This is a genomic window from Paracoccus shandongensis (assembly GCF_017315735.1).
GTDB lineage: Bacteria > Pseudomonadota > Alphaproteobacteria > Rhodobacterales > Rhodobacteraceae > Paracoccus > Paracoccus shandongensis.
This window is the reverse complement of the sequence record NZ_JAFLRK010000031.1, coordinates 1-56,169: the sequence shown is the minus strand read 5'-3', so window position 1 is coordinate 56,169 and position 56,169 is coordinate 1. Positions and strand designations below refer to the sequence as shown.

Genomic DNA, 56,169 nt, shown 5'->3' with positions numbered 1-56,169 from the left:
TTGCCGACGCGGGCAGCCTGACCCATGCCGGCGACACGCTGCACCTGTCGCAATCTGCCGTCAGCCGGCAGATTCGCGCGCTGGAGGAGTCGCTGGGCACGACCCTGTTCCACCGCCACGCCCGGGGACTGATTCTGACCGAACAGGGCGAGTTGCTGTTCGACGCCACATCCTCGATGGCGCGCAAGCTGGACACCGCCGCCGCCCGCATCCGCGACAGCGAGGAGCATGTCTTCGGCGAACTGCGCGTCACCGCCGCCGTGGGCTTCGGCACGCTGTGGCTGGCCCCCCGGCTGGTCAAGCTTTATGAAAAATATCCCGACCTCAAGATCGACCTGATGCTGGAGGAACGGCTGCTGGACCTGCCCATGCGAGAGGCCGACGTGGCGATCCGCATGAAGGAACCCAGCCAGTCCGACCTGATCCGCCGCCGCCTGCTGAACATCCGCATGAGGCTTTATGCGACCGAGGATTATCTGGCAAAGGCGGGCGTGCCGCAGACCATGGCGGATCTGTCCCCGCACCGGCTGATCTGCCAGAAGCCCGACCAGCCGCAGGTCGCGGCGGGCGCGCGGCTTGTGCAAGAGATCATGGCCCAGAACATCGTCTCGACCCTGACGGTGAACAACTATTTCGGCGTGCTGCAGGCGGTGCTGGCGAACCTGGGCATTGGCGTGTTGCCCGATTACCTGACCGCCGACCACAAGCAGCTGGTCCGGGTGCTGCCCGACCTGGAATCGGGCGAGGTGCCGGTTTTCCTGGCCTATCCCGAGGAATTGCGACAGACCCGCCGCGTCGCCGTCTTCCGCGATTTCGTGCTGGAGGAAATCCAGGATTACCGCCGCCGCCAGAGCGAGGCGCTGATCACCGCCGCGAAATAGGCTGTTTGCTGCGGAAATCGTGGCAAAATCACAACCCGCGCGTGTAGCTATTCGGCAACTGCATGTCGGCTATGCTGCAACTGCGGCATTAACCCCCTTGAACCGTTAACGCCCTGCCCATAAATCGGGCTGCGAAGGCGATGGTCAGCGTAATCGCTCATCACCTTCTACCTCCCTGTTGGACTTAGGCCGGGCCTCGTGCCCGGCTTTTTTTTGCCCGTGCTGTCCGGGCGGTCCCTTCCCATGGGGCGCGTCCCGTCCTAGAAGGCGCCAAATTCCCATGGCGCAGGAAGGCATGACGATGCAGGAACCGACGATCACCCCCGACCTGATCGCCGCGCACGGGCTGAAGCCCGACGAATACGACCGCATCCTGCAGATCATCGGGCGCGAGCCGACCTTCACGGAACTGGGCATCTTCAGCGCCATGTGGAACGAGCATTGTTCCTACAAGTCGTCCAAGAAATGGCTGCGCACCCTGCCGACCACCGGCCCCCAGGTGATCTGCGGCCCCGGGGAAAACGCGGGCGTGGTGGATATCGGCGACGGGCAGGCCGTGGTCTTCAAGATGGAAAGCCACAACCACCCCAGCTATATCGAACCCCACCAGGGCGCCGCGACCGGCGTGGGCGGCATCCTGCGCGACGTCTTCACCATGGGCGCGCGCCCCATCGCCGCCATGGACGCGCTGTCCTTCGGGCGTCCCGAACACCCCAAGACCCCGCATCTGGTCAAGGGCGTGGTGGAAGGGATCGGCGCCTATGGCAACGCCTTCGGCGTCCCGAACGTCGGCGGAGAGGTCCGTTTCCACCGCAGCTATGACGGCAACTGCCTGGTCAACGCCTTTGCGGCGGGCCTGGCCGATGCGGACAAGATCTTCTACTCGGCGGCCTCGGGCATCGGGATGCCGGTGGTTTATCTGGGTGCCAAGACCGGCCGCGACGGGGTGGGCGGCGCGACCATGGCCAGCGCCGAGTTCGACGATACCATCGAGGAAAAGCGCCCCACCGTCCAGGTGGGCGATCCCTTCACCGAGAAATGCCTGCTGGAAGCCTGCCTTGAGCTGATGCAGACCGACAGCGTCATTTCCATCCAGGACATGGGCGCGGCTGGCCTGACCTGTTCGGCGGTGGAAATGGGCGACAAGGGCGGGCTTGGCATCAAGCTGATCCTGGACCACGTCCCGCAGCGCGAGACCGCCATGACGGCATACGAGATGATGCTGTCGGAATCCCAGGAACGGATGCTGATGGTCCTCAAGCCCGAGAAGGAGGCCGAGGCCCGCGCCATCTTCGAGAAATGGGATCTCGACTTCGCCATCGTGGGCGAGACCATCGCCGAGGACCGCTTCCTGATCCTGCACGGCAACGAGGTCAAGGCCGACCTGCCGCTGTCTAAGCTGTCCTCCTCCGCGCCGGAATACGACCGCCCCTGGGTGGAAACGCCTGCCGCCGGTCCCGCGCCGGTCCTGCCCGCGATCACGCCGATCAAGGCGCTGCGGGCGCTGATCGGTTCGCCCAGCTATGCCCACAAGGGCTGGGTCTGGGAACAATACGACACCCAGGTCGGCGCCGACACGATCCGCCGCCCGGGCATGGGCGCGGGCGTGGTCCGCGTCCACGGCACGAACAAGGCGCTGGCCTTCACCAGCGACGTGACCCCGCGCTATGTCAAGGCCAACCCGTATCAAGGCGGCAAGCAGGCCGTGGCCGAGGCCTATCGCAACCTGTCGGCCGTGGGCGCGCTGCCGCTGGCCACCACCGACAACCTGAACTTCGGCAACCCCGAAAAGCCCGAGATCATGGGCCAGTTCGTGGGCGCCATCAAAGGCATCGGCGAAGCCTGCGCCGCGCTGGATTTCCCGATCGTGTCGGGCAACGTGTCGCTGTATAACGAAACCGATGGCAAGGGCATCCTGCCCACCCCCACCATCGGCGGCGTGGGCCTGATCGACGACCTGTCGAACCTGATCGCGGGCCTGCCGTCCGAAGGCGACGTGGCCATCGTGATCGGCGAAACGCGCGGCCATCTGGGCCAGTCGGCGCTTGCCGCCGAGGCCTTCCGGATCGAGGAAGGCGACGCGCCCCCTGTTGATCTGGCGGCGGAACGCAAGCACGGCGAGTTCCTGCGTGCCAACCGCGCCCATGTGACCTCCGCGACCGACCTGTCCGATGGCGGCCTGGCCCTCGCGGCCTTCGAGATGGCCGAGGCTGCGGGCATCGGCGTCCGGCTGGACAGCGGCGACATCGCGCAACTGTTCGGAGAGGACCAGGCACGCTATCTGGTCGCCTGCACCGTCGAAGGCGCAGACGCCCTGTTGAAGGCCGCCGATGCGGCGGGTGTTCCTGCCGCCCAAGTGGGGGTCTTCGGCGGCTTGTCGGTGCAGATGGGCGATGACGCGGGCGATCTGGCGGAATTGTCGGACCTCTACCGCACCGCCTTTGCCAAGGCGATCCGGGGCGACATGCCGGATCACGCATGACGGTCAGGGCGCCGGCGGGCTATGCCGCCATCGTCACCGCCGCCGGCCGCGGCACCCGCGCGGGCGGTGAGCCGAAGCAATGGCGCGACCTTGCGGGCCGCAGCGTGCTGGCCCGGTCGCTGGAGGCCTTCGCGGGCTTCGACCGCGTGGTGCTGGTCGTCCATCCCGACGACATGGCCCGCGCGATCCGCGACTTCGCGGGCGGCGTGACCATCGTGACCGGGGGCGACACGCGCACCGCCAGCGTCATGGCCGGGCTGCAAGCCTTGGAAGGGCAGGCGACCCATGTCCTGATCCATGACGGCGCGCGCCCCCTGGTCAGCGATGCCGTCATCCAGGGCGTGATCGACGCGCTGCAGGCGGGCGCGCCTGCCGCCGCCCCGGCGCTGCCGGTCACCGATGCGCTGTGGCGCGGGACGGACAACGCCGTCACCGCCACCGCCGCCCGCGACGGCCTGTTCCGCGCGCAAACCCCGCAGGGTTTCACCTTGGATCAAATATCCACGGCGCACCGCCTGCACCCGCAGGATGCCGCCGACGATGTGGAACTGGCGCTCAAGTCCGGGATCCCGGTTGCGATTACCCCGGGGTCCGAGGACAATCTGAAGATCACCTTTCCCGCCGATTTCGCGCGGGCCGAACGGATACTGGGGACCGCGATGGATATCCGCCTTGGCAACGGCTTTGACGTTCACGCCTTCGGGCCGGGCGATCACGTCTGGCTGTGCGGGGTCCGGATCGCGCATGAGGCCGGTCTGATCGGCCATTCCGACGCCGATGTGGGGATGCACGCCCTGACCGACGCCATCTATGGCGCACTGGCCGAGGGCGACATAGGCCGCCACTTCCCTCCCAGCGACCCGCAATGGAAAGGCGCCGACAGCGCGATCTTCCTGGCGCATGCCGCCGACCTGGCCCGCGAACGGGGCTTCACCTTCGGCAATGCCGACGTGACGCTGATCTGCGAGGCCCCGAAAATCGGCCCCCATGCGGCTGCCATGCAGGCCCGGTTGGCCGCCATTATGGGCGTTGACGCCAGCCGCATCAGCGTCAAGGCCACCACATCCGAACGGCTGGGCTTCACCGGGCGGCGCGAGGGCATCGCCGCCATCGCCACCGCCGCGCTGATCAAGGCGTAAAACCATGATCACGATGATCACCACATTCTTCGGCATCGGCCGCCTGCGCCCCGGCCCCGGCACCTGGGGGTCCGCCGCCGCCGTCCTGCTGGCGGTGCTGGTCTATCAGGCCGGGGGCGCGCTGCTGATCCCGCTGGGCGCGGTGCTGGCGGCCCTGATCGGCTTCTGGGCCGTGCCGCAGGCCTTGCGCATGACGACCGACGAAGACCCGTCCTGGATCGTCATCGACGAGGTCGCGGGCCAGTGGCTCGCCATGTCCTTCACCGTGATCCCGCTGTGGCGGCACGGGATCTCGATCTTGGACGCCTGGCCGGGCTTCGTCGTGCCCTTCCTGCTGTTCCGCCTGTTCGACATCTGGAAGCCCTGGCTGGTGGGCCGCGCCGACCGGCAGGGCGGGGCCGTGGGCGTGATGATGGACGACCTGTGGGCCGGGCTGTTCGCAGGCATCGGATCCGTCGTCCTGGCCGGGGTTTACCATGGATTGCTGCAATGACCCTTGCCTCTGACGTGCTGGACGCCGCCCGCGCGCGCGGCGTGATGATCGCCACAGCGGAAAGCTGCACCGGCGGACTGATCGCGGGGGCGCTGACCGAGGTGCCGGGTTCATCCGACGCCGTAGACCGGGGCTTCGTCACCTATTCCAACGCCGCCAAGCGGCAGATGCTGGGCGTGCGCGCCGATACGCTGGACGCGCACGGCGCCGTCAGCGAACAGGTCGCCGCCGAGATGGCGTCCGGCGCGCTGCGCCATTCGGACGCGGGCATCGCCGTCTCGGTTACCGGCATCGCCGGCCCCGGTGGATCGGAACACAAGCCCGAGGGCCGCGTCTGCTTCGGCATCGCCCAACCCTTCGGCACCCGCACCGAGACGGTCGAGTTCGGCGCCATCGGCCGCCGCCAGGTCCGCGCCGCGACCGTGGATCACGCGCTGCAGATGCTGCTGGACGCGCTGCGCGGCTAGCAACGCGCGATGGGTTAACAGCCCCTTAACGCGGCCCCGCCACCCTTGTGCCTCATATGCAGGACGGGGGTTTTCCATGCCAAGTGTTGAGGAAATCGCCGCGCAGATCGTCGCGCGGGAAGGCGGTTACGTGAACGATCCCGACGATCCGGGCGGGGCCACGAACTATGGCGTCACCGTCGGGACGATGCAGTCCCTGGGCCTGGACCTGACCAAGGACGGTCGCGTGGACGCCACCGACGTGCGGATGCTGACCCGCGCGCAAGCGCAGCAGATCTTCGTGGAACATTACTTCCGCCGCCCGCGCCTGGCCGAACTGCCCGAACCCGTGCAGGCCAGCGTCTTCGACATGTATGTGAACGCCGGGACCAACGCGGTGAAGATCCTGCAACGGCTGGTCGCCCGCATGGGCTTTTCCGCGACGGCCGATGGCGTGGTCGGCCCGCAGACCATCGCCGCGGCCCATGACGCCGCAGCCGCTGCGCCTGCGCATTTTGCCGATGCCTATGGGATCGCGCGGCGCAACTACTACTACGCGCTTGCCGACCAGCGCCCCGCCAGCCGCAAATACGCGCGCAGCAAGGCAGGCGGCAAGGGCGGCTGGATCACCCGGGCCGAGGAGTTCATCCACCCCCGCTATCACCTGACCGAGGCCGAGCATCGCGAAAGGACCGCCAAATGGGCATGATCGACCGCTTCATCGGATTGGGCCAGGGTGTCACCGCGCTCGGCAGCGCCGCCACCGGCATGGCCGAGGTCTTCACCCAGAACGCCACCCGCAAGATGGAGCTTGAGGAGGAAGCCTATGCCCGCGCCATCGGCCAGCTGGGGCAGGAGTTCCAGGCCGTCCACCCCGGCTTTTTCGACAGCTTCGTCAACGGCTTGAACCGGCTTCCCCGACCGCTTCTGGCGCTTGGGACGATGGGCCTCTTTGTCTATGCCATGGTCGAGCCGCAGGGCTTCAGCCTGCGCATGATGGGCCTGCAACAGGTGCCCGAGCCCTTGTGGTGGCTGCTGGGCGCCATTGTCGGCTTCTATTTCGGCGCGCGCGAGGCGCATCATTTCCGTCACCGCGTCTGGCCTGCGGCCCAGGTGCAGACCAGCGTCACCACCACGCAAGGGGTCGCGGCGGTCCGGCCCGACGACGACTTTGCCGACAACGCGGCGCTGCGCGACTGGCTGGCGACCCTGCGCGAATAGGCCGCAGCCGCCGACACGCAAAACCGATGATGGCGACCAAGGGGGGACTTTTCCCCCCTTCGGCATGGGCCTATGTTGGGCGGAACCCAAGGAACCGCGCCATGATAGCAGAATTCGGCCATTTCGCCCTGATCCTCGCCTTTGCGGTCTCGCTGTTTCAGACGGTGGTGCCGATGGTCGGGGCCTCGAAAGGCTGGGGGGGATGGATGGACAGCGCCCGTCCCGCCGCCGTGGCGCAGTTCCTGCTGGTGGGCCTGGCCTTCGCGGCGCTGACGGTCGCGTTCGTCACCTCGGACTTTTCGCTGAAGCTGGTTTACGAGAATTCGCATACGGCCAAGCCGATGCTCTACAAGATCAGCGGGGTCTGGGGGAACCACGAAGGGTCGATGCTGCTCTGGGTGCTGATCCTGTCGCTGTTCGGGGCCACGGCGGCGGCATTCGGCGACAACCTGCCGCCTGCGCTGCGGGCGCGGGTGCTGGCGGTGCAGGCATCGATCGGCGCGGCGTTCTATGCCTTCATCATCTTCACCTCGAACCCGTTCCTGCGGCTGGCAAGCCCGCCCTTCGACGGACGCGACCTGAACCCGCTGCTGCAAGACCCCGGCCTCGCGTTCCATCCGCCGTTCCTTTACCTGGGCTATGTGGGCCTTTCGATGGCGTTCAGCTTCGCCGTTGCCGCCCTGATCGAGGGGCGGGTCGATGCCGCCTGGGCGCGGTGGGTGCGGCCCTGGACGCTGGCCGCCTGGATGTTCCTGACCATCGGCATCGCGCTGGGCAGTTGGTGGGCCTATTACGAGCTTGGCTGGGGCGGCTTCTGGTTCTGGGATCCGGTGGAAAACGCCAGCTTCATGCCCTGGCTGCTGGCCGCCGCCCTGCTGCATTCCGCCATCGTCGTCGAAAAGCGCGAGGCGTTGAAAAGCTGGACGATCCTGCTGGCGATCATGGCCTTTGGCTTTTCGATGATCGGGACGTTCATCGTGCGGTCGGGCGTGATCACATCCGTCCACAGCTTTGCCAGCGACCCCGCGCGGGGCGTGTTCATCCTGGGGATCCTGGTGGTCTTTACCGGCGGCGCGCTGACGCTTTATGCCGCGCGGGCGGGGCAGATGACCGCCAAGGGCGTCTTCGCGCCGCTGTCGCGCGAAGGCGCCCTGGTCCTGAACAACGTCCTGCTGGCGGTGTCGGCCTTCGTGGTCTTCATCGGCACCATGTGGCCGCTGATTGCGGAACTGCTGTGGGCGCGCAAGCTGTCGGTCGGCGCGCCCTTCTTCAATCAGGCCTTCACGCCCTTCATGATCGTGCTGGCGCTTGTGCTGCCCCTGGGGTCGATCCTGCCGTGGAAGCGCGCGACCCTGGGCCGGGCGATGCGGCCGCTGTGGCCCGCGCTTGCGCTGGCAGGGGCGGTGATGGCGCTGGTCTGGGCGGTGTCCACCGGCCGGTCGGCCATTGCGGTGATCGGCGCGGGCCTTGGCGCCTGGATCATCTTCGGCGCGCTGGCCGAACTGGTCCACCGCACTGGCCAGTCCGGCCTGTCGCGCCTTTTGCGCCTTCCGCGCGCCGACTGGGGCAAGGCAACCGCCCATGCGGGCCTGGGCGTCACCTTCATCGGCATCGCCCTGCTGACCGCCTGGCAGGTCGAGGATATCCGCGTGGCGCAAGTGGGCCAGCCCTTCCGGGTCGCCGATTACGACATCACGATTGCCAGCGTGGAGGAGGTCGAGGGACCGAACTACATCTCGACCACCGCCACGATGCAGGTCGCTCGGGATGGCCGCCCGGTCGCGACCCTGCATCCCGAAAAGCGCGTCTATCCCGTCCAGGCCATGCCCACGACCGAGGCCGCGATCGACAACGGCATCTTCCGCGACATCTATCTGGTGATCGGGGACGCGCAGGCCGACGGGGGATGGGCGGTGCGCATCTACATCAAGCCCTTCGCCAACTGGATCTGGGCGGGGGCGTTGCTGATGGCGCTTGGCGGGATCATCAGCCTGTCCGACCGCCGCTATCGCGTGGCCGCAGGGGCCCGCCGCACGCCTGCCAGGGCGGTGCCTGCGGAATGAAACGGCTTGTCCTTCTGATCGCCCTGCTGCTGCCCATGGCCGCCTTCGCCGTGCAGCCCGACGAGGTTCTGCCCGATCCCGCCGCCGAGGCGCGGGCGCGCGAGATCTCGCAAAAGCTGCGCTGCCCGGTCTGCCAGGGCGAGAATATCGACGAATCGAACGCGCCGGTCAGCCGCGACCTGCGGCTTTATGTCCGCGAGCGCATCGTGGCGGGCGACAGCAACGACCAGGTGATCGACGCCGTGGTGGACCGCTTCGGCGAGTTCGTGCTGTTCGAGCCGCGCGCCCGGGGCGGCAACCTGGTCCTGTGGCTGGCCGGCCCGGTCATGGCGCTGCTGGCCCTGCTGGGGGCTTGGCGGTTCCTGCGCAGCCGCGCGCAGGCCCGCCCCGAGACAGCCGAGACGCTGAGCCAGGCCGAACGCGAGCGCCTGGACCAGATCATGCGCGACTGACGCCGGGTCGCGCTTTTCCCCCCGCCGTTTTGCGGCATGATGCCCCGCAAAGAGGGGTGACACCATGAGTCATGAAACCATTGAATTCGCCGTCAGCGAGGGTGTCGCCACGCTGACCCTGAACCGCCCGCAGGTGATGAACGCGCTGAGCAGCCGGATGCGGGCCGAGATCACCCGGGCCGTGACCACGTTGCCCGAGGAGGCCCGCTGCCTGATCATCACCGGGGCGGGGCGCGGCTTCTGTTCTGGCCAGGACCTGACCGACCGGGCGGCGGCGGCCGATCTGGAAGGCACGCTGCGGGACGAATACGAACCCATGCTGCGGGCGATCCGGGCCTGCCGCGCGCCGGTGATCGCGGCGGTCAACGGGGTTGCGGCGGGGGCGGGCGCGAACCTGGCGCTTGCGGCGGACGTGGTGATCGCCGCCGAAAGCGCGAGCTTCATCCAGGCCTTCGCGCGGATCGGCCTGGTTCCCGACGCGGGCGGCACCTTTGTCATTCCGCGCGCCGTGGGGATGGCGCGGGCCATGGGCATGATGCTGTTCGCCGAACCCGTCAGCGCCCGCCAGGCCGCCGACTGGGGCCTGATTTGGGAAGCGTTGCCGGATGCGGATTTCGCCGATGGTGTCGCTGCCCGCGCCCGGCAACTGGCCCAAGGGCCGACCGCCGCCTATCTGGCGATCCGCGAGGCTGTCGCGGCATCCACCCAGAACGACCTGGACGCGCAACTTGCGCTGGAGGCGCGGCTGCAAGGCGCGGCGGGGCGGACGGCGGATTTCGCCGAAGGCGTGACCGCCTTTCTGGAAAAGCGCCCGGCGCGGTTTTCCGGACGCTAGGCGATCTGCACGAAACGCGGGGCCGGGGTGCGGTTGTCGAAAAAGGGCACCGTGTCCGGCACCGGCAGGGGCGCGTCCGGCGGCAGGCCCCCGATCAGGTCGGCCAGTTCGGCCAGCACCACCTCGGTGATGAAGGGCAGGTCCAGGGCGCGGGCCTGGGGCAGGGGCACCCAGTGCAGATGCGAAAGCTCGTCGCAGGCGCGGCTGAAATCGTCGGGATCGGTCGCCAGGCAGGCGGCATCGGCCACGAAGAAATGCGCGTCGAACCGGCGCGGGCGGCCCGGCGGCGTGATTGCCCGGAACAGATAGACCAGGTTTGATGCGTCCGGGCAAAGGCCCGCCTCGGCAAAGCCCGGCCAGGCGCTGCGGCCCGGGCGGCCGATCAGCTGGCCGGTTTCCTCGGCCAGTTCGCGCAGGGCGGCGGCGGCGATGGCCTGCGCGTCGGGCGCGGATCCGGGCCGGGGTTCGCGGGAAAGGCGGCTGCGATGCGGCTCGGCCAGGGCTGCTGCCAGGGGGGCCGTGGCGTCGGCGGCATCCACCGCGCCGCCCGGAAAGACGTATTTCGAGGGCATGAAGGCCGCCCCCGCGCCGCGCATTCCCATCAGCACCGACACGCCCGCGCCCGTCCTGCGCAGCAGGATGATCGTCGCGGCGTCCCGGATCGGCGTGGCCTCCCCCGTCACGACAAGGCCGAGGAGTCGGGGGCGCCAAAGCCGTGCATCCGCCGCGCCCATTGCAGCCCCACCATCGCCCCCTTGATGCGCGGCAACAGCAGCAGCGACAGGATAATCGCCCCCAGGCCGAAGGTCCAGATCATCGTCATGGCCGAAGGCCGCCAGGCGACATAGCAGGCCAGTAGCAAGGGCGCGCCCAGATGCGAGACCAGCAGGATCGTCAGATAGGCCGGGCCGTCGTCGGCCCGCTGGTGGTGCAGCGCCTCGTTGCAGGACGGGCAATGGTCGGCGACCTTCAGGAAGGACCGGAACAGCCGACCCTCGCCGCAGGCCGGGCAGCGGCCCATGGCCCCGCGCAGCATGGCCTGCCCGGTCGGGCGTTCGGTCGAATCGCGGGGGTCTTGGGACATGGCAATCTCCGGGCAGGGCGCGGGGCCAATGTAGGCGCTGGCCCGCCGTCCCGCCAGTCCCGAGGGCACGCGGCCCTCGGGGCGCGTCAGTGGACGGGCTGCATCGGAGCCATCAGCACGCGGTTGCGGCCCAGCGACTTGGCCGCGATCATGGCGCGGTCGGCGCGTTCCAGCGCGATCTCGGCCAGCATCTCGGGGCGGCTGATGCAGAAGGGCGCCTGTTCCAGCGCCACGCCTATCGACACCGTCGCCTGCACCTGCCCCCCGCCCGAGATGCGGGGCAAGGGCGTGGGATGTATCTCGACGGCGCGGCGGATCTCCTCGGCCAGGCGGAAGGCCTCGGCTTCGGTGGTGTCGGGCAGCACGACCAGGAACTCCTCTCCGCCAAGGCGGGCGGTCAGGCCCCGGTTCGCGACGATCCCCTCGACCCGGCGGGCGATGTCGCACAGCACCGCGTCGCCCGCGGCATGGCCGAAATTGTCGTTGATCGTCTTGAAGCGGTCCAGATCCAGCGCCATCACCGCAAAGGCGGAATGCTGGCGCATGGCGCATTGCGCGATCTCGGCCAGGTGGGGCTGCGCGTAGCGGCGGTTGTAAAGCCCGGTCAGCGGATCGGTCATGGCCCAGGCCATGTTGCGCTTCATCTCCTCGCGCCGGCTGTCGGCGCGGCGCTTGCGGTCCAGCTGGTTGCGCAGCGCCAGGGCCGCGATCTCGGCATTGTTGTCGCCGACGGGGTCGAGCGGCAGCACCTCGCTTGCGCCCAGATCCAGCGCGATAGCGCAGAGATCCTCGCGTTCGGGCGCGACAAGGACGGCAAAGCCCGCCTCCTTCGAGCCGTTGCGCGACCGCAGTTCCGACAACAGCCGCAGCCCGTCGCCCTTGCGGTCGATATCGGCGGCGATGATGTAAAGGTCCGCGCCGTCGCCGAGGGACGCCGCGCTCAGCGTCTCGTCGGGGCTGGAGATCGCGAAGCGGCAGTTCAGGCGCGGCTGCAGGATATGGCGCCACCGCTGCGCCCGCCCGGGCTGGTCGGCCACCAGGACGACATTGCCCGAGGGCGCATGGGCAAATTCCGACGCGGCCTCGGCCATGGCGAAGTCCGGCGCGTCGCCGGTTTCCGAATCGCGCAGCAAGCCGCGTACGCGGGCCAGCAGCATCTGCTCCTCGACCCGCGGGTCCAGCACGGCCGAGGCCCCGGCCTCCAGCGCCTCGATCCGGCGCTGGCCGTCGGCAAGCGCCAGCACCGGCGTGCGGGGCCGTTCCACCGCGACAAGCTGGAAGAAATCGGCCAGCGGCAGGTCCGCAAAGCCCGGGCCCAGCAGGACAAGGTCGGGCCGGCCCGAGCGCAGTTGCGACACCAGCTCCTCGGTCGTGGCGGCCGACAGGACGTCATAGCACGCCCCCGACAGCCGGACCTTCAAGGTGATCCGGCTTGTCGCGCTGCTTTCTGCAATAAGGATACGCGCGGTCATGAATGACGCCCCTTCCGACGGCCTTCCCGAAGAATGTCATTGATTCCTTAACAAAGCGTTTCCAAACAGTCGGCGAGCGAGTCGGAACAAGGGCCAGGCGATGACATATAAGCGAGAATCCGCGCAGGAACTGGCGACATCCGCCTTTCTCTACCTGGCCGGGCGGCCCGATCTGGTCGAGGCGTTCCTGGCCGCGACGGGCCTTCAGCCGCAGGATCTGCGTCAGGTGGCGACCAGCCCCGAGATGGCGCTGTATGTGCTGGACTACCTGCTGGAAGACGACCAGAGGGTGATCGAGGCGGCGGCCGAACTGGGCGTCGCGCCGGGCGACCTGATGCAGGCGCGGACCGCCCTGGCCGGTCCCGGCAGCTATGGCTGGCAGATCTGAGTTTGCGATTTGTTCACTTCTTGCGTCTAGACAGGGCGCCGGAGGTGACACATGCACGACCTGGTCAACCGCGCGATCGAGAAGTTCCTGCAGGAAGAATCCGTCCTGGGGGTCGAGGCTGGCCTGCTGCCCCCCAGCCTGATGCTGGAAGCCGCGGCCGAGCAGCTTGGCAAGCCCACCGACGAGCTGATCGAGGATCTGGGCGCCTGGCTGGTGCGGCAGGACGAGATTTGGCGCCTTCTGCGGTTCTGCGGCAGCGATTTCCTGGACTTCCTGCTGCGCCTGGACGAGTTGCCCGAACGCATCCGCCTGATCACCGACGATGTCGCCGTGCCCGAGATTGCCTTGTCGCGCAGCGCGGACGGCCTGGTCTGGGTCACGATCCCGGGCGAGGGGGCGGTCTGGACAGCGCTTCTCAGCGGGTTGCTGCGGGCGATGGCCGACGACTACGGCACGCTTTGCGTGATCACCCGCAGCGCCGAGGGGATCTGCATCGACGTGTCCGACCTGGCCTTCGCCGAGGCGCGGACCTTCCGCCTGTCCGCCCGGGCCAGCCAGGCATGAGCCGGGCCCTGACCCTGGGGCAGGCCGCGCTGGACCGGCTGATGCCCATGCACCTTTGCCTGGCCGAGGACGGCGCGATCCGTTTCGCCGGGCCGACCATGCAAAAGCTGGTGCCGCCCGGCGCGCAGGTGGTCGAGGATGTCTTCGTCGAGGCCAGGGGGGTGGAAACCGGCTGCGTGATCACGCAGATTCGCGCGTCCGAGCCGGGCAAGCGGCTGTCCCTGCGGCTGCGGCATCACCGGCAGATGGTGCTGCGCGGTCATGTCGTGGCGCCCGGCTTCGGCGGGCTGCTGTTGAACTTCGGCTTCGGGGTGTCGCTGTCCGATGCCGTCGCGGCCTTCGGGCTGACCGAGAACGACTTCGCCCCTTCGGAACTGGCGCTGGAACTGATGTTCCTGCAGGAAGCGAACCGGGCCATCCAGGGGGAACTGGCGCGCTTCAACCGCCACCTGATGCTGGCCCGCCAGGACGCCGAGCGAGAGGCCCATACCGATCCGCTGACGGGCGTGCTGAACCGCCGCGGCCTGCTGGCCGCGATGCGGGGCGCGCTGGATCCGCGCGGCGGACAGGGCTTTGCGCTGGTCCACCTGGATCTGGACAACTTCAAGCCCGTGAACGACAGCCTGGGCCATGCGGCCGGCGACCGCCTGCTGCGCGACGTGGCGCAGGTCCTGGGCCGCATGACCCGCAGCCGCGACCACGTGGCCCGGATCGGCGGGGACGAGTTCGTGCTGATCCTGGGCGGCGCCTGGACCTGCCAGGCGCTGACGCATATCGGCGCGCGGATCATCCGGGGGATCGAGCAGGTCTCGCCCGGCGATTGCCGCGTCTCGGCCAGCCTGGGGGTCGTCCTCTCGGCGGGCTATGGGCCCGACGACATCGACCGGATGCTGAATGATGCCGATGTCGCCCTGTATCGGTCGAAGCGGGCGGGCAAGGGGCGGGTGTCGGTGGCGCCCCTTCCCGCGGCCCCCGATCTCAGGCCGTTTCCAGCGCCGCGATGATGGCGCCGAAATCCGCGGCCTTCAGGCTGGCCCCCCCGACCAGGGCACCGTCCACATGGGGAATGGCAAAGATCTCGGCCGCATTGCCCGGCTTGACGCTGCCGCCGTAAAGCAGCCGCACCGCTGCCGCGTCCCCGACCTTGTCCGCCAGGCAGTCGCGCATCAGGCCATGAACCTCGGCGATCTGGTCGTTGGTGGGGGTGCGGCCGGTGCCGATGGCCCAGACCGGCTCATAGGCGATCACGGTATTGGCCGCCGTGGCCCTGGCGGGAATGGACCCGTCCAGTTGCGCGGCGATCACCGCCAGCGTTTCCCCGGCGTCGCGCTGCGCCTCGGTCTCTCCCACGCAGATGATCGCGGTCAGGCCTGCGGCATGGGCGGCGGCCGCCTTGGCCGCGACCGCCGCATCCGTCTCGCCATGATCGGCGCGGCGTTCGGAATGGCCCAGGATCACATAGGCCGCGCCCACATCCTTCAACTGCGCCGCCGCGATGTCGCCCGTATGCGCGCCCGAGGGGTTGGCATGGCAATCCTGCCCGCCAAGCGCAATGACAGTCCCGGCGCGCGCCTTCATCGGGTGCAGCAGCACGGCGGGCGGGCAGACCAGAACCTCGCAGCCCGGGGCGGGATGGGCCGCGACCAGGGCGTCGATCTCGGCCAAGGCGGCCAGATCGCCGTTCATCTTCCAGTTTCCGGCTGCCAGTTTGCGCGGTGCCATGCCATTCCTCCAAAGCTTTGCCCGTGGCTTAGGATGATGGGGAAGGCTGCGCAATCATGATAGCGCCGCAACCGGGCCGGAAATCATTCCCCGGCGCGGCTGCCTTCCAGCGGCTCGAACCGGACCGATTCGCCGCAGCCGCAGGCGTCGGTCACATTGGGGTTGCGGAACCGGAAGCCGGATTCCAGCAACCCGTTCTCATAGTCGATCTCGGTCCCGAACAGGAACATCTGCGCCTTGGGCGCGATCAGCACGCGGGCCGCGCCCTGTTCCACGACTTCCTCGTTGGGCCCGGCCTCCTCGACCAGATCCATGGTGTATTCCATTCCCGCGCAGCCGCCCTTCTTCAGCCCGATCCGCAGGCCGAAGGCGTTCCTGCCGCTCATCAGCCGGGCGATCTGGCGTTCGGCGGCGGGCGTGATGGTGACCGGAACCGATCCGGGAATGGCAAACATGGGCGCGATCCTTGCTGTTCCACCACAAGATAATCCCGCACCCCGCCCCCATCAAGACGCGGGCCTCCTGCTGCGGACTGCAAATATCCCACAGGGGGTCTGGGGGACGTGAAGTCCCCCAGCGACCGCCGCCAAAGGCGGCCTACATGAACCCCAGTTCCAGCCGCGCCTCGTCGGACATCATGTCCATGCCCCATTGCGGCTGAAAGGTCCCCCCCCCCCCCCCCCCCCCCCCCCCCCCCCCCCCCCCCCCCCCCCCCCCCCCCCCCCCCCCCCCCCCCCCCCCCCCCCCCCCCCCGACCGCCGCCAAAGGCGGCCTACATGAACCCCAGTTCCAGCCGCGCCTCGTCGGACATCATGTCCATGCCCCATTGCGGCTGAAAGGTCATTTCCACATCGACCTGCTTGACGCCCGGAATGGCCTCGACCGCGTCGGCGACCCAGGCCGGCATCTCGCCCGCGACGGGGCAGCCCGGCGCGGTCAGGGTCATGATGACCCGCACCTCGTTCTGGTCGTTGATGTCGATCGTGTAGATCAGCCCCAGGTCGAAGATGTTGACCGGGATTTCCGGGTCATAGACGGTCTTGCAGGCCTCCACCACGCTGTCATACAGCGGATGGTCGGTGGTCGAGGGCGCGATCAGCGGGGCGCCTTCCTGCAACTCGGTCATGGCGTGTTCCTGTCGAATTTGCTCTGATATAGGCGCAGACTCCCCCCAAGTCCAGAGAGGGCGCATTGCGAAGCCCGTTCCCTTTCGCTAGACACGCCCGGTTCCAGCGACAGGCACGACCATGAGCGAGCGTTTCCACTTCACCTTGCAGGCGACCGACGGACGGGCGCGGACCGGCACCATCCACACGCCGCGCGGCGAGATCCGCACGCCCGCCTTCATGCCCGTGGGCACCGCCGCCACCGTCAAGGCGATGCTGCCGGAATCGGTGCGCGCGACGGGGGCCGACATCCTGCTGGGCAACACCTATCACCTGATGCTGCGCCCCGGCGCGGAACGCATCGCCCGGCTGGGCGGGTTGCACCGCTTCATGAACTGGGACCGGCCGATCCTGACCGACTCGGGCGGCTTCCAGGTGATGTCGCTGGCCGCCCTGCGCAAGCTGACGGAAGACGGCGTCACCTTCTCGTCCCATATCGACGGGTCGCGCCACCTGCTGTCCCCGGAAACCAGCATGGAAATCCAGCGCCTGCTGGGCAGCGACATCGTGATGTGCTTCGACGAATGCCCGGCCCTGCCCGCGACCGAAGACGCCGTGGCGCAGTCCATGCGCCTGTCGATGCGATGGGCGCAGCGGTCGCGCGACGCCTTTGGCGACCGTCCCGGCCATGCGCTGTTCGGCATCATGCAGGGCGGCGTCACGAAGGATCTGCGCGAGGAATCCGCCAAGGCCCTGACATCCATCGGCTTCGACGGCTATGCCATCGGCGGCCTGGCCGTGGGCGAGGGGCAGGAGGCGATGTTCGGCGTCCTCGACTACGCCCCCGGTTTCCTGCCCGCCGACAAGCCGCGATACCTGATGGGGGTGGGCAAGCCCGACGACATCGTGGGCGCGGTGCAGCGGGGCGTGGACATGATGGACTGCGTTCTGCCCTCGCGGTCGGGGCGCACCGGGCAGGCCTGGACGCGGCGCGGCCCGGTCGCCATCAAGAACGCGCGCCACGCCGACGACCCCCGTCCGCTGGACGAGGATTGCACCTGTCCGGCCTGCGCCGGATACAGCCGCGCCTATCTGCACCACGTCTTCCGCGCGGGCGAGATGATCTCGGGGATGCTGCTGACCTGGCACAACCTGCATTACTTCCAGGAACTGATGGCGGGCCTGCGCGGGGCCATCGCGGAAGGGCGTCTGGACGATTTCGTGGCCGATTTTCATGCAATGCGGGCACAGGGCGACATCCCGCCGCCGTGATCCGTCAGCGCGGTTGACCAAAAACGCTTTTCATCGGGGGAACTTGGGCTTATCCGTTCCCAATTGGCGGACGAACCGCCCGGCAGAAGGCCCCCATGAGCGACGACATCATCACGATTACCAGGACCGAGGATCTGGCCCGCTTCTGCGAGGCGGCGAAATCGGCCCCCTATGTCACGGTCGATACCGAATTCCTGCGCGAACGGACCTATTGGTCCAAGCTGTGCCTGATCCAGATGGCCCTGCCGCCCGCATCGACCCCCAAGGCCCCGGGGGGCGAGGCCGTGCTGGTCGATCCCCTGGCCGAGGGGCTGTCGCTGGAGCCGCTTTACGACCTGTTCCGCCACGAAGGCACGGTCAAGGTGTTCCACGCCGCCCGCCAGGATCTGGAGATCTTCTTCCACGACGCGGGCCTGTTCCCCGTGCCGCTGTTCGACACCCAGGTCGCCGCGATGGTCTGCGGCTTTGGCGAACAGGTCGGCTATGAAACCCTGGTGCGCAAGATCGCGCGGGCGAACCTGGACAAGTCCTCGCGCTTCACCGACTGGTCGCGCCGCCCCTTGTCGGACGCGCAGGCGGCCTATGCGCTGGCCGACGTGACGCATCTGCGCGTGATCTATGAGTTTCTCTCGGCCGAGCTGCGCAAGAATGGCCGCGAAAGCTGGCTGGCCGAGGAGGTCGCGGTCCTGGAAGACCCCGAAACCTATATCACCCGCCCCGAGGAAGCCTGGCTCAAGGTCCGCACGCGCACCAACTCGCCCCGGTTCCTGGCGATCCTGCGCGAACTGGCGCGCTTCCGCGAGGCCTATGCCCAGGAACGCGACATCCCCCGGTCGCGCGTCTTCAAGGACGACGCCATGATCGAGGTCGCCTCGACCAAGCCCGCGACCGAGGCCGATCTGGGCCGCTCGCGCCTGCTCTTGCGCGAGGCCCGCAAGGGCGAGATCGCGAACGGCATCCTGGCCGCCGTCAAGGCGGGGCTGGAGACGAAGGATCTGCCCCAGGCCAGGGCCGAGGAGCCCGGCAAGCCCGGCAATGCCGCGCTGTCGGACCTGCTGCGGGTGCTGCTCAAGGCCAAGGCGGATGCGTCGGGGGTGGCGCCAAAGCTGATCGCCTCGTCCGCGGAACTGGACGCCATCGCCCAGGGCGAACGGGATCTGCCCGCGCTGAAGGGCTGGCGGGCCGAGGTCTTTGGCCAGGACGCCCTGCGCCTTGCGGGCGGAGAGATCGCGCTGTCCGCCAAGGGCGGCTCCGTGCGCGTCGTGCCCGTGGGCTAGGGCCCATGCCCGCGCCGCTGGTCCTGACCCGCCCGTGGCCCGAAGACGCCCCCGTCATTGCCGAGGCGTTGTCGGACTGGCAGGTGGCCCGCTGGCTGACCGCCGTGCCCTGGCCTTACCGCCCGGCGGATGCGGCGGCCTTCATCGACGGCGCGGGCCTTGAGGAATACGCCGTCCGGCAGGATGACCGGTTGGTCGGCATGGTGCGCGCCTCGGGCAGCTTCGGCATCTGGATGGCCCCTTTCGCGCAGGGGCAGGGGCTGGCCGGACGCGCCGCCGTGCTGGCCTTGTCGCGCCGGTTCCGCAACGGTGCCCCCGTCATCGAGGCGAACCACCTGCGGGACAACGCCGCCTGCGCCGGACTTCTGGCGCGGCTTGGCTTTCGGCCCGCAGAGGAGGTCATGCTGTGGTCCCAGCCGCAGGGCCGCCTTTTGCCCGGCCTGTCGCTGCGCCTGACGCGCGCCGATTTCGCCCGCCGCCACGCCATCCGCCTGACAACGCCCCGCCTGCTGATCGAGCCCTTCCAGCCCGCCGATCTGCCCGACCTGCACCGCATTGCGACGCTGCCCGAAGTCGCCTCGAAGCTGCTGCTGTTCCGCCCCGGCATGACGCCCGGGGACATCGCCCCGCTGTTCCAGTCCGACGGCCTGCTGCCGCCCATGCGGCTGACCGTGCGGCATGGCGGGCACGTGGTGGGCTCCATCGGCATCAGCGCGGGCGATCCGCCGCGGGTCTTCTATTTCCTGGATCCCGCCCTGTCCGGGCAGGGCTTGGGCGAGGAGATGGGCCGCGCCTTCCTGGCCGAGATCAAAGCCCGCTTCGACCCGCCGGAACTGCTGGCCGACGTGTTCCTGGACAACCAGCCGTCGCGGCGTTTGCTGAAGAACCTGGGCTTCCAGCGGGATCAGGACCGGATGCTGTCCTCGCTGGGCCGCAGCGAACCCGCGCCCGCCGCCGTTTATCGCTGGCGCAGGCGTCTCTAGCCCTGGCTTGTGCCCGTGGGCTGCGGGGCCTGCGGCAGCGTGATCACCTTGAACAGGGCGCGGCGCGATTCGGGGCTGTCGGTCAGCCTTGCGGGACGTTCGCCGGTGGCAAGCGCCAGCGGCCGCAGCGGGGTTCCGGTCCGCCGGTCCCCCTCGAACCCGGAAGGCGAGGGGGGCAGCGTCTTGCCGCCCTTCAGGATCGGGATCACCTCGTCCTGGGTCAGGTCGAAGCGGCGGGGGGCGACGCCGATCTGGCCCTCGGCGATGATGCAGCCCAGGGCGCGCGTCACGTCGCCCAGATCCGAGGTCAGGGGCAGCAGCAGCATCCGCGCCGACAGTTCGGGCCGCGCGTAATCGGCCTTGGCGTGCAGCGTCATCTGCGCAAGCTGCGGGGCGCGGAACACCGATTCCAGCACGTCGGACAGCCGCCCGCGCGAACTGGGATTGGCCAGCGAACAAAAGGCCATGCCGCGCACCTCCATCCCCATCAGGTCGATCAGGTGCTGTCCGGCAAGGCGAAAGCGCGCCGCACCCGGCGCGATGCGTTCCAGGATGAAGGCATAGTCCAGCGCCCGGCGGATGCCCTGGGGCTGGATGTCGGACCGCGCAGGCACCGCACGGTTGCCCCGCAGGCTGTCCCAATAGGCCCGCACGTCGCCCAGGAGCCGGGCGGGCTGCATCGGGTTGAAGTCCGCAAGCTGCAAGATCTGGCCTGTCCGATCCGCCACGGGCGGATGCGCCGTTGTGTCGTCCTGGCAGTTCGACAATGTCGTACCCTCGTTACCGATACGCATCCAGACACACGGATGCCTTGTTACTCCAATGGCATGATAAACATAACTTCGGACCCTGCCGAGTCGTTTTCCTAACGAATGGTTAAAACGCCCGGTGCAAGCCTTCGGTTTCCCGGGTCTTGACCGCCCGGCACGGCTGGTCCATCCCGCCGCTACGCCACCAACAAAGGACGCCCCATGGACCGCACCGGCCTGCTGATCATCCTGTCATCGCCCTCGGGCGCGGGGAAATCGACTCTGGCGCGGCGGCTGATGGACTGGGATCCCTCCTTGCGGTTTTCGGTCTCGGCCACCACGCGCCCGCCCCGCCCGGGCGAGGTCGAGGGGCAGCATTACTATTTCACCACCCCCGGCGCCTTCCGCCAGATGGTGGAACAGGGCCAGATGCTGGAATATGCCGAGGTGTTCGGCAACCTTTACGGCAGCCCCCGCGCCCCGGTCGAGGCCGCGATGCGCGACGGGCGCGACACGCTGTTCGACGTGGACTGGCAGGGCGGCCAGCAGATCCGCGCCTCCGCCCTGGGGGGGCATGTGGTGTCGATCTTCGTGCTGCCGCCGTCCTTGCCGGAACTGGAACGGCGCCTGCGCGCCCGGGGCCAGGACAGCGACGCGGTGATCGCCGGACGGATGGAGAAAAGCCGGGCCGAGATCAGCCATTGGGCGGAATACGATTACGTCCTGGTCAACGACGACCTGGATGAAACCGAACAGCGCCTGCGCGCCATCCTGACCGCCGAACGCCTGCGCCGTGACCGGCAGGGGGGTCTTGGCCGCTTCGTCAAGCACCTGATGGAGGAGGACGCATGATCTGGGAACTGGAGGGCATCGCCCCGCGCGTCGCAGCGGATGCCTGGGTCGCACCCGACGCGCAGGTGATCGGGAATGTGGTCGTCGAGGAAGGCGCCTCGGTCTGGTGGGGCGCGGTGCTGCGCGGCGACACCGAGGAGATCCGCGTGGGGCGCGGCAGCAATGTCCAGGATCTGTGCGTGCTGCACACCGATCCGGGCTGTCCGCTGGTGATCGGCGCGGATTGCACGGTCGGCCACCGCGCGATCCTGCACGGCTGCACCATCGGCGACGGCGCGCTGGTGGGCATGGGCGCCACGATCCTGAACGGCGCGAAGATCGGCGCGGGCGCCCTGATCGGCGCGGGTGCCCTGATCGCCGAGAACAAGGAAATCCCGCCCGGCGCCCTGGTCATGGGCGCGCCCGGCAAGGTCGTGCGGATGCTGGACGATGCCGCGCGGGCCGGGCTGATCCGGTCGGCCGAACGATACCGCGCCAATGCCGCGCGGTTCCGGGCCGGGTTGCGGCAGATCGGCTGATGGACGCGCCGCGCCGGGCCTCGGACCTGCTGGAGGGCGTGCCGGTCCCGATGCTGGCCGTCGATGGCCGGGCCCGCACCATCGCGGCCAACCGCGCGGCGGTGGCGCTGTTCGGCGGGGCCGACCTGCTGAACCGGCCCTTCGTGACGGTGCTGCGCCACCCGGCGGTAGTCGCGGCGGTGGACGGGGTGCTGGATCCCGACCGTCATCCCGAACCCGCCTCTGCCGACGGGGTGGTGCGTCTGCACGCGGTGATTTTGGCCGACGGGCGCGACATCGCGGCGGACATCACCGTGGCGCGGCTGCCCCTGGCCCTGGGTCGGGGGGCGACCATCGCCGTTCTGGACCGCTCCGAGGCCGAGGAGGCCGAGCAGATGCGCCGCGACTTCGTGGCCAATGTCAGCCACGAGCTGAAGACGCCGCTGACCGCGATGATCGGCTTTATCGAAACCCTGCGCGGCCCGGCCCGCGACGACGCCCGCGCGCGCGACCGCTTCCTGGACATCATGGAACGCGAGGCGGCGCGCATGAACCGCCTGGTCAGCGACCTGCTGTCGCTGAGCCGCGTCCAGGCCGAGGAACGCCGTCGCCCCGGGGGCCAGGTCGATCTGCCGCTGCTGCTGCGCGGCGTGCTGGCGACGATGGATCCGGCTGCTACGGCGGCGGGCGTCGTGGTTGAAACCCAAGGCATCATGGGCAGCCAGATTGTGCCGGGCGACCCCGACCAGTTGGTGCAGGTCTTCCAGAACCTGATCGAGAATGCGCTGAAATACGGCGGATCGGGCGGATACCTGGGCGTCTCCCTGCGCCGCATTGACCACGAGCCCCTGCTGCGCGGCCCCGCCTGGGCGGTCGAGATCCGCGACCGGGGCGAGGGGATCGAGGGGATGCACCTTCCCCGCCTGACCGAACGCTTCTACCGCGTGGACGCCCATCGGTCCCGCGCGCAGGGCGGCACCGGCCTGGGCCTTGCCATCGTCAAGCATATCGTGAACCGCCATCGCGGCCGGCTGCGCATCGACAGCACGCGCGGGCAGGGCAGCGCCTTCACGGTGATCTTGCCGGAAAGCGCCAGCCGGGGTTAGGGTTTGCCGGTGGCGGGCCTGCGTTCCCTGACCTATAACCCTTGCAACCCACGGACCGGAGGCCGCCGATGACCCAGACACCCCAACCCGATCCCGCCAAGCTGGCCGCCGCCCGCGCTGCCGTGGCCCTGGTCAGGGACGGCATGAAGCTGGGCCTGGGCACCGGATCGACCGCCAGCGTCATGGTCCGCGAACTGGCCGCCCGCGCGCGCGCCGAGGGGCTGAGGCTGCGCTGCGCCGCGACATCGAAGGCCACCTGCGAACTGGCCGAAAGCCTGGGCCTGTCCATCGAAAGCCTGGACCAGATCGGCTGGCTGGACATGACCATCGACGGCGCCGACGAGGTCGATCCCGACCTGCACCTGATCAAGGGCGGCGGCGGCGCGCATCTGCGCGAAAAGATCGTGGCCGCCGCCAGCCGCCGGATGGTGGTGATCGCCGATCCGGCCAAGGTCGTGGAACAGCTGGGCGCCTTTCCCCTGCCGGTCGAGGTGATCCAGTTCGGGTTCGAGACCACCCGCACCCTGATCCGCCGCGCCCTTGACGACCTGGGCCTTGGAGACCGCGAGGTGCTGCACCGCCTGAAGGGCAGCGATCCCTGGGTCACGGACGAGGGGAACTGGATCCTGGACCTGCACCTGAAATGCATCCCCAATCCCGTCGCGCTGGCCCGTGCGCTGGCCGCCATTCCGGGGGTCGTGGAACACGGGCTGTTTTTGGGCATGTGCAGCCTTGCCATCATCGGCAAGCCCGACGGCACCGTTGTCCGGCTGGACCGCAACGCCGACATCGACGCCGACATGCTGGCGGGCGAGGGGGACCAGCCATGAGCTTCGATTATGACCTGTTCGTGATCGGCGGCGGATCGGGCGGGGTCCGCGCTGCGCGGGTCGCTGCGGGCGAACACGGCGCGCGCGTGGCCCTGGCCGAGGAAAGCCGCATGGGCGGCACCTGCGTGATCCGGGGCTGCGTCCCGAAGAAGCTGATGATCTTCGCAAGCCAAGCGGGCCTGATGGCCGAGGAAATGCGCGGCTATGGCTGGGAGGGCGCGCAGGCAGGCCGCTTCGACTGGACGGTGTTCCGGCAGAAACTGGACGCCGAACTGACCCGGCTGGAACTGATCTATACCGCGAACCTGGAAAAGGCCGGGGTCCAGATCTTCCACCAGCGCGCCACGGTCGTGGATGCCCACACGGTCGCCCTGGCCGACGGCACCCGCAAGACCGCCAAGCACATCCTGATCGCGGTCGGCGGCCGCCCCGCGCTGCCCGGCATTCCGGGTGAGGAACTGGGCCTGATCTCGGACGACCTGTTCCTGCTGGACAGGCTGCCGCGCCGGGTGCTGCTGGTCGGAGGCGGCTATATCGCCTGCGAATTCGCCACCATCCTGGCGGGGTTGGGTTGCGAGACGGTGCAGGCCTATCGCGGCGACGCGGTGCTGCGCGGCTTTGACCGGCAGGCCCGCGACATGGCGACGCTGCAACTGTCCGACATCGGCATCGACCTGCGCCTGAACGTCACCCCGACCGCGCTGGAACGCGCGGGCGAGGGCGTCAGCGTCACCTTCAGCGACGGCAGCCGAGAGGATTTCGACGCGGTGATCTGGGCCACCGGGCGCAACCCCTATACGGGCGGGTTGGGGCTGGAGGAGACCGGCGTCCACCTGCGCCCGAACGGCGCGATTGCCGTGGACGAATGGTCGCAGACGGCGGTGCCCTCGATCTTCGCGGTGGGGGACGTGACCGACCGGGTGAACCTGACGCCCGTGGCGATCCGCGAAGGCCACGCCTTCGCCGACACGATCTTTGGCGGGCGGGCGCGCAAGGTCAGCCACCACGATATCGCCAGCACCGCCTATCTGCGCCCGCACGAGGCGGCCCAGATCGGGTTGACCGAGGAACAGGCCTGCGCGCGCGGCGACGTGGATGTCTATGCCACGGTGTTCCGTCCCATGCGGTCGATGTTCGCGGGCAGCAACGCCCGGGTGATGATGAAGCTGCTGGTGGACCCCGAAACCGACCGGGTGCTGGGCTGCCACATCTTCGGGCCTGATGCGGGCGAGATGATCCAGCTGGCCGCGATCCCCATCACCATGGGCGCGACCAAGGCCGATTTCGACGCGACGGTGGCCGTCCACCCCACCGCGGCCGAGGAGCTGGTCACGATGCGCCAGCCTGCGCGGCGGCACCGGCTGGAGATTCCTGCACAGGCTGCAACCGCCTGACAATTGCGACAGATCGGCGCGGGCGGGGGGCCGTCGGGTTGACTTTTCCCCCCGCTGCACCAGTTTTCAAACAACGGAATTCCGAAGAAGAAAGAAGGACCACGGATGGCAAGTCAGGGCCCTTGGGGCGGCGGAAGCGGCGGAGGAGATGACGAGGATCGCGACAAGCGTCCGGTGAACCGCCCCTGGGGACAGCAGCAACCGCCACGGGGGCCGCAGCGCCCCGGCGGCCCGCAGCAGATGCCCGAGATCGAGGAACTGATGAAGAAGGGCCAGGAACGCCTGCGCGTGCTGATGGGCGGGCGCGGCAGCGGCCCCGGCCCGAATGGCGGCGGACGCCGTCCCGCGGGCGGCCCCGGCCTGCAGATGAACCGCACCACGCTGACCATCGGCGGGCTGGTGCTGCTGGCGCTCTGGGCATTCGCCAGCTTCTACCGCGTCCAGACCAACGAAAAGAGCGTCGAGTTCCTGTTCGGCCGCGCCGTCGCCGTGGGTTCCGAAGGCCTGAACTTCGCCCCCTGGCCCATCGTCACCGCCGAGGTGATCCCCGTCACCAACGAACGCGTGACCGAGATCGGCACGGGCCGCGAGGGCGAGATGGACAACGGGCTGATGCTGACCCGCGACCAGAACATCGTGGACATGGAATACCAGGTGGTCTGGAACATCTCGGACCCCGAAAAATTCCTGTTCAACCTGGCCGATCCCGCCGACACCATGCGCGCGGTGGCGGAATCGTCGATGCGCGACATCATCGCGCGCAGCGAATTGGCGCCGATCCTGAACCGCGACCGGGGCACCATCGCCAACGACCTTCAGGCCTCGGTCCAGGAAACGCTGGACGCCTATCAGGCCGGCATCAACGTGGTCCGCGTCAACCTGGACCGCGCCGACCCGCCGGCCGAGGTGATCGACGCCTTTCGCGAGGTGCAGGCCGCCCAGCAGGAACGCGACCGGCTTGAGAAGGAGGCCGACGCCTATGCCAACCGCGTCCTGGCGCAGGCGCGCGGCGACGCGGCGCAGGCCCTGGAACAGGCCGAGGCCTATCGCGCCCAGGCCGTCAACACCGCCCAGGGCGAGGCCGCGCGCTTCAATTCGATCTACGAGGAATATGTGAAGGCGCCCGAAGTGACCCGCCGCCGGATGTATCTGGAAACCATGGAAAACGTCCTTGGCCGCGTGGACAAGGTCATCATCGGCGAAGGCATGGATGGGCAGGGGACGGGCGTGGTGCCCTTCCTGCCGCTGGACCAGCTGCGCCGCGGGGGCGAGACCACCACCAATACCGGCACGAACACCGGGGGGAACAACTGATGGCCGCGCGTCGCATTACCTTGTCCACGCTGGCCATCCCGCTGCTGATCGCGGTGGCCGTGCTGGTCGCGTCGTCCCTGTTCATCGTGGATGAACGCGAAAAGGCCCTGGTGCTGCGCCTAGGCCGCGTGGTCGATGTCAAGGAGGAACCGGGCCTTGGCTTCAAGCTGCCCTTCCTCGACAACGTGGAAAAATACGACGGCCGCATCCTGGGCCTGCCCACCGTTCCGCTGGAGGTCACGCCGCTGGACGACCGCCGCCTGATCGTGGACGCCTTTGCCCGCTGGCGCATCACCGACGTGGTTCGCTTCCGCCAGGCGGTGGGCGCGGGCGGCATCCAGGGCGCGCAGGGCCGGCTGGAGCCCATCGTGCGCAACGCCATCCGCGAGGTGCTGGGCACGGTCCCGTCCACCAGCGTGCTGTCGGACGACCGCACCGCCCTGATGAACCAGATCCGGGACGAGGCGCGGGGCAATTCCGAAGGCCTGGGGGTCGAGATCATCGACGTGCGCCTGACCCGCACCGACCTGCCCGAGCAGAACCTGAACGCGACCTATGCCCGGATGCGCGCCGAACGCCAGCGCGAGGCCGCCGACGAGATCGCGCGCGGCGGAGAGGCCGCGCAGCGGGTGCGCGCCGCGGCCGACCGGACCGTGACGGAACTGACCTCGGAAGCGTCCAAGCGGGCCGAGATCGTGCGCGGCGAGGCCGACGCCCAGCGGAACGCCATCTATGCCGATGCCTTCGGCCGCGACCCCGAGTTCTTCGCCTTCACCCGGTCGATGACCTCTTATGAACGGGCGCTCAAGGGCGAGAACAGCTCTCTGGTCTTGCAGCCGAATGGCGAGTTCTTCAACTATCTGCGCGACGACGGGGCCAGCCGCGCCAACCCTTCGCCCACGCCGGTTCCGGCGGGCAATTCGGCGGGCGATATCCTGACCCCCACCGCTGCCGGAGAGGAGGAGGGCCTGGTCACGCCCACCGTCACCGACCGCGAGGGCAACCGCCTGGGCGAAAGCGCGGGCGTCACCCTGACCCCCGTGCCGGAAATGCTGACGACCCCCCCGCAGCAAGGCCAGGCGGTGACTGCCCCCGCCGCAGGCGACGCCCCGCCGGTGGAACCGGGTCAGGCGCCCGCCACCGATCCCAGCGGCGGAGCCGCCGCGCCGTCGCCCGATGGGGACGATCCGGTGTCCCCGGCCGAACCGGCGGAATAAGGAAAAGGGCGGATGGGACACCATCCGCCCTTTCTGCAATAAATGTCACGATCAGTTCACTGCCCGAGAGCGTGGTTTATTTGCAACGCCCACCTATTTCTTCTTCATATCCCTCGGTCCCCGGCCCATGTCGTGACCAGGGCATCCTGCGCAAGATGAGGACATCCGCATGAAGACGCTTTCTCCTCGGCATCTCCTGACCGCCTCGGCATTGGCCGTGACCGTCGGCCTTGGCTTTGCTGCCGCCCAAGACGCGCCGCAGCCCGACATCTCGCCCGAGGCGAGCCAGCAGGCGCAAGAGGCGGCGAACAAGAACGAACCGCTGTCGGCTCCCGCGACGGGTTCAAACCAGGTCATGCCCGACAGCTTTGCCGATCTGGTCCAGCAGGTCGCGCCCGCCGTCGTGAACATCACCACCAGCGCCGTGGTCGCCCAGCCGACCGGCGGGGGCGAGGGCGGGCCGATGTTCCCCGAGGGCAGCCCGTTTTCCGACCTGTTCCGCGACTTCGGCATTCCCGGCCTGCCGGGCCAGCCGGGCCAGGGCGGCCCCCGGATGCCGCAGCGGTCGAACGCGCTCGGGTCCGGGTTCGTGATTTCGGCGGACGGCTTCATCGTCACCAACAACCACGTGATCGAGGGCGCGGACGAGATCGAGATCGAGTTCTATTCGGGCAACACCCTGCCCGCCAAGGTGGTGGGCACCGACCCCAACACCGACGTGGCGCTGCTGAAGGTCGAAAGCAAGGATCCGCTGCCCTTCGTGAAGTTCGGCAACTCGGACGAGGCGCGGGTGGGGGATTGGGTCCTGGCGCTTGGCAACCCCCTGGGGCAGGGCTTTTCGGCCAGTTCGGGGATCGTGTCGGCGCGCAACCGCGAATTGTCGGGCACCTATGACGATTACCTGCAAACCGACGCGGCCATCAACCGCGGCAATTCGGGCGGGCCGCTGTTCAACCTCCAGGGCGAGGTCGTGGGCGTGAACACCGCGATCCTGTCGCCCAACGGCGGGTCCATCGGCATCGGCTTTTCCATGGCGTCCAACGTCGTCTCCACCGTCGTGGACCAGTTGCGCGAGTTCGGCGAAACCCGGCGCGGCTGGCTGGGCGTCAAGATCCAGGACGTGACCCCCGACATGGCCGAGGCGCTTGGCCTGGCCGCCGAATCCGGCGCGATGGTGACGGACGTTCCCGAAGGCCCCGCGAAAGAGGCCGGGATGCGCGCGGGCGACGTGATCACCAGCTTTGCCGGGGCCGAGGTCAAGGATACCCGCAGCCTGGTCCGCCGCGTGGCCGAAGCGCCTGCCGGCGAACCCGTCGAGGTCGTGGTGCAGCGCCAGGACGGCCCGGTCACGCTGTCCGTGACGCTGGGCCGCCGCGAAACGGCGGAAGGCACCGGCGAGTCGCCGCAGGAAAGGGGCAACAGTGCCGCGCCCCAGGACGTGCTGGGCATGTCGCTGTCCGTCCTGACGCCCGAGATGGCGCAGGAGATGGGCCTGGAGGGCGACATGAAGGGCCTGGTCGTCCGCGAGGTCGATCCGGCCAGCGAAGCCGCCGAAAAGGGCCTTGCCCCCGGCGACATCATCACCGAGGCGGGCCAGCAGCCCGTGGCCTCGATCGCCGACCTGAACGCCCGCATCGACGAAACGCGCGAGGCGGGCCGCAAGTCGCTGCTGGTCCTGGTGCGCCGCGACGGCGAGCCGCGCTTCGTGGCCCTGCCGGTCGGCGAGCGCTGATCCTGCCCTTGTGGCATCAAGGGGCGGTCCTGCGGGGCCGCCCCTTTTCCTTGCGAATCCCTGGGGCAATCCGGCCATGTCCGACGACGCACCGCTGATCCTGACCGCGCAACTGGACAATGCCAGCTTTGCCCATTTCCAGACCATGCGGCAGCGGCATTTCCCGGCCGCGCGCAACCACATTCCCGCGCATCTGACGCTGTTTCATCACCTGCCGGGCGACCGCATCGGCTGGATCGCGCAGGAACTGGACCGGATGGCCGCGGATACCGCGCCTGTCGCGGGCCGCGTGGCGGGGCTGCGGTTCTTGGGCAAAGGCGTGGCCTATGACCTCGACTGTCCCGGAATCGAGCGGCTGCGGGCGGCGTTGTCCGCCATCTTCGCCGATCACCTGACCCCGCAGGACCGCCAGCGCATCAGGCCGCATGTGACGATCCAGAACAAGGCCGCCCCGGCGGACGCCCGAAGGCTGTTCGACGACCTGTCCGCTGGCTTCCAGCCCTTTCCCTTCACGGCGACGGGGTTCCTGCTGTGGCGCTATCGCGGCGGGCCCTGGGATGCGGCGGGCGAGTTTCCCTTTGCCGGTTGACGGCCCGCGCCCCTTTTCATTGCGGGACCGATGGCCTATCTGCCCCCTGCACAGCAAAGGACGATAGCCATGGCCCGCATCACCTATATCGAGCATAACGGAACCCGCCACGAGGTTGACGTGAAGCCCGGCATGACGGTGATGGAAGGCGCGCGCGACAACGGCGTGCCCGGCATCGACGCCGATTGCGGCGGTGCCTGCGCCTGTTCGACCTGTCATGTCTATGTCGATCCTGCCTGGGTCGATCAGCTTCCCCCGAAGGATCCGATGGAGGAGGACATGCTGGACTTCGCCTATCAGCCCGATCCCGAACGCTCGCGCCTGACCTGCCAGATCAAGGTGACGGATGCGCTGGACGGGCTGGTCGTTCAGCTGCCCGAACGCCAGATCTGATCGGGGCAAGCTTTCCGCTTGGTCGACTTGCAGGGTGGGGTGGAACCCCACCTACGGGCTCGCCACCGGCGATCCAGAAGACTTAACGCAGCAGCGCCAGCGCCTCGGCCAGGTCGATGGCGCCGTCATAAAGCGCCCGGCCCGAGATCGCGCCCGCGATCACGCCCGTTTCCGCCAAGGCGCGCAGGTCGTCCAGCGACGACACCCCGCCCGAGGCGATGACCGGAATGCCGATCGCCCGCGCCAATCCTTCCGTCGCGGCGATGTTGGGGCCCTGCATGGCCCCGTCGCGGTCGATGTCGGTATAGATGATGGCGGCCACGCCCGCGTCCTCGAACTGCCGCGCCAGGTCGGTCGCCATCACCTGCGTTTCCGTGGCCCAGCCACGGGTCGCCACGCGCCCCCCCCGCGCGTCGATGCCGACGGCGATCTTGCCCGGGAAGGCGGCCGCCGCCTGGCGCACCAGGTCGGGGTCTTCCACCGCGACGGTGCCCAGGATCACGCGCGACAGGCCCTTGGACAACCAGCCCTCGATGGTCGCCATGTCGCGGATGCCGCCGCCAAGCTGGGTGGGGATGGTGACGGCGGCCAGGATCGCCTCGACCGCGGGGGCGTTCACGGGATGGCCCGCAAAGGCCCCGTTCAGATCGACCAGGTGCAGCCATTCCGCACCCGCGTCCTGGAAGGCGCGCGCCTGCGCCGCCGGATCGGTGCCGAAGACGGTCGCGGCCTCCATCTCGCCGCGCAGCAGGCGGACGCAGTTGCCGTCCTTCAGGTCGATGGCGGGGTAAAGGATCATGGCGCTCTCCTGTCTGCGGGTCGGGCATCCTTTGCCACGGGGACGCGCGGAACGGAAGTGCGCTGCGACCTGACGTCACCCTTGCAAGGGGGGCGGGCGCCCGCGCAGCATCCGCCCATCCTTGGAGGAGGAACCCATGCGCCACATCATCATCGCCGCAGCCCTTGCGCTGGCCGGCACCGCCGCCGCCGCCGACCCGATCGAGGGCGTCTGGCAGACCCAGCCGGACAACGGCGCCTTTGCCCATGTCACCATCGCCCCCTGCGGCGGGGCCTTCTGCGGCACGATCACCCGCGCCTTCAAAGACCGTGCCGAATACCGCTCGCCGAACCTGGGCCGCCAGATCGTCATCGACATGGCCCCGCAGGGCGGCGGCGACTACACGGGCAAGGTGTGGCGCCCGGCCAACGACAAGATCTACAACGGCAAGGCCAGCGTCCAGGGCGACCGGATGAGCCTGTCGGGCTGCGTCGCGGGCGGGCTGATCTGCAAAAGCCAGACCTGGGCGCGGGTGCGGTAACGCAACCCGCGCCATGGCACGGGCGTTCCGTGACGAACGATCAGGGGAACGCGACATGCCGGTGATCACGACACGCGACGGGACGACGCTTTACGTCAGGGACTGGGGACAGGGCCGCCCCGTGGTGTTGATCCACGGCTGGCCGCTGAACGGGGACAGCTGGGAATACCAGGCCGTCCGGCTGGCCGAGGCCGGGTTCCGCGTCATCGCCCCTGACCGGCGCGGCTTTGGCCGATCCGGCCAGCCCTGGGACGGCTATGACTATGACACGCTGGCCGACGACCTTGCCGCCGTGATCGAGGGCCTTGGGCTGACGGACGCGGCGCTTGTCGGCTTTTCCATGGGCGGGGGAGAGGTCGCGCGCTACATGACCCGCCATGGCGGGGGCGTGTCGCAGGCGGTCTTCGTGGGCTCGGTCGTGCCGGGCGTGCTGAAGTCCGACGGCAATCCCCAGGGCGTTTCCCGTGACCTGCTGGAGGGGATCCAGGCGGGCCTGCGCAAGGACCGCCCGGCCTTCCTGGCCGACTTCTTCAAGCAGTTCTACGGGCAGGGGCTGGTCAGCGGCGTCAGCCAGCAGATCCTGGACTGGACCCTGGGCATGGCGATGATGGCCAGCCCGCGCGCGACCCTGGAATGCGTGACGGCCTTCGGGACAACGGATTTCACGGGCGACGTTCCCCACATCAACCTGCCCACGCTGATCATCCACGGCACCGGCGACAAGATCGTTCCCATCGCCGCGACCGCCCGGCGCTTGGCGCCGATGCTGCCGGACGCCCGGCTGATCGAATACGGCGGCGCCCCGCACGGGCTGACCGCGACCCATGCGGACCGGCTGACCGAGGATCTGCTGGCGTTCCTGCGGCAGGCGTGATCCGACTGCAGGCAGCCGCGCGAAGCAACGTTTCGCGCGGCCTTTGTGCCTTATTTTAGGGGCTTACCGTTTCACGCACAGCTGCGGCCAAGGCTATCGTGATGGCATCCGAATGTTTGACAGGACAGCCGTCACGATGACCTTTTTCCAAGTGTTCCGCGCCCTTGCCGCGACCGGCCTTGCGGCCTTGGTGACCGCCTGCGGCACCACATACGAACTGCCCGGCGTCGATGACAGCGTGAATGCCCGCGCCACCGCCATGTTTGCCGAGGCCAAGTCTGCCTCGCCCCGCAGCCCTGCCAGCCCGGCCCTTGCCCAGGCACGCTTTCAGCGGGTGGCGTCCCGCATCCAGCCGGTTGCCGAAGCCCTGTGCAAGGCCGAACTGGCCCAGAAGGGCGCGGATTGCCGCGTCAAGCTGGAACTGGATCGCCAGATGGCCGAACGGAACGCCTATTTCACCTATGCGGGGCCGGGAAACAGCGATCCCGTGATCCGCTTCACGGTGCCGATGCTGCAGGATGTCGAAAGCGATGACGAGGTCGCGTTCATCCTGGGCCATGAATACGGCCACCTGATCGGCCAGCATATCGTCAAGCAGCAGCAACAGGCGGTCGCCGGCGCCCTGATCCTGGGTGCCCTGACCGCCTATGCCAATGCCGAAGCCGCCTCGGCGGGGCAAAGCCATGATCCGAACGCGGTCGGCCGCAACATGGAGATCGGGGCCGCGATCGGCCAGAAGGCCTATTCGCAGACCTACGAACTGGAAAGCGACATGCTGGGCACCCGCATCGCCGCCGCGGCAGGCTATGACCCGGTCAAGGGGGCAAGGTTCTTCGCGCGCGACGAAGCGGCGCGGTCCCAAGGCGGGAAGCTGTCGTTCTGGGGAACGCATCCTGCCGATGCCAAGCGTCTGGCCGTTGTTCTGGCAACGGTGGATCAGATGAAATCAGGCGGGCCGTCGGGCACCAGGTGACCTACCCCCGCCCGGGCCGGGCGGAGTCGTTCCCTTACGCCGTCCGCCATTGCGACACGCAGGGGATCTTTTCCCGGTCGCAGCGGTCGGCGTATTTGCGGGCGATTTCCTGGACCTCGGCCAGCAGGCCGTCCTGCAGCTTGATCGGCTCCAGCCCCAGGCCGAGGAAGCGGTCGTTGGCGACATGCAGGTCGTTCTCGTCCGCCTCGTTGCGGGGGTTTTTCAGGAAAGCGACCTCGACCCCGGTCTGGTCGGCGATCATCCGGGCCAGGTCGCGGACGCGGTGGGTTTCGGTCATCTGGTTCAGGATGCTGACGCGGTCGCCGCGCGCGGGCGGGTTCGTCAGCGCCAGCTCGATGCAGCGGCAGGTGTCCTGGATATGGATGAAGGCGCGGGTCTGTCCGCCCGTGCCATGCACCGTCAGCGGATAGCCGATGGCCGCCTGCATCAGGAAACGGTTCAGCACCGTGCCGTAATCGCCGTCATAGTCGAAGCGGTTGATCAGCCGGTCGTCCATGCGCGTCTCGCTGGTCTGGGTGCCCCAGACGATGCCCTGGTGCAGGTCGGTGATCCGCACGCCGTCGTTCTTGTTGTAATAGAAGAAGAACAACTGATCCTGGGTCTTGGTCATGTGATAGATCGAGCCCGGATTGGCGGGATACAGGATCTCTTGCCGGTGGGGACCGTTCTCTGTCTCGATCACCACGTCCAGGTATCCTTCGGGGATCTTCATCCCCGCCGTGCCATAGCCATAGACGCCCATCGTGCCCAGGTGGACCAGGTGGATGTCCTGCCCGCTTTCCACGATGGCGGCCAGAACGTCGTTGGTGGCGTTGAGGTTGTTGTTGACCGTGTAACGCTTGTGCCAGCTGGATTTCATCGAATAGGGCGCGGCGCGCTGTTCGGCGAAATGGATCACCGCGTCGGGCTTTTCGTCACGCAGCAGGGTCAGCAGGCGGTGGTAATGCTTGCCCACGGTGAAGTTTTCCACCCGGATCGTGTGGTTGGTCAGCTCGTGCCAGGCGCGCACGCGTTCGCCCAGGGGACGGATCGGGGTCAGGCTGTTCACCTCAAGCTCCACGTCGATCTTGCGGCGCGACAGGTTGTCCACGATGATCACGTCGTGGCCCCGCGCCGAAAGATGCAGCGCCGTCGGCCAGCCGCAGAAACCGTCTCCGCCCAGAACGATGATTTTCATGAACCTGCCTTCGATGACCGTTTTGCCGCCTTTTAAAGGGGCCAACCGGCGGATGCCATAGCTGCAACGTTCCTGACATGCAGCCGTTGCAATCGCTTGCCCAGGCGGCAGGGCCGATCATCCCCTGGTCGCGACAGGCGCGGACCTTGCGGATGCGCAGGCCCTCTTACCCCTGGGGCTGGCGCTGCCGATCCGGCATCGCCGGGACCGGCAGAACAGGTGACCGCCCCTGGGGGTCGATCAGCCGGGCCAGGACCGCGTCACGGGTGATGCAGCCGCCGCCCTCGACAGGCAGGGCGGGGCGGTCGGCCAGAAGGCCCATGACCTGGCGCACCGGCATGTCGCGGGGGACGGGAACACCCTGCGCCTGGCCCGGCAGGGCCACATCGGCGGCGGTCAGCACGCCCAGGGGGTTCATGTGGGCCACGAAATCGGCGACATAGGCGTTGATCGGGTTGGCGATGATGTCGCGCGCGGTGCCGATCTGGACGATGCGCCCGCCCTCCATCAGGGCGATGCGGTTGCCCAGCTTGAAGGCCTCGTCCAGGTCGTGGCTGACGAAGATGATGGTGCGCCGCGTCTTGGCCTGCAATTCCAGCAATTCGTCCTGCAGGCGCGTGCGGATCAGGGGATCCAGCGCGCTGAAGGGCTCGTCCATCAGAAGGATCGGGGCCTCGGTGGCGAAGGCGCGGGCCAGGCCCACGCGCTGCTGCATCCCGCCCGACAGATCGCCCACCTTGCGTTCGGCCCATTCGGTCAGGCCCACGGTGTCCAGCTGGTGGTCCACGCGCGCCTTGCGGTCGGCCGCGGGCATCCCCGCCAGTTCCAGCCCAAGGCCCACGTTCTCGCGCACGGTGCGCCAGGGCAGCAGGCCGAACTGCTGGAACACCATCGCAACATGGCGCAACCGGATGTCGCGCAAGGCGCGTTTCCCCGCCCCGCTAACCGAGATCATCTTCTGCCCGTCCCAGACACGCACCTCGCCCCGGCAGACGTGGTTCAGCGCGTTGACCGCGCGCAGCAGGGTGGACTTGCCGGACCCCGACAGGCCCATCAGCACCAGGATCTCTCCCTGGCGGACGGTCAGGGAACAGTCGTGGACGCCCAGCACCTGGCCGGTGGCCGCGCGGATTTCGCCCCGTTCCTTGCCCTGGTCCATCAGCGGCAGGGCGGTTTCCGGGTGGTCGCCGAAGACGATGCTGACGCGGTCGAATTCGACGGCATTCGGTGCGTCGGTCATTTCCGACCCTCCATCCGCAGCATCCGGTCCAGCAGGATCGCGACGACCACGATCACGAAACCCGATTCAAAGCCAAGCGAGGTGTTCACGCTGTTCAGCGCCCGCACGACCGGCACGCCAAGGCCCGATGCGCCGACAAGCGCGGCGATCACGACCATGGATAGCGACAGCATGATGGTCTGGTTCAACCCGGCCATAATCTGCGGCAGGGCGCTTGGCAGTTCCACCTTCCACAGCAATTGGCGCGGGGTGGCGCCAAAGGCGGTCGCGGCCTCGATCAGCGCGGGCGGGGTCGAGGCTATGCCAAGCTGGGTCAGCCGGATCGGCGCGGGCAGCACGAAGATCACGGTGGCCAGCATCCCCGGCACCATGCCGATGCCGAAGAAGACGATGGCCGGGATCAGATAGACGAATGTCGGCAGCGTCTGCATCAGGTCCAGCACCGGGCGCATCCAGGCATACAGGCGCGGGCGGTGCGCGGCGGCGATGCCCACCGGCACGCCGATCGCCATGCAGACCAGGCAGGCGGCCAGCACCAGGGTCAGGGATTGCAGCATCTCGTCCCAGTAACCCTGGTTCAGGATGAACAGCAGGCCCAGGACGACCAGCAGGCAGGTCTTCCAGCTGCGCTGCAAGGCCCAGGTCAGCGCGGCGGCCAGCAGGATGAACAGCAGGGGATGGGGGGCCTCCAGCGCGGCAAGGATGCGGCCGATCAGCCAGTCGATCGCGCCCGAGATCGTGTTGAACAGCCCCGCCGCATGGGCGTTCAGCCAGTCGAAGACCGACTTGGCCGTCCGCCCGACGGGGATCTTGTTGTCTGTCACAAGCGCCGTCAGTTGCTCCATGCGGTGTCCTTGGTCCTTGGGAATGGAAGGCCCGGCGCTCAGCCGGACAAGGCTTCGGTCAGGGCGGCGGCCGCGTCGTTGCCGTCAAAGGTCGTCACGCCGTCCAGCCAGGGCATCGCGGCGTCGGGATTGGCCGTCAGCCAGTCCTTGGCGGCCTCCATCGGATCCTGGCCGTCGTTGAGGATCTTGCCCATCACCTCGTTCTCCATGGGCAGGGTGAATTCCAGGTTCTGCAGGAACTTGCCGACGTTCGGGCATTCGGCGACATAGCCGTGGCGGGTGTTGGTGCGCACCTCGGCGCCGCCCAGGTCGGGGCCGAAGATCTCGTCCCCGCCGGTCAGATAGGTCATGTCGAACTGGGCGTTCATCGGATGGGGTTCCCACCCCAGGAAGACCACCGGCTGGCCCGCCGCATCGGCGCGGGCGACCTGGGCCAGCATCCCCTGTTCGCTGGATTCGACCACCTCGAAGGTGCCCAGGCCGAACTTGTCGCCCGCCACCATCTCCAGCAGCAGGCGGTTGCCGTCATTGCCGGGCTCGATGCCATAGATCTGGCCTGACAGCGCGTCCTTGTGTTCGGCGATATCGGCGAAATCGGCAATGCCCAGATCCGCGCCCGCCTTGTTGGTGGCCAGCGTGTATTTCGCGCCCGTCAGGTTGGTGCGCACCGTGTCCACCGTGCCCGCGTCGCGATAGGGGGCGATGTCGGCCTCCATCGTGGGCATCCAGTTGCCCAGGAAGATGTCCACGTCGTCGGTGGACAGCGCCGTATAGGTGACGGGCACGGACAAGAGCTTCGTTTCCGTCTCATACCCCAGGGCCTGCAACACGGTCGAGGCCAGCGCCGTGGTCGCGGTGATGTCGGTCCAGCCCACGTCGGACAGCACCACCTGGCGGCAGTCGTCGGGTTCGGCGGCGGCGGCAGGACCGGCAAGGGCCGCGCCGATCATCAGCGAGGCGGTCAGGCTTTTGCGGATCATGCAAAACTCCCTGTTCTTGATTGGTTGATCAATTAACGTTACACAGCCTTCAGATGGCAACAGTTTCTTTCACGCAGGTGCGACATTGCCCAAGATTGGGGCCGAGCCTATCCGAAAAGCCGCGTTAATCAACGCCACGATCTTCGAGGTCGGGCGGACGGGGTCTCTGGACGTGACCGTGGCGCAGATCGCCCGGCGCGCGGGCATGTCGCCTGCGCTGGCGCATCATTATTTCGGGTCCAAGGACCAGATCTTCCTGGCGGCGATGCGTTACATCCTGCGCGTCTATGGGCGGGCGGTCGCGGAACGCCTGCCGGGCCATGGGGTGCGGGGGCGTCTGAACGCCATCGTCGGGGCCAGCTTCGCGCCGCAGAATTTCCAGCGCGAAACCGTCAGCGCCTGGATCAATTTCTATGCCCTGGCGCTGATCAACCCCGAGGCCGCGCGCCTGTTGCGCGTTTATCACCGCCGCCTGCGCTCGAATCTGATGCTGGCGCTGCGGCCCCTGACGGATGATCCGGCCCGCGTGGCCGACACGCTGGGCGCGCTGATCGACGGCGTTTACCTGCGCGCGGTCCTGACCCCGGGCGGCATCACCGCCGAGGCCGCCGAGAAGCTGATCTTCGATTACCTGGACGAGGCCCTGTCGTGACCCACACCGCCCAACCCGCAGCCAGCCTGTTCATCGACGGCGCCTTTGTCGAGGGCGAGGGCGCGGCGCTGCCCGTCCTTTATCCCTACACGGGCGAGCAGATCGCATCGCTGCGCGAGGCCTCGGTGGCCCAGGTGGCGCTGGCCTGCCAATCCGCCGCCCGCGCGCAGCCCGCATGGGCGGCGATGCTGCCTGCGGACCGGGGCCGCGTCCTGTCCCGCGCCGCCGCCATCATCCGCAAGCGGAACGCGGATCTGTCGCGCCTGGAAACGCTGGACACCGGCAAGCCGATCCAGGAAACGCTGGTGGCCGACTGGGCATCGGGCGCCGCCGCGCTGGAATATTTCGGCGGGCTGGTGGCGGCCGTGACCGGCCAGATGATCCCGCTGGGCCGCGATTGGGCCTATACCCGGCGCGAGGCCTTGGGCGTCTGCGCGGGCATCGGCGCCTGGAACTATCCCAGCCAGATCGCCTGCTGGAAGGCCGCCCCCGCGCTGGCGATGGGCAACGCGATGGTCTTCAAGCCGTCCGAGGAAACGCCGCTGGGCGCGCTGAAACTGGCCGAGATTTTGCTGGAGGCAGGCGCCCCGCCCGGCATCTTCAATGTCGTGCAGGGCCGGGGCCAGGTCGGCGCGGCGCTTGTCACCGACCCCTGTGTCGCCAAGGTGTCCCTGACCGGCTCGGTCCCCACCGGCCGCCGCGTCTATGCCGCCGCAGCCGAGGGGATGCGCCACGTCACGATGGAGCTTGGCGGCAAGTCGCCGCTGATCGTCTTCGACGACGCCAGCCTGGAAGATGCCGTGGGCGCGGCGATCCTGGCGAATTTCTATTCCTCGGGCCAGATCTGTTCCAACGGCACGCGGGTGTTCCTGCAACAGGGCATCGCCGCGCGGTTCCTGGACCGGCTGGCCGAACGGCTGGCGACGATTCGCACCGGCGACCCGCTGGACCCCGACACGCAGTTCGGCCCGATCATCAACGCCGCGCAGGCCGCCAAGATCCGCGCGGCCATCGCCGCCGGACAGGACGCGGGCGCGCGGCTGGTCTGCGGCGGTCTGGGCGAGGGCGCCTTCATCCCCCCCACCGTCTTTGCCGACGCCACCGACGACATGGCGATCACCCGCGACGAAATCTTCGGCCCGGTGATGACCACGCTGACCTTCGCGGATGAGGCCGAGGCCGTGGCCCGCGCCAATGCCACCGGCTTTGGCCTTGCCGCCGGGGTCTTCACGCAAGACCTGACCCGCGCCCATCGCGTCGTGGCCGCGCTGGAAGCAGGCACCTGCTGGATCAACGCCTATAACCTGACGCCGGTCGAGATGCCCTTCGGCGGCGTCAAGATGTCCGGCCTGGGGCGCGAAAACGGCACCGCCGCCATCGAGCATTATTCGCAACTCAAGACCGTCTATGTCGGCATGGGCGCCGTCGAGGCGCCGTATTAGGGGGCAACCATGACCGCGGATTACGTCATCGTCGGCGCCGGTTCCGCCGGTTGCGCGCTGGCTTACCGGCTGACCGAGGCCGGGCACAGCGTCACCCTGATCGAATACGGCGGCAGCGACATCGGCATCTTCATCCAGATGCCCGGCGCGCTGTCCTACCCGATGAACATGCCGCGCTACGACTGGGGCTTTGCCACGCAACCCGAACCGCATCTGGGCGGGCGCAGGCTGGCCACGCCGCGCGGCAAGGTGCTGGGCGGGTCGTCGTCGATCAACGGCATGGTCTTCGTGCGCGGCCACCGCAAGGATTACGACCACTGGCGCGACAGCGGCGCGGCGGGATGGGGCTATGCGGACGTGCTGCCCTATTTCAAGCGCATGGAAACCTGGCACGGCGGCGCCTCCCCATGGCGCGGCACCGACGGCCCCCTGCACGTGACGCGCGGCAAGCGGCGCAATCCGCTGTTCAACGCCTTCATCCAGGCCGGGCAGCAGGCGGGCTGGCCTTATACCCCCGATTACAACGGCGAAAACCAGGAAGGCTTCGGCCCGATGGAGGCCACCATCTGGAAGGGCCGCCGCTGGTCCGCCGCCAACGCCTATCTGCGCCCTGCGCTCAAGACCGGGCGGCTGACGCTGGTCCGCGCCCTGGCCCGCCGCATCCTGTTCCAGGACAAGCGCGCCCATGCCGTGGAAATCGAGCGCAAGGGCCGCATCGAACAGGTCCGCGCAACCCGCGAGATCATCGTCTCGGCCAGTTCGATCAACACGCCGAAGCTGCTGATGCTGTCGGGCATCGGCCCCGCCGACCACCTGAAAAGCCACGGCATCACGCCCCTGGCGGACCGCCCGGGCGTGGGCGCGAACCTGCAGGACCACCTTGAAATCTACATGCAGTACAAGGCGCTGAAGCCGATCACGCTGTATACTTATTACAACCTTCTGGGCAAAAGCCGGGTGGGGGTGGAATGGCTGCTGCAAAAGACCGGGCTTGGCGCGTCGAACCAGTTCGAAAGCTGCGGCTTCATCCGGTCCTCGGACGCCGTGGATTACCCCGACATCCAGTATCACTTCCTGCCCTTGGCCGTGCGCTATGACGGCAAGGCGGCGGCGCAGGGCCACGGCTTCCAGGCCCATGTCGGCCCGATGCGGTCGAAATCGCGCGGCACCGTGCGGCTGGCCTCAAGCGATCCGGCGGCTGCGCCCGAGATCCGCTTCAACTACATGTCGCACCCCGACGACTGGGCGGAATTTCGCGCCTGCGTGCGCCTGACGCGGCAGATCTTCAACCAGCCCGCCTTCGCGGAATACCGGGGCGACGAGATCCAGCCGGGCGCCCCCGTGCAGACGGACGACCAGATCGACGCCTTCATCCGCGACCATGCCGAATCGGCCTATCACCCCTGCGGCACGGCCCGCATGGGGGCTTCGGCCGACCCCATGGCCGTGGTCGATCCCGACCTGCGGGTGATCGGCGTGGATGGCCTGCGCGTGGCCGACAGTTCCATCTTCCCGCGCATCACCAACGGCAACCTGAACGGCCCCTCGATCATGGTCGGCGAAAAGGCCGCCGACCACATCCTGGGCCGCATCGCGCAAAAGGGCGACCGCATGGCCGCCGAATAGCCGCTTCTTCTTCACTCAAATATCCCCGCCGGAGGCTCCTGCCCGCGCCACAAGGCGCGTCAGCCGTTCCCCGCCCGCGCGGCGGCCACGGCGGGTTCCAGCCCATCCGCAGGCATCCCGCGCAGCAGGGTATCGCCGATCACGAAGGTCGGCGTGCCCATGATCGCCATGCGTTCGGCCAGCTGGCGGTTCTCGCGCAGGACGGCGCTGACGGATTCGGTGTTCATGCTGTTCAGCACCTCGTCGCCGTCCACGCCGATCTCTGCCGCGATCGCCTTCAGCGCCTCGGGCGAGGGGGCGCCGCGCATTGCCATCAGCGCGTCATGGGCCTGGACGTAAGCCCCATCCCCGCCGATCTGCTTGACCGCGACCGCAAAGCGGGCCGAAGTCTCGCTGTCCGGTCCAAGGATCGGGAATTCCTTCAGGATCAGCCGGATATTGCCGTCGCCCTCAACCAGATCATGAACCTGTTCGTTGAACTTGCGGCAGTAACCGCAGCGATAGTCGATGAATTCCACCATCGTCACGTCGCCGTCCGGGTTGCCCCCGATCCAGCTGTGGCCGTCGTTGAAGATCGCATCACGGTTCGATGCGACCAAGGCCACGTCGCTCTCGGCCTCGGACGCGGCGCGGCGTTCTTCCAGGACGTTGATGGATTCGACCAGAACCTCGGGGTTGGCCATCAGGTAGTCGCGCACCGCGTCCCCGAAGGCGGCCTTCTCGGCCTCGGACATGGCGGAAATGTCGAAGGCCAGGGCAGGGGTCGCGGTCAGCAGCAGCGCGGCGATCAGGCGTTTCATCGAAATCCTCGTTCTCGGGTTGGCGCAAGCTTGCCGCGCAGGGACGCGATTGGCAAGGAAGGGGCTGACAAAGCTGCGTGACCGGGGGCTTTCCGCGCCCGCCTCACAGGCGTAAGACAGGGAAAAAAGACAAAAGGCCCTTGAGGAATGAGCAGCATGAGGAAATCCGCCCGCGGACAGGTCGATCCCTTCATCGTCATGGACGTGATGGAGGCCGCCAGCCGCGCCGAGGCCGCAGGCCGCCACATCATCCACATGGAGGTCGGCCAGCCGTCCACCCCCGCGCCCGAAGGCGCGCGCCGGGCCCTGGCCTCTGCGCTGGAACAGCCGCTGGGCTATACGGTCGCGCTTGGCCTGCCCGCGCTGCGGCAGGGGATCGCGGATCTGTATCGCCGCTGGTACGGGGTCGATCTGGACCCGGCCCGCGTGGTGGTGACGCCCGGCAGCAGCGGGGCCTTCATCCTGGCCTTTTCCGCGCTGTTCGACGCGGGCGACAAGGTGGCGATGGGCTATCCCGGATACCCCAGCTATCGCCAGATCCTGCGGGCCATGTCGCTGGAACCGGTGGGCATCCTTACCCGCCCCGAGGACCGCTATCAGCCGCGCCCCGCCGATCTGCCAGACGGCTGCGCGGGGCTGATCCTCGCCTCGCCGGGCAATCCGTCGGGCACGGTGCTGCGCACGGATGAGTTGCGCGCGCTGTCGGATGCGGCGCGGGCCAAGGGCATGGCGCTGATTTCCGATGAGATCTACCACGGCTTGTCCTATGGCGACCGCTGCCATTCCGCGCTGGAGGTGACGGACGACGTGTTCGTCATCAATTCCTTCAGCAAGTATTTCTCGATGACCGGCTGGCGGGTGGGCTGGATGGTCGTGCCCCCCGATCACATCCGCACGGTGGAACGGCTGGCGCAGAACATGTTCATCTGCCCGCCCCATGCCAGCCAGGTCGCGGCGCTTGCCGCGCTGGACTGCACTGGGGAAGCCGACGCCAACCTGGCCGTCTATGCCGAGAACCGCCGGTTGATGCTGCAGGAACTGCCGAAGGCGGGCTTCGACCGCATCGCGCCCCCGGAAGGGGCCTTCTACATCTATGCCGACGTGTCGCACCTGACCGACAATTCGCTGAGTTTCGCGGCCGAGATCCTTGAAAAGGCCGGCGTCGCCGTCACGCCGGGGCTGGACTTCGACCCCGAACGCGGGGCGCAAACGCTGCGCTTTTCCTATGCCCGCGCGACGGCCGACATCGCCGAGGGCCTGCGCCGCCTGACGGAGTTCATGGCCGCGCGATGAGATGGCTGCTTCTGATCCTGGCGCTGCTGTCGCTGCCCGCGGGGGCGGATGAGCCGGCACGCCTGGATCCGGGCGGATCGGCGCTGGTCGCCACGGGGCGGGGATGGGGCGGGCCGAAGCCGCTGGAACTGCGGCTGGCGCTGACCAGACCCGTGCCCTATCGCGTCTTCCTGGTCGGCGATCCAGTGCGGCTGGTCGTGGACCTGCAAGGCGCAGACCTGGGGCTGGCCAAGCCGCAGGATCTGTTCGGCGCCGACCTTGCCCCCGCGATCCGCTGGGGCCCGAACGGAAAGGGCTGGTCGCGCATCGTGTTAGAACTCCCCGGCCCTTATCGCATCGCCAGCGCGGGGCAGAGCGCGCGGGCGCCGCTGTCCCAGATCACCGTTGTGCTGGCGCCTGTCAGCGCGCAGGACTTCGCGCCCGACCGTTCGGCCACCGCGGCCCTGCGCGACCTGCCTGAACCCGCCGACGTGCCGCCGCCCGCGCCCGACGATCGCTTCACCGTGGTGCTGGATCCGGGCCATGGCGGCTTTGACCCCGGCGCGCTGGCCGAGGGCGAAAGCGAGGCGAACCTGGTCCTGGTCTTTGCGCTGGAACTGCGCGCGGCCCTGCAGGCGCGGGGCGTCGATGTGCAGCTGACGCGGGGCGACGACAGCTTCGTGTCGCTGGAACGGCGCATGACGGCGGCGCGAGCCGCCCGGGCGGATCTGTTCATCTCGCTTCACGCCGACGCGCTGCCCCAGGGGCAGGCGGCGGGGGCGACGGTCTATGTCTGGGATCCTGCCGCCGATGCCCGCGCGGACGAACAACTGGTGCTGCGGCACGGCCCCGACGACCTGCTGGCGGGGCTGGACCTGACGGGCCAAGACGACGCGCTGACGGGCGTGCTGATGGATTTCGCCCGCACCGACACGCAGCCCCGCTCGCGCAGCTTTGCCGACTGGCTGGTGTCGCGCATGTCGCTGATGGGCATCGGGATGCACAACCGGCCCGTGCAAAGGGCCACCTATTCGGTGCTGAAATCGCCCGACATCCCCTCGGTCCTGCTGGAACTGGGCTTCATCTCGGACCATGACGACCGGGCGAACCTGCTGAACCCCGAATGGCGCGCCCGCATGGTCCGGGTCGTGGCCGAGGCCGTCACCGGCTGGGCGCGCGACGAATCCGTCAGGGCCGGGATGCTGCGCCAATAAGCGCAGGGTCGCCCAGTGTTGTTTTGACCGGGCCGGGGCGCGGCGCTATAGACGGGACCAACTCTTGAAAGGCCCTTCCTTGCTGCGCAGCATCCTGTCCTTTTTCGGTGCCATCTTCTCGTGGTTCGTCACGGCGAGCTTCTTCATCGCGCTGACGCTGGGCGCGATCTTCTGGATCTATTCCCGCGACCTGCCCAGCCACGAGACGCTGGCCCAGTACACGCCCAAGACCATCAGCCGGATCTATTCGGGCGAGGGGATGCTGATCGACGAATTCGCCGAGGAACGCCGCCTGTTCGTGCCCATCGAGGAAATCCCCGACCTGGTGAAGCACGCCTTCATCAGCGCCGAGGACAAGAACTTCTACAGCCACCCCGGTTATGATGTGCGCGGCATCGTGGGCGCGGCCTGGCAGGCGGTGGTGTCGCGCGGATCGTCGGTGCGCGGCGCGTCCACCATCACGCAGCAGGTGATGAAGAACTTCCTGCTGTCGTCGGACCGCAGCGTGGAACGCAAGGTCAAGGAACTGATCCTGGCCTCGCGCCTGGAACGCACGCTGTCCAAGGACCAGATCCTGGAACTGTACCTGAACGAGATCTTCCTGGGCCAGAACAGCTTCGGCGTCGCCGCCGCCGCCCAGACCTATTTCAACAAGTCCCTGGCCGAGCTTGCCCCGCACGAGGCCGCGATGCTGGCCGCCATGCCGCAGGCGCCGGGCCGTTACCACCCCGTCCGCGCCAAGGACCGCGTGACCGAACGGCGCAACTATGTCCTGCGCGAGATGTGGCAGAACGGCTATATCGACCAGGCCGTCTATGAGGCCGAGGCCAGGCTGCCGCTGAAATCGGTGCAGAACGGCGACTATCCGGCCTTCCAGCAGCAGTTGCCGCCGCGCGATTACTTCACCGACGAAATCCGCCGCCAGTTGTCCGCCCAGTTCGGGAACGAGGAGTTCTTCGGCGGCGGGTTGACGATCCGCGCGACCGTCACGCCCGACCTGCAGGCGGCGGCGGCCGATGCGCTGCGCGAGGCGCTGGAGGATTACGACCGCGGCACCGGCATCTGGCGCGGCACCCGCCAGACCATCCCCGCCGAGCAACTGACCGACGAGGCCGCCTGGCGCGGCGCCCTGTGGCAGGCGCAGGTGCCGCGCGACATTCCCGGCTGGCACCCCGCCGTGGTGCTGGAGGTCGGCGACAGCGACGCCCGCATCGGCATCGAGGGGATCGCCGAGGATACCGACGGCCACTGGATCCCCGCAGCCGACGTGCAATGGGCCCGCAAGCGCGGCCCCGACGGGCGGCTTGGGCCGCGTGCGAAGGTCGCGGGTGATCTGGTCGCCGTGGGGGACGTGGTGCTGGTCCGCGCCATGACGCAGGACAGCGATGGCAGCTTCATCCGCTGGACCCTGCGGCAAGTCCCCGAAATCCAGGGCGGCTTCATGGCCATGGACGTGAACACCGGCCGCGTCATGGCGATGCAGGGGGGATTCAGCTACCAGTCCTCGGTCTTCAACCGGGCCACGCAGGCGCAGCGCCAGCCGGGGTCGTCCTTCAAGCCCTTCGTCTATGCCGCCGCGCTGGACAACAACTATACCCCCGCCACCATCGTCGTGGACGAGCCGATCAGCATCAACACGCCCTATGGCTTGTGGGAACCCAAGAACTCGTCGGGCAAGCATTACGGGCCGACGCCCCTGCGCACGGGCATCGAGATGTCGCGCAACCTGATGACCATCCGCATCGCCCAGGACATCGGGATGGAGCGGGTGGCCGAATATGCCGAACGCTTCGGCGTTTATGACGACCTGAAGCCCTTCCTGGCCAATGCCCTGGGCGCGCAGGAAACCACGCTGTTCAAGATGGTCGCGGCCTATGCCATGTTCGCCAACGGGGGCGAGCGGGTGGAGCCCACGCTGGTGGACCGCGTGCAGGACCGGCGCGGGCGCACCATCTATCGCCACGACCGGCGCGTCTGCGAAACCTGCGGCCAGCAGGCGTTGCCGGCGGGGCAGGGGCCGGTGATCGACACGAACCGCGAACGGGTGATGGACGCGGTGACGGCCTATCAGTTGACATCCATGCTGGAAGGCGCGGTGGAACGCGGGTCAGGCAGCGGGGTGGATTTGCCTGTGCCCATCGCGGGCAAGACGGGCACCACGAACGACGCCAAGGACGTGTGGTTCATCGGCTATTCCAGCAACATCGTCGCGGGCTGTTACCTGGGCTACGACCAGCCGCGCAGCCTGGGCGAGAATGCCTATGGCGGCACGCTCTGCGTGCCGGTCTTCAACGCCTTCATGCGCAAGGCCGTGGCCGAATTCGGCGGCACCGAATTCGCGGTCCCGCCCGGCGGCTATTGGGTCAAGATCGACCGCACCACCGGCCAGCGCCTGTCGGACGACGCGACGGGGCCGAATGTCGTGGCGGAGTATTTCCGCGACGGCACCGACCCCGACTGGGGTTCGCCGCTGATCGTGTCGGGCTTCGGCGACGGCGATGTCGTCCTGCCGTGGGAGGCGGGGGCGGGGTCCGGGTCGGGAACGGCCATCACCACCTCGACCGGGGAACGCAAGGTCATCCCGCGCCAGACGGACTTCGGGACCATGTCCTCGGGCGGGCTTTACTGATCGGGGCCTTGCCCGCGATGGGCGGGAGTGCTGATGATGCGCACCATCCACAGGATCACCACCGCCAGCACGGTCCCCATCACCGCCAGCAGCCCGTCCCCGGTCCCCGACGCCAGGCCCACGGCGCCCGCCAGCCACATCGACGCGCCCGTGGTCACGCCGCGCACGCTGCCGCCGCTGAAGATGATCGACCCGGCGGCCAGAAAGGCCACGCCCGCCGTCACGGCCTCGATCAGGCGCAGGGGGTCGATGCGCAGCGTGTCGGTTTCATCGGCGGGGAAATGCGTCAGTTCCATCGCGACAATCGTGAACATCGCCGCCGCCAGCGCGATCAGCATATGCGTGCGCAGCCCGGCGGCGCGGGCGCTGACCTCGCGTTCCCACCCGATCAACCCGCCCAGCACCACCGCCAGCGCCAGCCGCATGGCCACCACGGGCAGGGGCATGGATTGCAGCGGCTGGAACAGATCGGGGATCAGGGGCATGGCGGTCCGCGCTGTGATACCCTTGTGTAACGTGAACCGCCCCCGCCCGGTTGCAGGCCCGGCCCTTGCCCCAGGGCCCCGCGCGCGGTATCACCCCTGACCTGACGCCAGCCCCAAGGATCCGCCCATGCGCGCCGAGACGCAGTCCACCATCGAAGCCATCCGCAAGTCGCTGACCCTGCTGGGCCAGCGGATGGACTGGCAGACCGCGCCCCACCGGCTGGAGGAGATGAACGCCATGATCGAGGCGGGCGACCTGTGGTCCGATCCCGCCCGCGCGCAAAAGCTGATGCGCGAACGCCAGGCGCTGCTGGACGCGATCGAAACCTATCGCCGCATCGACGGGGATCTCTCCGCCAATGCCGAGATGATCGAACTGGCCGAGGAGGAAGGCGACACCGACCTGGTGGCCGAGGCCGAGGCGAACCTGAAATCGCTGGCGGAACTGGCCGCGCAAAAGGAACTGGAGGCCCTGCTGAACGGCGAGGCCGACGGCAACGACACCTTCCTGGAAATCAACGCGGGCGCGGGCGGCACGGAAAGCTGCGACTGGGCGTCGATGCTGGCGCGCATGTATGTCCGCTGGGCGGAAAAGAAGGGCTACGAGGTCGAGCTGCTGTCCGAAACCGCGGGCGACGAGGCGGGCATCCGCAGCGCCGCCTACAAGGTCAGCGGGCACAACGCTTATGGCTGGCTGAAGTCGGAATCGGGCGTGCACCGGCTGGTGCGCATCAGCCCCTATGACAGCGCGGCGCGGCGGCATACGTCGTTTTCGTCGGTCTGGGTCTATCCCGTCGTGGACGACAATATCGAGATCGACATCCCCGACCGCGACATCCGCATCGACACCTATCGGTCGTCCGGCGCGGGCGGGCAGCACGTCAACACCACCGACTCGGCCGTGCGGATCACCCACCTGCCGACCGGGATCGTGGTCACGTCGTCGGAAAAGTCGCAGCACCAGAACCGGGCCAACGCCATGGCCGCGCTGAAATCGCGCCTCTACCAGATGGAGCTGGACCGCCGCAACGCCGAGATCAACGCCCAGCACGCCGCCAAGGGCGATGCCGGCTGGGGCAACCAGATCCGGTCCTATGTCCTGCACCCCTACCAGATGGTCAAGGATCTGCGCACGGGCGAGGAGACCAGCGACACCCAGGGCGTGCTGGACGGCGACCTGGACGCCTTCATGGCCGCCACCCTGGCCCTGGACGTGGCGGGCAAAAGCCGGGCCGAGGCCAACGCCGCCGACTGATCCGCCGCTGGACCGCGCGGGCTTTGCCGTTATGCTGCACCTGCAGAAACGGGGGCGGCGATGGAAGAAAAGCGCATCAATCTGGCCTTGCAGGGCGGCGGCGCGCATGGCGCATTCGCCTGGGGCGTGCTGGACCGCCTGCTGGACGAGGACTGGCTGACGATTTCCGCCATCAGCGGCACCTCGGCCGGGGCCCTGAACGCGGCGGCGCTGAAGGCCGGGCTGTCGCGGCACCAGGGGCTGCCCGGGCGCCGGGCCGCGCGCCAGAACCTCGATCACCTCTGGGCGCAGGTCGGGCAGATCAGCGACAACCGCGTCGTGCGGTGGATGCATTCGCTGGTGCCGGCGCCCCGAGAGATGGAGCGGCTGGCCGAGCTGTTCTCGCCCGCCGCCTGGCTGGACAACCTGACGCGGATCTTCAGCCCCTATGATTACGGCCCCTTTTACGTCAATCCGCTTGCCTCGGTCCTGCGCGACCTGCCCTGTCCCGACTTCAGCAACACGCGCGGGCCGCAGCTGTTCGTGGCGGCCACCAATGTGCGCACGGGCCGGATCCGGGTCTTCACCAACGCGGCCGCCACCCCCGACGCGGTGATGGCCTCGGCCTGCCTGCCGAACCTGTTCCGCGCGGTCGAGATCCCCGACCCCGAGACCGGGCAGATGGAGGCCTTCTGGGACGGCGGCTTCACCGGCAACCCGGCGATGTTTCCGCTGTATGACCACCGCCTGCCGCGCGACATCGTGATCGTGAACATCAACCCGCTGCTGCGCGACGGCATCCCCCGCACCCCGGTCGAAATCGCCGACCGCGTGAACGAGATCAGCTTCAACGCGTCGCTGATGGCCGACCTGCGGGCGATCAACTTCGTCAAGCGCCTGTTCGCCGAGGATCGCCTGCAGAATCGCCCCATGAAGAACCCGCTGGTCCACATGATCCTGGACGACGTGCTGATGAACGACCTGAACGCCCGCTCCAAGCTGACGCCCGCGCCGGGCCTGCTGGCGCGGATGAAGCTGGCGGGGCAGGTGGCGGCTGATACGTTCCTGCGCGACCACGCGGACGCCCTGAACACGCGCGACACGGTCGATCTGCCCGCGCTGTTCGCGGGATCTGGCATCATCGGCTAGCGCAAAATCGGCACTGGCCAAGGCCTGCGGCGGAGGCTAGAAGGCAGTCCGGCGGGCGGTTAGCTCAGTTGGTAGAGCGCCTCGTTTACACCGAGGATGTCGGGGGTTCGAGTCCCTCACCGCCCACCATTTTCCCTGCCCTGAGATCCTTTCCGGCGCCGCTTTGGTCGACATTCCCACGCATTTTCAGGGAATTGACGGCATCTTCACAAACGTGCCGCGAATACCACATTTTCCGCTTGCACCCTGTCGCACACACCCCTATAGACCCTGCACGCGACGTTGAAAGACGAAGCAGACCTCCGGTGGGGCCATAGCTCAGTTGGTAGAGCGCTTGAATGGCATTCAAGAGGTCAGGGGTTCGACTCCCCTTGGCTCCACCAAATATCTTCCGTTTTATTGCTGGAAGAAGAGACCTTCAGGCAGGTGGTTCCTCTTGCATTCCTGCTGTACTTAACGCCCCGCTCCTATCGTGCTGGCTGGCAGCCGAGGGAGTTGTAGCGGGAAGATAGAGGAAGCGCATCTCGCGAGCATTCGGGGTCGCGATCTTCAGGGGCGCTCTGTTCTGTGTTCGGCTACCCGGCATGACCGACAAAGTCCTTTCCACAAATAGGCGAGTGCCTGAGGCGGTCTGGTCATTCTCCTCTCAACCCATGGCTGCGCCAGCCGGTTTCGGCCGCGCCGCAGAACCAAGACCAGCTTCTTGTCTGATCTGGGCCTTGGCAAAAGGCCGAGGATCCAGGTGTGTGGTGATACGATTGTTCCTGACTTAAATTCTTGGCTTGTTGGGAAGCCCCTAGGGGCGGTGACGTGTTGCCCCCAAGCCTTTGCAGGCTTGGTCCGGGCGGGTCTCCCCAACCTCCAGCGCGGCAATATCGCGATACGCGCCCAAGGTCTTGCACAGGTCCATCTGCGATGAACGAGGCCTACTTGCAATACTCTGAAGCCAGACCTGACCAACGGATCCTCAGGCAGGAACGGCAGGACAGCCATCATCGTCGCGGCAGAGCATCAGTCAAAAGAAAAGGGCCGGCTGAACCGGCCCTCTCTGTCTTTAATGTGCGACCGCGCTTCCGGCGGCGCGTTCTTCCCGGCCAGAGGCGGCCCGGGCGGCTTCGGCAGCCTCCTCGGCGGCCTCGTCCCATTCGACGGGTTCGGGCATCCGCACCAGGGCGTGCTTCAGGACTTCGCGGACGTTGCTGACCGGGATGATGGTCAGGCCGGTCTTCACGTTGTCCGGGATCTCGGCCAGATCCTTTTCGTTGTCGGCCGGGATCATCACCGTCTTGATGCCACCGCGCAGCGCCGCCAGCAGCTTTTCCTTCAAGCCACCGATGGCCAGCACGTTGCCGCGCAGCGTCACCTCGCCGGTCATCGCCACGTCCTTGCGGACCGGGATGCCGGTCATCACCGACACGACCGAGGTCACCATGGCAATGCCCGCCGACGGACCGTCCTTCGGGGTCGCCCCCTCGGGCACGTGGACGTGGATGTCGCGCTTGTCGAATTCCGGGGGCTTGACCCCGATTTCCGGCGCGATCGACCGGACGAAACTGGAGGCCGCGTCGATCGATTCCTTCATCACGTCGCCCAGTTTCCCGGTCGTCTTTATCCGGCCCTTGCCCGGCAGGCGCAGCGCCTCGATCTGGAGGAGGTCACCCCCGACCGAAGTCCAGGCGAGGCCCGTCACCACGCCGACCTGATCCTCTTTCTCGGCCAGGCCGTAGCGGTGGCGGCGAACGCCCAGGTATTCCTCGGCCTTGGCGGCATCCACCGTCACGGACTTGACCTGACCTTTCAGGATCTCGGTCACGGCCTTTCGGGCCAGCTTGGCGATCTCGCGTTCCAGCGAACGGACCCCGGCTTCCCGCGTGTAGTAGCGGATCACATGGGTCAGCGCCTCGTCCGTCACCTCGAACTCACCCTTGCGCAAGCCGTTCGCCGCGATCTGCTTGGGCAGCAGGTGCTGGCGCGCGATCTCGCGCTTTTCGTCCTCGGTGTAACCCGACAGGCTGATGATCTCCATCCGGTCCAGAAGCGGCCCCGGCATGTTGTAGCTGTTGGCCGTGGTCACGAACATCACGTTCGACAGGTCGTATTCCACTTCCAGATAGTGGTCCACGAAGGTCGCGTTCTGTTCTGGATCCAGCACCTCCAGCATGGCAGACGCCGGATCGCCCCGGAAATCCTGGCCCATCTTGTCGATCTCATCCAGCAGGATGAGCGGGTTGGTCGTCTTGGCCTTTTTCAAAGCCTGGATGATCTTGCCCGGCATCGAGCCGATATAGGTCCGGCGGTGGCCGCGGATTTCGGATTCATCGCGCACGCCGCCCAGGCTGATGCGGATGAATTCGCGTCCCGTCGCCTTGGCCACGCTGCGCCCGAGCGAGGTCTTGCCGACGCCCGGAGGGCCGACGAGGCACAGGATCGGGCCCTTCAGCTTCTGGCTGCGGGTCTGCACGGCCAGGTATTCGACGATCCGTTCCTTGACCTTTTCCAGGCCATAGTGGTCGGCATCCAGCACCTTTTCGGCCGCCGTCAGATCCTTGCGGGTGCGCGACTTGACGCCCCAGGGCAGGGACAGAAGCCAGTCCAGATAGTTGCGCGACACCGTGGCCTCGGCCGACATCGGCGACATCGACTTCAGCTTCTTCAGCTCGGCTTCCGCCTTGTCGCGGGCTTCCTTGCTGAACTTGGTCTTGGCGATCTTTTCCTCAAGCTCGGCGATCTCGTTCTGGCCGTCCTCGCCGTCGCCCAGTTCCTTCTGAATGGCCTTCATCTGCTCATTCAGATAGTACTCGCGCTGCGTCTTCTCCATCTGGGTCTTGACGCGCGACTTGATCTTCTTTTCGACCTGCAGGACGGACATCTCGCCCTGCATGTGGGAATAGACCTTTTCCAGACGCTCGGCCACGTCCAGCGTGTCCAGCAGATCCTGCTTGCGGTCGAGCGCGATGCCCATGTGGCCCGCGACCAGGTCGGCCAGCTTGCCGGGCTCCTTCGCCTCGGCCACGGCGGTCACGACTTCCTCGGGGATGTTCTTGCGGACCTTGACGTAACGCTCGAACTCCTCGGCCACGGTGCGGACCAGGGCGGTCACGGTGGCGGGGTCGCCCGGCGTCTCGGCCAGGACGATGGCGGTCGCCTCGAAGTGATCGGGGTTCGGCACGAAGTCGGTGATCTGCACGCGTTCGCGCCCCTCGACCAGCACCTTGACGGTGCCGTCGGGCAGCTTCAGCAGTTGCAGCACATTGGCCAGCACGCCGGCGCGGTAGATGCCGTCTTCCACAGGCTCATCGACCGAGGCGTCCTTTTGCGCGGCCAGCAGGATCGGGCTGTCCGATTCCATGACCGCTTCCAGCGCGCGGACCGATTTTTCGCGACCCACGAACAGCGGAACGATCATGTGGGGAAAGACCACGATGTCGCGCAACGGCAGCACCGGATAGGTCGAAGCAGCGAATTCGTTCATTATGCGTTCCTTTCTGCCCGAAGCCGTGGCCCCGTCATGGCGACACACGGCCCCTGCGTTCCGACAATCTAGGGCGGTGTCCCGCCGCATTCAATATGACGCAAAAAATGCCCGCTATTTCCGGCGCCATTCTATCGCGGAATGACGATTTCCGCCCTGAGCCCGCCCAACCGCTGCCCCCGGCCAAGCCGCAACTGCCCGCCATGGGCGCGTGCCACGTCGGCGGCAATCGCCAGGCCCAGGCCGGCGCCCCCGCCGCCGTTGCGGTTGCGCGACGGGTCCAGCCGGGTAAAGGGCCGCATCGCCGCATCGAGGCTGTCGTCGGGGATGCCGGGGCCGTCGTCCTCGACCCCGATGCGCAGGCTGCGCGGGCCCAGGGTGGCGTCCAGTTCGGCGCGCGTGCCATGGCGGGCGGCGTTGCCCAGCAGGTTTTCCAGCGCGCGGCGCAGCATGTCGCGGCGAAAGGTCGCCCGACCGTTCGGATCGCCCTCAAGCTGACGCAGCACCACCTGCTGGCCCGCCCGCCGCGCATCGGCCACCACGCTGTCCACGAAGTCCGACACGGGCGTGGGTTCGGGCGGGCTGTCCTGCGCCTCGTCCCGGGCATAGTCCAGGAAGGCGTCGACCATGCGGTTCATCTCGGCGATGTCGGCCTCCATCGCGCGCAGTTCGTCATCGTCGGGGGGCATGTCGGGCGACATCATCGACAAGCCGAGGCGCAGGCGCGTCAGCGGCGTGCGCAGGTCGTGGCTGATCCCCGACAGCATCATCTTGCGCTGTTCGTTCTGGCGTTCCAGTCGGTTGCGCATGTCCAGAAAGGCCGCGCCCGCGCTGCGCACCTCGGACGCGCCGGACGGACGATAGGGCACGATCCGGCCCTTGCCGTAATCCTCGGCCGCCTCGGCCAGCCGCCGGATGGGGCGCAGCTGGTTGCGCAGGAAGACGGTGGCGATCCCCGTCATCAGGAACGAGGTGAAGACCATCAGCACCAGCAGCTGATGCGGGTTGGACGCGCTGACCCGGCCACGGTCGAAGGACAGCGAATAGGGCCCGGCGGGTCCGTCGATGGTGACGATCACCCGCTTGTCGTCGCGCGCGAGGTCGATGGCGCGGATGGCGGGCAGGTGGGCGCGCAATTCCTCGATCACCACGCGGCCGGAAAAGTCGTAGAACAGGCGCTGGTCGCCCTGGGCCTCGGTTTCGGGTGCGCCGATACTGATGCCCAGGGGCACGGCGATTTCCCGGCCCGCGTCGCGCTGGCCGTCCGCGCGGTCGATCCGGGCGGCGACAAAGGCCAGTTCCTGCGCCATGCTGGTGGTCATCTGCCGGGTCACGCCCTCGAAATGGCGCTGCAGGAACATGACGCTGACCACCAGCGTGACGACCACCACCGGCAAAAACAGGATCAGCGCCGCCCGGCCGTAAAGCCCGCGCGGGAAAAAGCCCTTGAGCCAGCCTTCCGTCTGGTTCGCCATGGAAACCCCTGCCTGTCGTGCTAAGGCTAGCCGCATGGACGGACAGACGAAAGACCCCCTGCGCATCCTGGCCCCGAACCCCTCGCCGCTGACCGGGCCGGGGACCAACACCTTTCTGCTGGGGCGCGAGCAGGTCGCGGTGATCGACCCCGGCCCGGACGACCCCGGCCACCTGGCGGCCATCGTTGATGCAGGGCAGGGGCGGATCAGCCATATCCTTGTCACCCACGCGCACCGGGACCACAGCGCCGGGGCGCCCGCCCTGGCGCGCATGACGGGCGCCCCGGTGCTGGCCTTCGGCGATGCCCTGGCGGGCCGGTCGCCGATGATGCAGCGCCTTGCCGGCGATGCCACCGGCGGGGGCGAGGGGTTGGACCTTTCCTTCACCCCCGACATCACCCTGCGCGACGGCGACGTGGTCGAGGGCGCGGACTGGCGCCTGACCGCGCTGCACACCCCCGGCCATTCCGGCGGGCACCTGGCCTTCCTGTGGGGCGAGCGGATCTTCTGCGGCGACGTGGTGATGGGCTGGTCCTCGACCCTCATCTCGCCCCCCGACGGCGACCTGGCGGATTACCTGCGCACGCTGGACCGGCTGGCGCAGATCGGCCCCCGCCGCCTGCTGCCCGCCCATGGCGACCCGGTCGAGGATCCGCTGGCGCGCCTGGCCGCCCTGGCCGCCCACCGCCGCCAGCGCACCGCGCAGATCCTGGCGGCCCTGCGCGACGGCCCGGCCA

Annotated in this window: 54 protein-coding genes and 2 tRNA genes (1 of these 56 only partly in view); 40 read left to right on the top strand and 16 right to left on the bottom strand. The window is 68.1% G+C overall.

Annotated elements, in window-relative coordinates; genetic code table 11:
• The 10 genes from JX613_RS15790 to JX613_RS15745 all read left to right on the top strand — a co-directional run.
• On the top strand, nt 1-881 hold the 3' portion of the coding sequence (locus tag JX613_RS15790) for a LysR family transcriptional regulator (RefSeq protein ID WP_207102427.1). It extends 34 nt beyond the left edge of the window; only the last 881 of its 915 coding nucleotides appear in the window; its start codon lies off the left edge, out of view; its stop codon occupies nt 879-881.
• A gap of 301 nt (nt 882-1,182) precedes the next feature.
• Nucleotides 1,183-3,363, top strand: a complete 2,181-nt coding sequence (purL, locus tag JX613_RS15785; RefSeq protein WP_207102459.1) for a phosphoribosylformylglycinamidine synthase subunit PurL — start codon at nt 1,183-1,185, stop codon at nt 3,361-3,363.
• Complete coding sequence (locus JX613_RS15780; protein ID WP_207102426.1) at nt 3,360-4,502, top strand: bifunctional 2-C-methyl-D-erythritol 4-phosphate cytidylyltransferase/2-C-methyl-D-erythritol 2,4-cyclodiphosphate synthase; 1,143 nt, start codon at nt 3,360-3,362, stop codon at nt 4,500-4,502. Before purL ends, JX613_RS15780 begins: the two co-directional genes overlap by 4 nt.
• A 4-nt stretch (nt 4,503-4,506) precedes the next feature.
• Nucleotides 4,507-4,995 (top strand): phosphatidylglycerophosphatase A family protein, encoded by a 489-nt coding sequence (locus tag JX613_RS15775; RefSeq protein ID WP_207102425.1) that lies wholly within the window; start codon nt 4,507-4,509, stop codon nt 4,993-4,995.
• Nucleotides 4,992-5,462 (top strand): CinA family protein, encoded by a 471-nt coding sequence (locus JX613_RS15770; protein WP_207102424.1) that lies wholly within the window; start codon nt 4,992-4,994, stop codon nt 5,460-5,462. The genes JX613_RS15775 and JX613_RS15770 overlap by 4 nt, the downstream gene beginning before the upstream one ends.
• A gap of 76 nt (nt 5,463-5,538) precedes the next feature.
• Complete coding sequence (locus JX613_RS15765) at nt 5,539-6,150, top strand: holin-associated N-acetylmuramidase (RefSeq protein WP_207102423.1); 612 nt, start codon at nt 5,539-5,541, stop codon at nt 6,148-6,150.
• The gene (locus JX613_RS15760) at nt 6,141-6,662 is read left to right on the top strand and encodes a holin family protein (RefSeq protein ID WP_207102422.1); all 522 of its coding nucleotides are present in this window, start codon (nt 6,141-6,143) and stop codon (nt 6,660-6,662) included. Before JX613_RS15765 ends, JX613_RS15760 begins: the two co-directional genes overlap by 10 nt.
• Before the next feature lie 101 nt (nt 6,663-6,763).
• Nucleotides 6,764-8,725: a heme lyase CcmF/NrfE family subunit gene (locus JX613_RS15755; protein WP_207102421.1), complete on the top strand. Its 1,962-nt coding sequence runs from the start codon at nt 6,764-6,766 to the stop codon at nt 8,723-8,725.
• Nucleotides 8,722-9,177, top strand: a complete 456-nt coding sequence (locus JX613_RS15750) for a cytochrome c-type biogenesis protein (protein ID WP_207102420.1) — start codon at nt 8,722-8,724, stop codon at nt 9,175-9,177. The genes JX613_RS15755 and JX613_RS15750 overlap by 4 nt, the downstream gene beginning before the upstream one ends.
• A 64-nt stretch (nt 9,178-9,241) precedes the next feature.
• Nucleotides 9,242-10,012 (top strand): enoyl-CoA hydratase-related protein, encoded by a 771-nt coding sequence (locus JX613_RS15745; RefSeq protein WP_207102419.1) that lies wholly within the window; start codon nt 9,242-9,244, stop codon nt 10,010-10,012.
• Here the strand turns inward: JX613_RS15745 and JX613_RS15740 are convergent.
• The 3 genes from JX613_RS15740 to JX613_RS15730 form a co-directional block, all read right to left on the bottom strand.
• The gene (locus tag JX613_RS15740; protein ID WP_207102418.1) at nt 10,009-10,746 is read right to left on the bottom strand and encodes an NUDIX hydrolase; all 738 of its coding nucleotides are present in this window, start codon (nt 10,744-10,746) and stop codon (nt 10,009-10,011) included. The genes JX613_RS15745 and JX613_RS15740 overlap by 4 nt on opposite strands.
• Nucleotides 10,692-11,096: a DUF983 domain-containing protein gene (locus JX613_RS15735; RefSeq protein WP_207102417.1), complete on the bottom strand. Its 405-nt coding sequence runs from the start codon at nt 11,094-11,096 to the stop codon at nt 10,692-10,694. Before JX613_RS15735 ends, JX613_RS15740 begins: the two co-directional genes overlap by 55 nt.
• An 86-nt stretch (nt 11,097-11,182) precedes the next feature.
• A complete protein-coding gene (locus tag JX613_RS15730; protein WP_207102416.1) occupies nt 11,183-12,568 on the bottom strand; it encodes a diguanylate cyclase domain-containing protein in 1,386 nt (461 codons plus the stop codon).
• A gap of 100 nt (nt 12,569-12,668) precedes the next feature.
• Between JX613_RS15730 and JX613_RS15725 the strand changes: the two genes are divergently transcribed.
• From JX613_RS15725 to JX613_RS15715, 3 genes are read left to right on the top strand one after another with little or no spacing between them, the layout of a single operon-like run.
• The gene (locus JX613_RS15725) at nt 12,669-12,956 is read left to right on the top strand and encodes a DUF3572 domain-containing protein (RefSeq protein WP_207102415.1); all 288 of its coding nucleotides are present in this window, start codon (nt 12,669-12,671) and stop codon (nt 12,954-12,956) included.
• 51 nt (nt 12,957-13,007) lie between these two features.
• The gene (locus tag JX613_RS15720; protein WP_207102414.1) at nt 13,008-13,520 is read left to right on the top strand and encodes a heme NO-binding domain-containing protein; all 513 of its coding nucleotides are present in this window, start codon (nt 13,008-13,010) and stop codon (nt 13,518-13,520) included.
• Nucleotides 13,517-14,524, top strand: coding sequence for a GGDEF domain-containing protein (locus JX613_RS15715; protein WP_207102413.1), 1,008 nt, complete (start codon nt 13,517-13,519; stop codon nt 14,522-14,524). The genes JX613_RS15720 and JX613_RS15715 overlap by 4 nt, the downstream gene beginning before the upstream one ends.
• Here the strand turns inward: JX613_RS15715 and tpiA are convergent.
• The 3 genes from tpiA to JX613_RS15700 form a co-directional block, all read right to left on the bottom strand.
• Nucleotides 14,499-15,242 carry a triose-phosphate isomerase gene (tpiA, locus tag JX613_RS15710; protein ID WP_207102412.1) on the bottom strand — a complete coding sequence of 248 codons (744 nt, stop codon included), beginning with the start codon at nt 15,240-15,242 and terminating at the stop codon, nt 14,499-14,501. The two genes, JX613_RS15715 and tpiA, sit on opposite strands and share 26 nt — an antisense overlap.
• Before the next feature lie 83 nt (nt 15,243-15,325).
• On the bottom strand, nt 15,326-15,697 hold the full coding sequence (locus JX613_RS15705) for a HesB/IscA family protein (protein WP_207102411.1): 372 nt from the start codon (nt 15,695-15,697) through the stop codon (nt 15,326-15,328).
• 317 nt (nt 15,698-16,014) lie between these two features.
• Nucleotides 16,015-16,368 carry an SUF system Fe-S cluster assembly protein gene (locus tag JX613_RS15700; protein ID WP_207102410.1) on the bottom strand — a complete coding sequence of 118 codons (354 nt, stop codon included), beginning with the start codon at nt 16,366-16,368 and terminating at the stop codon, nt 16,015-16,017.
• A gap of 121 nt (nt 16,369-16,489) precedes the next feature.
• Here JX613_RS15700 and tgt point away from each other — a divergent pair, with 121 nt between their 5' ends.
• The 3 genes from tgt to JX613_RS15685 all read left to right on the top strand — a co-directional run bounded on the left by tgt (nt 16,490) and on the right by JX613_RS15685 (nt 19,880).
• Entirely contained in the window at nt 16,490-17,620 is a 1,131-nt protein-coding gene (gene tgt, locus JX613_RS15695; RefSeq protein WP_207102409.1) for a tRNA guanosine(34) transglycosylase Tgt, read from the top strand.
• Nucleotides 17,621-17,727: 107 nt separating this feature from the next.
• A complete protein-coding gene (gene rnd / locus JX613_RS15690; protein WP_207102458.1) occupies nt 17,728-18,897 on the top strand; it encodes a ribonuclease D in 1,170 nt (389 codons plus the stop codon).
• Between the two features lie 5 nt (nt 18,898-18,902).
• The gene (locus JX613_RS15685) at nt 18,903-19,880 is read left to right on the top strand and encodes a GNAT family N-acetyltransferase (protein WP_207102408.1); all 978 of its coding nucleotides are present in this window, start codon (nt 18,903-18,905) and stop codon (nt 19,878-19,880) included.
• On the opposite strand, the gene JX613_RS15680 is transcribed toward JX613_RS15685, so the two are convergent.
• A complete protein-coding gene (locus tag JX613_RS15680) occupies nt 19,877-20,674 on the bottom strand; it encodes a PAS domain-containing protein (protein WP_207102407.1) in 798 nt (265 codons plus the stop codon). The genes JX613_RS15685 and JX613_RS15680 overlap by 4 nt on opposite strands.
• Before the next feature lie 177 nt (nt 20,675-20,851).
• Between JX613_RS15680 and gmk the strand changes: the two genes are divergently transcribed.
• The 10 genes from gmk to JX613_RS15630 all read left to right on the top strand — a co-directional run bounded on the left by gmk (nt 20,852) and on the right by JX613_RS15630 (nt 30,553).
• A complete protein-coding gene (gene gmk / locus JX613_RS15675) occupies nt 20,852-21,481 on the top strand; it encodes a guanylate kinase (RefSeq protein ID WP_207102406.1) in 630 nt (209 codons plus the stop codon).
• Nucleotides 21,478-21,999 carry a gamma carbonic anhydrase family protein gene (locus JX613_RS15670; protein ID WP_207102405.1) on the top strand — a complete coding sequence of 174 codons (522 nt, stop codon included), beginning with the start codon at nt 21,478-21,480 and terminating at the stop codon, nt 21,997-21,999. The genes gmk and JX613_RS15670 overlap by 4 nt, the downstream gene beginning before the upstream one ends.
• Entirely contained in the window at nt 21,999-23,084 is a 1,086-nt protein-coding gene (locus JX613_RS15665; RefSeq protein WP_207102404.1) for a sensor histidine kinase, read from the top strand. The genes JX613_RS15670 and JX613_RS15665 overlap by 1 nt, the downstream gene beginning before the upstream one ends.
• Before the next feature lie 68 nt (nt 23,085-23,152).
• Nucleotides 23,153-23,914 carry a ribose-5-phosphate isomerase RpiA gene (gene rpiA / locus JX613_RS15660; RefSeq protein ID WP_207102403.1) on the top strand — a complete coding sequence of 254 codons (762 nt, stop codon included), beginning with the start codon at nt 23,153-23,155 and terminating at the stop codon, nt 23,912-23,914.
• Nucleotides 23,911-25,308: a glutathione-disulfide reductase gene (gorA, locus tag JX613_RS15655; protein ID WP_207102402.1), complete on the top strand. Its 1,398-nt coding sequence runs from the start codon at nt 23,911-23,913 to the stop codon at nt 25,306-25,308. The genes rpiA and gorA overlap by 4 nt, the downstream gene beginning before the upstream one ends.
• Nucleotides 25,309-25,413: 105 nt before the next feature.
• A complete protein-coding gene (gene hflK, locus JX613_RS15650) occupies nt 25,414-26,622 on the top strand; it encodes an FtsH protease activity modulator HflK (RefSeq protein ID WP_207102401.1) in 1,209 nt (402 codons plus the stop codon).
• Nucleotides 26,622-27,839 carry a protease modulator HflC gene (hflC, locus tag JX613_RS15645; RefSeq protein WP_237168615.1) on the top strand — a complete coding sequence of 406 codons (1,218 nt, stop codon included), beginning with the start codon at nt 26,622-26,624 and terminating at the stop codon, nt 27,837-27,839. The genes hflK and hflC overlap by 1 nt, the downstream gene beginning before the upstream one ends.
• Nucleotides 27,840-28,008: 169 nt before the next feature.
• Complete coding sequence (locus JX613_RS15640; protein WP_207102400.1) at nt 28,009-29,571, top strand: Do family serine endopeptidase; 1,563 nt, start codon at nt 28,009-28,011, stop codon at nt 29,569-29,571.
• A 76-nt stretch (nt 29,572-29,647) separates the two neighbouring features.
• A complete protein-coding gene (locus tag JX613_RS15635; protein WP_207102399.1) occupies nt 29,648-30,160 on the top strand; it encodes a 2'-5' RNA ligase family protein in 513 nt (170 codons plus the stop codon).
• Between the two features lie 69 nt (nt 30,161-30,229).
• Entirely contained in the window at nt 30,230-30,553 is a 324-nt protein-coding gene (locus JX613_RS15630; protein ID WP_207102398.1) for a 2Fe-2S iron-sulfur cluster-binding protein, read from the top strand.
• An 82-nt stretch (nt 30,554-30,635) separates the two neighbouring features.
• Here JX613_RS15630 and hisA read toward each other — a convergent pair whose 3' ends face one another.
• Nucleotides 30,636-31,352: a 1-(5-phosphoribosyl)-5-[(5-phosphoribosylamino)methylideneamino]imidazole-4-carboxamide isomerase gene (gene hisA, locus JX613_RS15625; RefSeq protein ID WP_207102397.1), complete on the bottom strand. Its 717-nt coding sequence runs from the start codon at nt 31,350-31,352 to the stop codon at nt 30,636-30,638.
• Between the two features lie 136 nt (nt 31,353-31,488).
• Here hisA and JX613_RS15620 point away from each other — a divergent pair, with 136 nt between their 5' ends.
• The 3 genes from JX613_RS15620 to JX613_RS15610 all read left to right on the top strand — a co-directional run bounded on the left by JX613_RS15620 (nt 31,489) and on the right by JX613_RS15610 (nt 33,719).
• A complete protein-coding gene (locus tag JX613_RS15620) occupies nt 31,489-31,872 on the top strand; it encodes a DUF2147 domain-containing protein (RefSeq protein WP_207102396.1) in 384 nt (127 codons plus the stop codon).
• A gap of 55 nt (nt 31,873-31,927) precedes the next feature.
• Nucleotides 31,928-32,746, top strand: coding sequence for an alpha/beta fold hydrolase (locus tag JX613_RS15615; protein ID WP_207102395.1), 819 nt, complete (start codon nt 31,928-31,930; stop codon nt 32,744-32,746).
• 136 nt (nt 32,747-32,882) lie between these two features.
• On the top strand, nt 32,883-33,719 hold the full coding sequence (locus tag JX613_RS15610; RefSeq protein WP_207102394.1) for a M48 family metallopeptidase: 837 nt from the start codon (nt 32,883-32,885) through the stop codon (nt 33,717-33,719).
• A gap of 34 nt (nt 33,720-33,753) precedes the next feature.
• Here JX613_RS15610 and JX613_RS15605 read toward each other — a convergent pair whose 3' ends face one another.
• From JX613_RS15605 to choX, 4 genes are all read right to left on the bottom strand, one after another.
• On the bottom strand, nt 33,754-34,917 hold the full coding sequence (locus JX613_RS15605) for an NAD-dependent epimerase/dehydratase family protein (RefSeq protein WP_207102393.1): 1,164 nt from the start codon (nt 34,915-34,917) through the stop codon (nt 33,754-33,756).
• Between the two features lie 166 nt (nt 34,918-35,083).
• On the bottom strand, nt 35,084-36,157 hold the full coding sequence (gene choV / locus JX613_RS15600) for a choline ABC transporter ATP-binding protein (protein WP_207102392.1): 1,074 nt from the start codon (nt 36,155-36,157) through the stop codon (nt 35,084-35,086).
• The gene (gene choW, locus JX613_RS15595) at nt 36,154-37,002 is read right to left on the bottom strand and encodes a choline ABC transporter permease subunit (RefSeq protein ID WP_207102391.1); all 849 of its coding nucleotides are present in this window, start codon (nt 37,000-37,002) and stop codon (nt 36,154-36,156) included. The genes choV and choW overlap by 4 nt, the downstream gene beginning before the upstream one ends.
• Before the next feature lie 38 nt (nt 37,003-37,040).
• Entirely contained in the window at nt 37,041-37,982 is a 942-nt protein-coding gene (gene choX, locus JX613_RS15590; RefSeq protein WP_207102390.1) for a choline ABC transporter substrate-binding protein, read from the bottom strand.
• Nucleotides 37,983-38,067: 85 nt separating this feature from the next.
• On the opposite strand from choX, the gene betI reads away from it, so the two are divergent.
• The 3 genes from betI to betA are packed head-to-tail and all read left to right on the top strand — an operon-like array spanning nt 38,068 to nt 41,702.
• A complete protein-coding gene (betI, locus tag JX613_RS15585; protein WP_207102389.1) occupies nt 38,068-38,634 on the top strand; it encodes a choline-binding transcriptional repressor BetI in 567 nt (188 codons plus the stop codon).
• On the top strand, nt 38,631-40,076 hold the full coding sequence (gene betB, locus JX613_RS15580) for a betaine-aldehyde dehydrogenase (protein ID WP_207102388.1): 1,446 nt from the start codon (nt 38,631-38,633) through the stop codon (nt 40,074-40,076). Before betI ends, betB begins: the two co-directional genes overlap by 4 nt.
• A gap of 9 nt (nt 40,077-40,085) precedes the next feature.
• Complete coding sequence (gene betA, locus JX613_RS15575; protein WP_207102387.1) at nt 40,086-41,702, top strand: choline dehydrogenase; 1,617 nt, start codon at nt 40,086-40,088, stop codon at nt 41,700-41,702.
• 59 nt (nt 41,703-41,761) lie between these two features.
• On the opposite strand, the gene JX613_RS15570 is transcribed toward betA, so the two are convergent.
• Nucleotides 41,762-42,502, bottom strand: coding sequence for a DsbA family protein (locus tag JX613_RS15570; protein ID WP_207102386.1), 741 nt, complete (start codon nt 42,500-42,502; stop codon nt 41,762-41,764).
• Nucleotides 42,503-42,658: 156 nt separating this feature from the next.
• Between JX613_RS15570 and JX613_RS15565 the strand changes: the two genes are divergently transcribed.
• The 3 genes from JX613_RS15565 (at nt 42,659) to JX613_RS15555 (ending at nt 47,617) form a co-directional block, all read left to right on the top strand.
• The gene (locus JX613_RS15565) at nt 42,659-43,795 is read left to right on the top strand and encodes a pyridoxal phosphate-dependent aminotransferase (RefSeq protein WP_207102385.1); all 1,137 of its coding nucleotides are present in this window, start codon (nt 42,659-42,661) and stop codon (nt 43,793-43,795) included.
• On the top strand, nt 43,792-44,988 hold the full coding sequence (locus JX613_RS15560; protein ID WP_207102384.1) for an N-acetylmuramoyl-L-alanine amidase: 1,197 nt from the start codon (nt 43,792-43,794) through the stop codon (nt 44,986-44,988). Before JX613_RS15565 ends, JX613_RS15560 begins: the two co-directional genes overlap by 4 nt.
• Before the next feature lie 79 nt (nt 44,989-45,067).
• The gene (locus JX613_RS15555) at nt 45,068-47,617 is read left to right on the top strand and encodes a penicillin-binding protein 1A (RefSeq protein ID WP_207102383.1); all 2,550 of its coding nucleotides are present in this window, start codon (nt 45,068-45,070) and stop codon (nt 47,615-47,617) included.
• Here the strand turns inward: JX613_RS15555 and JX613_RS15550 are convergent.
• Nucleotides 47,611-48,102 carry an MgtC/SapB family protein gene (locus JX613_RS15550; RefSeq protein WP_207102382.1) on the bottom strand — a complete coding sequence of 164 codons (492 nt, stop codon included), beginning with the start codon at nt 48,100-48,102 and terminating at the stop codon, nt 47,611-47,613. The genes JX613_RS15555 and JX613_RS15550 overlap by 7 nt on opposite strands.
• A gap of 127 nt (nt 48,103-48,229) precedes the next feature.
• Here JX613_RS15550 and prfB point away from each other — a divergent pair, with 127 nt between their 5' ends.
• From prfB to JX613_RS15530, 4 genes are all read left to right on the top strand, one after another.
• Entirely contained in the window at nt 48,230-49,357 is a 1,128-nt protein-coding gene (gene prfB, locus JX613_RS15545) for a peptide chain release factor 2 (RefSeq protein WP_207102381.1), read from the top strand.
• Between the two features lie 60 nt (nt 49,358-49,417).
• Entirely contained in the window at nt 49,418-50,485 is a 1,068-nt protein-coding gene (locus JX613_RS15540) for a patatin-like phospholipase family protein (RefSeq protein ID WP_207102380.1), read from the top strand.
• A 53-nt stretch (nt 50,486-50,538) separates the two neighbouring features.
• A tRNA-Val gene (locus JX613_RS15535) sits at nt 50,539-50,614 on the top strand.
• Nucleotides 50,615-50,792: 178 nt separating this feature from the next.
• Nucleotides 50,793-50,868 (top strand) — tRNA-Ala (locus JX613_RS15530).
• A gap of 671 nt (nt 50,869-51,539) precedes the next feature.
• On the opposite strand, the gene lon is transcribed toward JX613_RS15530, so the two are convergent.
• Nucleotides 51,540-53,957, bottom strand: a complete 2,418-nt coding sequence (gene lon / locus JX613_RS15525; RefSeq protein WP_207102379.1) for an endopeptidase La — start codon at nt 53,955-53,957, stop codon at nt 51,540-51,542.
• A gap of 131 nt (nt 53,958-54,088) precedes the next feature.
• A complete protein-coding gene (locus tag JX613_RS15520; protein ID WP_207102378.1) occupies nt 54,089-55,432 on the bottom strand; it encodes an ATP-binding protein in 1,344 nt (447 codons plus the stop codon).
• 34 nt (nt 55,433-55,466) lie between these two features.
• Here JX613_RS15520 and JX613_RS15515 point away from each other — a divergent pair.
• A partial coding sequence (locus JX613_RS15515) for an MBL fold metallo-hydrolase (RefSeq protein ID WP_207102377.1) occupies nt 55,467-56,169 on the top strand: 703 nt, incomplete at its 3' end.

Coding starts and splice junctions, on each gene's coding strand:
- JX613_RS15700 (WP_207102410.1), bottom strand. CDS start 16,368: ATGACCGAGTTGCAGGAAGGCGCCCCGCTGATCGCGCCCTCGACCACC.
- hflK (WP_207102401.1), top strand. CDS start 25,414: ATGGCAAGTCAGGGCCCTTGGGGCGGCGGAAGCGGCGGAGGAGATGAC.
- JX613_RS15565 (WP_207102385.1), top strand. CDS start 42,659: ATGAGGAAATCCGCCCGCGGACAGGTCGATCCCTTCATCGTCATGGAC.
- JX613_RS15605 (WP_207102393.1), bottom strand. CDS start 34,917: ATGAAAATCATCGTTCTGGGCGGAGACGGTTTCTGCGGCTGGCCGACG.
- lon (WP_207102379.1), bottom strand. CDS start 53,957: ATGAACGAATTCGCTGCTTCGACCTATCCGGTGCTGCCGTTGCGCGAC.
- prfB (WP_207102381.1), top strand. CDS start 48,230: ATGCGCGCCGAGACGCAGTCCACCATCGAAGCCATCCGCAAGTCGCTG.
- gorA (WP_207102402.1), top strand. CDS start 23,911: ATGAGCTTCGATTATGACCTGTTCGTGATCGGCGGCGGATCGGGCGGG.
- choW (WP_207102391.1), bottom strand. CDS start 37,002: ATGGAGCAACTGACGGCGCTTGTGACAGACAACAAGATCCCCGTCGGG.
- JX613_RS15755 (WP_207102421.1), top strand. CDS start 6,764: ATGATAGCAGAATTCGGCCATTTCGCCCTGATCCTCGCCTTTGCGGTC.
- tgt (WP_207102409.1), top strand. CDS start 16,490: ATGAGCGAGCGTTTCCACTTCACCTTGCAGGCGACCGACGGACGGGCG.
- JX613_RS15680 (WP_207102407.1), bottom strand. CDS start 20,674: ATGCGTATCGGTAACGAGGGTACGACATTGTCGAACTGCCAGGACGAC.
- JX613_RS15745 (WP_207102419.1), top strand. CDS start 9,242: ATGAGTCATGAAACCATTGAATTCGCCGTCAGCGAGGGTGTCGCCACG.
- JX613_RS15520 (WP_207102378.1), bottom strand. CDS start 55,432: ATGGCGAACCAGACGGAAGGCTGGCTCAAGGGCTTTTTCCCGCGCGGG.
- rpiA (WP_207102403.1), top strand. CDS start 23,153: ATGACCCAGACACCCCAACCCGATCCCGCCAAGCTGGCCGCCGCCCGC.
- JX613_RS15740 (WP_207102418.1), bottom strand. CDS start 10,746: ATGGGCGCGGCGGATGCACGGCTTTGGCGCCCCCGACTCCTCGGCCTT.
- JX613_RS15630 (WP_207102398.1), top strand. CDS start 30,230: ATGGCCCGCATCACCTATATCGAGCATAACGGAACCCGCCACGAGGTT.
- JX613_RS15720 (WP_207102414.1), top strand. CDS start 13,008: ATGCACGACCTGGTCAACCGCGCGATCGAGAAGTTCCTGCAGGAAGAA.
- JX613_RS15715 (WP_207102413.1), top strand. CDS start 13,517: ATGAGCCGGGCCCTGACCCTGGGGCAGGCCGCGCTGGACCGGCTGATG.
- JX613_RS15765 (WP_207102423.1), top strand. CDS start 5,539: ATGCCAAGTGTTGAGGAAATCGCCGCGCAGATCGTCGCGCGGGAAGGC.
- JX613_RS15750 (WP_207102420.1), top strand. CDS start 8,722: ATGAAACGGCTTGTCCTTCTGATCGCCCTGCTGCTGCCCATGGCCGCC.
- JX613_RS15550 (WP_207102382.1), bottom strand. CDS start 48,102: ATGCCCCTGATCCCCGATCTGTTCCAGCCGCTGCAATCCATGCCCCTG.
- JX613_RS15725 (WP_207102415.1), top strand. CDS start 12,669: ATGACATATAAGCGAGAATCCGCGCAGGAACTGGCGACATCCGCCTTT.
- JX613_RS15570 (WP_207102386.1), bottom strand. CDS start 42,502: ATGAAACGCCTGATCGCCGCGCTGCTGCTGACCGCGACCCCTGCCCTG.
- tpiA (WP_207102412.1), bottom strand. CDS start 15,242: ATGGCACCGCGCAAACTGGCAGCCGGAAACTGGAAGATGAACGGCGAT.
- JX613_RS15670 (WP_207102405.1), top strand. CDS start 21,478: ATGATCTGGGAACTGGAGGGCATCGCCCCGCGCGTCGCAGCGGATGCC.
- JX613_RS15665 (WP_207102404.1), top strand. CDS start 21,999: ATGGACGCGCCGCGCCGGGCCTCGGACCTGCTGGAGGGCGTGCCGGTC.
- JX613_RS15705 (WP_207102411.1), bottom strand. CDS start 15,697: ATGTTTGCCATTCCCGGATCGGTTCCGGTCACCATCACGCCCGCCGCC.
- hisA (WP_207102397.1), bottom strand. CDS start 31,352: ATGATCCTTTACCCCGCCATCGACCTGAAGGACGGCAACTGCGTCCGC.
- betA (WP_207102387.1), top strand. CDS start 40,086: ATGACCGCGGATTACGTCATCGTCGGCGCCGGTTCCGCCGGTTGCGCG.
- JX613_RS15730 (WP_207102416.1), bottom strand. CDS start 12,568: ATGACCGCGCGTATCCTTATTGCAGAAAGCAGCGCGACAAGCCGGATC.
- choV (WP_207102392.1), bottom strand. CDS start 36,157: ATGACCGACGCACCGAATGCCGTCGAATTCGACCGCGTCAGCATCGTC.
- JX613_RS15760 (WP_207102422.1), top strand. CDS start 6,141: ATGGGCATGATCGACCGCTTCATCGGATTGGGCCAGGGTGTCACCGCG.
- JX613_RS15610 (WP_207102394.1), top strand. CDS start 32,883: ATGACCTTTTTCCAAGTGTTCCGCGCCCTTGCCGCGACCGGCCTTGCG.
- JX613_RS15635 (WP_207102399.1), top strand. CDS start 29,648: ATGTCCGACGACGCACCGCTGATCCTGACCGCGCAACTGGACAATGCC.
- JX613_RS15775 (WP_207102425.1), top strand. CDS start 4,507: ATGATCACGATGATCACCACATTCTTCGGCATCGGCCGCCTGCGCCCC.
- JX613_RS15780 (WP_207102426.1), top strand. CDS start 3,360: ATGACGGTCAGGGCGCCGGCGGGCTATGCCGCCATCGTCACCGCCGCC.
- JX613_RS15735 (WP_207102417.1), bottom strand. CDS start 11,096: ATGTCCCAAGACCCCCGCGATTCGACCGAACGCCCGACCGGGCAGGCC.
- JX613_RS15615 (WP_207102395.1), top strand. CDS start 31,928: ATGCCGGTGATCACGACACGCGACGGGACGACGCTTTACGTCAGGGAC.
- choX (WP_207102390.1), bottom strand. CDS start 37,982: ATGATCCGCAAAAGCCTGACCGCCTCGCTGATGATCGGCGCGGCCCTT.
- JX613_RS15620 (WP_207102396.1), top strand. CDS start 31,489: ATGCGCCACATCATCATCGCCGCAGCCCTTGCGCTGGCCGGCACCGCC.
- purL (WP_207102459.1), top strand. CDS start 1,183: ATGCAGGAACCGACGATCACCCCCGACCTGATCGCCGCGCACGGGCTG.
- gmk (WP_207102406.1), top strand. CDS start 20,852: ATGGACCGCACCGGCCTGCTGATCATCCTGTCATCGCCCTCGGGCGCG.
- JX613_RS15540 (WP_207102380.1), top strand. CDS start 49,418: ATGGAAGAAAAGCGCATCAATCTGGCCTTGCAGGGCGGCGGCGCGCAT.
- JX613_RS15770 (WP_207102424.1), top strand. CDS start 4,992: ATGACCCTTGCCTCTGACGTGCTGGACGCCGCCCGCGCGCGCGGCGTG.
- hflC (WP_237168615.1), top strand. CDS start 26,622: ATGGCCGCGCGTCGCATTACCTTGTCCACGCTGGCCATCCCGCTGCTG.
- JX613_RS15640 (WP_207102400.1), top strand. CDS start 28,009: ATGAAGACGCTTTCTCCTCGGCATCTCCTGACCGCCTCGGCATTGGCC.
- JX613_RS15685 (WP_207102408.1), top strand. CDS start 18,903: ATGCCCGCGCCGCTGGTCCTGACCCGCCCGTGGCCCGAAGACGCCCCC.
- JX613_RS15560 (WP_207102384.1), top strand. CDS start 43,792: ATGAGATGGCTGCTTCTGATCCTGGCGCTGCTGTCGCTGCCCGCGGGG.